The 50,783-nt window shown below is 59.0% G+C and carries 44 protein-coding genes; 21 read left to right on the top strand and 23 right to left on the bottom strand.

Going from position 1 to position 50,783, the window contains the following annotated elements; genetic code table 11:
* Positions 1-323: 323 nt before the first annotated feature.
* The 3 genes from QD461_RS31905 to QD461_RS31895 all read right to left on the bottom strand — a co-directional run bounded on the left by QD461_RS31905 (position 324) and on the right by QD461_RS31895 (position 2,936).
* A complete protein-coding gene (locus QD461_RS31905) occupies positions 324-1,427 on the bottom strand; it encodes an agmatine deiminase family protein (RefSeq protein ID WP_414091118.1) in 1,104 nt (367 codons plus the stop codon).
* 178 nt (positions 1,428-1,605) lie between these two features.
* On the bottom strand, positions 1,606-2,460 hold the full coding sequence (locus QD461_RS31900; RefSeq protein ID WP_414091117.1) for a D-alanyl-D-alanine carboxypeptidase family protein: 855 nt from the start codon (positions 2,458-2,460) through the stop codon (positions 1,606-1,608).
* A gap of 251 nt (positions 2,461-2,711) precedes the next feature.
* Positions 2,712-2,936, bottom strand: a complete 225-nt coding sequence (locus QD461_RS31895) for a DUF1127 domain-containing protein (RefSeq protein ID WP_414091116.1) — start codon at positions 2,934-2,936, stop codon at positions 2,712-2,714.
* A 103-nt stretch (positions 2,937-3,039) separates the two neighbouring features.
* On the opposite strand from QD461_RS31895, the gene QD461_RS31890 reads away from it, so the two are divergent.
* The 6 genes from QD461_RS31890 (at position 3,040) to QD461_RS31865 (ending at position 10,398) form a co-directional block, all read left to right on the top strand.
* Positions 3,040-3,933 (top strand): LysR family transcriptional regulator, encoded by an 894-nt coding sequence (locus QD461_RS31890; protein WP_414091115.1) that lies wholly within the window; start codon positions 3,040-3,042, stop codon positions 3,931-3,933.
* A 262-nt stretch (positions 3,934-4,195) separates the two neighbouring features.
* Positions 4,196-6,085 (top strand): ABC transporter ATP-binding protein, encoded by a 1,890-nt coding sequence (locus tag QD461_RS31885; protein WP_414091114.1) that lies wholly within the window; start codon positions 4,196-4,198, stop codon positions 6,083-6,085.
* A gap of 2 nt (positions 6,086-6,087) precedes the next feature.
* Positions 6,088-7,989 carry an ABC transporter ATP-binding protein gene (locus tag QD461_RS31880; protein ID WP_414091113.1) on the top strand — a complete coding sequence of 634 codons (1,902 nt, stop codon included), beginning with the start codon at positions 6,088-6,090 and terminating at the stop codon, positions 7,987-7,989.
* Between the two features lie 140 nt (positions 7,990-8,129).
* Entirely contained in the window at positions 8,130-8,636 is a 507-nt protein-coding gene (locus QD461_RS31875; RefSeq protein WP_414091112.1) for a winged helix-turn-helix transcriptional regulator, read from the top strand.
* A gap of 17 nt (positions 8,637-8,653) precedes the next feature.
* Positions 8,654-9,919 carry a beta-ketoacyl-ACP synthase II gene (fabF, locus tag QD461_RS31870; RefSeq protein WP_414091111.1) on the top strand — a complete coding sequence of 422 codons (1,266 nt, stop codon included), beginning with the start codon at positions 8,654-8,656 and terminating at the stop codon, positions 9,917-9,919.
* Between the two features lie 59 nt (positions 9,920-9,978).
* Entirely contained in the window at positions 9,979-10,398 is a 420-nt protein-coding gene (locus tag QD461_RS31865) for a DUF4864 domain-containing protein (RefSeq protein WP_414091110.1), read from the top strand.
* A gap of 67 nt (positions 10,399-10,465) precedes the next feature.
* Here the strand turns inward: QD461_RS31865 and QD461_RS31860 are convergent, their stop codons facing one another.
* From QD461_RS31860 to coaD, 7 genes are all read right to left on the bottom strand, one after another.
* Positions 10,466-11,377 carry a cell wall hydrolase gene (locus tag QD461_RS31860; RefSeq protein ID WP_414091109.1) on the bottom strand — a complete coding sequence of 304 codons (912 nt, stop codon included), beginning with the start codon at positions 11,375-11,377 and terminating at the stop codon, positions 10,466-10,468.
* Between the two features lie 254 nt (positions 11,378-11,631).
* On the bottom strand, positions 11,632-12,057 hold the full coding sequence (locus QD461_RS31855) for a VOC family protein (RefSeq protein ID WP_184708332.1): 426 nt from the start codon (positions 12,055-12,057) through the stop codon (positions 11,632-11,634).
* Positions 12,058-12,310: 253 nt separating this feature from the next.
* Entirely contained in the window at positions 12,311-13,441 is a 1,131-nt protein-coding gene (gene tgt / locus QD461_RS31850; protein WP_184708334.1) for a tRNA guanosine(34) transglycosylase Tgt, read from the bottom strand.
* Between the two features lie 6 nt (positions 13,442-13,447).
* A complete protein-coding gene (queA, locus tag QD461_RS31845; RefSeq protein ID WP_414091108.1) occupies positions 13,448-14,533 on the bottom strand; it encodes a tRNA preQ1(34) S-adenosylmethionine ribosyltransferase-isomerase QueA in 1,086 nt (361 codons plus the stop codon).
* A gap of 75 nt (positions 14,534-14,608) precedes the next feature.
* Positions 14,609-15,109, bottom strand: coding sequence for a peptidylprolyl isomerase (locus QD461_RS31840; protein WP_184708338.1), 501 nt, complete (start codon positions 15,107-15,109; stop codon positions 14,609-14,611).
* A gap of 76 nt (positions 15,110-15,185) precedes the next feature.
* Entirely contained in the window at positions 15,186-15,758 is a 573-nt protein-coding gene (locus QD461_RS31835; RefSeq protein WP_184708340.1) for a peptidylprolyl isomerase, read from the bottom strand.
* Between the two features lie 28 nt (positions 15,759-15,786).
* Positions 15,787-16,299: a pantetheine-phosphate adenylyltransferase gene (coaD, locus tag QD461_RS31830; protein ID WP_184708342.1), complete on the bottom strand. Its 513-nt coding sequence runs from the start codon at positions 16,297-16,299 to the stop codon at positions 15,787-15,789.
* A 201-nt stretch (positions 16,300-16,500) separates the two neighbouring features.
* On the opposite strand from coaD, the gene QD461_RS31825 reads away from it, so the two are divergent.
* The 4 genes from QD461_RS31825 (at position 16,501) to QD461_RS31810 (ending at position 18,250) form a co-directional block, all read left to right on the top strand.
* Positions 16,501-16,725, top strand: coding sequence for a hypothetical protein (locus QD461_RS31825; protein WP_414091107.1), 225 nt, complete (start codon positions 16,501-16,503; stop codon positions 16,723-16,725).
* Positions 16,726-16,815: 90 nt separating this feature from the next.
* Positions 16,816-16,974: a hypothetical protein gene (locus tag QD461_RS31820; protein WP_184708347.1), complete on the top strand. Its 159-nt coding sequence runs from the start codon at positions 16,816-16,818 to the stop codon at positions 16,972-16,974.
* A 39-nt stretch (positions 16,975-17,013) separates the two neighbouring features.
* Positions 17,014-17,148 carry a hypothetical protein gene (locus QD461_RS31815; RefSeq protein WP_414091106.1) on the top strand — a complete coding sequence of 45 codons (135 nt, stop codon included), beginning with the start codon at positions 17,014-17,016 and terminating at the stop codon, positions 17,146-17,148.
* A gap of 211 nt (positions 17,149-17,359) precedes the next feature.
* A complete protein-coding gene (locus tag QD461_RS31810) occupies positions 17,360-18,250 on the top strand; it encodes an NAD-dependent epimerase/dehydratase family protein (protein WP_414091105.1) in 891 nt (296 codons plus the stop codon).
* Positions 18,251-18,521: 271 nt separating this feature from the next.
* Here QD461_RS31810 and gyrA read toward each other — a convergent pair whose 3' ends face one another.
* Entirely contained in the window at positions 18,522-21,305 is a 2,784-nt protein-coding gene (gene gyrA / locus QD461_RS31805; protein ID WP_414091104.1) for a DNA gyrase subunit A, read from the bottom strand.
* Between the two features lie 225 nt (positions 21,306-21,530).
* Between gyrA and QD461_RS31800 the strand changes: the two genes are divergently transcribed.
* Positions 21,531-22,163 carry a MarC family protein gene (locus tag QD461_RS31800; protein ID WP_184708352.1) on the top strand — a complete coding sequence of 211 codons (633 nt, stop codon included), beginning with the start codon at positions 21,531-21,533 and terminating at the stop codon, positions 22,161-22,163.
* A gap of 54 nt (positions 22,164-22,217) precedes the next feature.
* Here the strand turns inward: QD461_RS31800 and QD461_RS31795 are convergent, their stop codons facing one another.
* Complete coding sequence (locus QD461_RS31795; protein WP_414091119.1) at positions 22,218-22,781, bottom strand: single-stranded DNA-binding protein; 564 nt, start codon at positions 22,779-22,781, stop codon at positions 22,218-22,220.
* Between the two features lie 272 nt (positions 22,782-23,053).
* On the opposite strand from QD461_RS31795, the gene uvrA reads away from it, so the two are divergent.
* Both uvrA and QD461_RS31785 read left to right on the top strand, forming a co-directional pair.
* Positions 23,054-25,975 (top strand): excinuclease ABC subunit UvrA, encoded by a 2,922-nt coding sequence (uvrA, locus tag QD461_RS31790; protein ID WP_414091103.1) that lies wholly within the window; start codon positions 23,054-23,056, stop codon positions 25,973-25,975.
* A 32-nt stretch (positions 25,976-26,007) separates the two neighbouring features.
* A complete protein-coding gene (locus QD461_RS31785) occupies positions 26,008-26,814 on the top strand; it encodes a DUF72 domain-containing protein (protein ID WP_414091102.1) in 807 nt (268 codons plus the stop codon).
* Between the two features lie 3 nt (positions 26,815-26,817).
* On the opposite strand, the gene QD461_RS31780 is transcribed toward QD461_RS31785, so the two are convergent.
* Positions 26,818-28,293: an NAD(P)H-hydrate dehydratase gene (locus QD461_RS31780; protein ID WP_414091101.1), complete on the bottom strand. Its 1,476-nt coding sequence runs from the start codon at positions 28,291-28,293 to the stop codon at positions 26,818-26,820.
* Positions 28,294-28,640: 347 nt separating this feature from the next.
* Between QD461_RS31780 and QD461_RS31775 the strand changes: the two genes are divergently transcribed.
* The 3 genes from QD461_RS31775 (at position 28,641) to hspQ (ending at position 30,994) form a co-directional block, all read left to right on the top strand.
* Positions 28,641-28,979 carry a P-II family nitrogen regulator gene (locus QD461_RS31775; protein WP_003539626.1) on the top strand — a complete coding sequence of 113 codons (339 nt, stop codon included), beginning with the start codon at positions 28,641-28,643 and terminating at the stop codon, positions 28,977-28,979.
* 60 nt (positions 28,980-29,039) lie between these two features.
* Positions 29,040-30,449: a type I glutamate--ammonia ligase gene (glnA, locus tag QD461_RS31770; RefSeq protein WP_184708359.1), complete on the top strand. Its 1,410-nt coding sequence runs from the start codon at positions 29,040-29,042 to the stop codon at positions 30,447-30,449.
* Between the two features lie 215 nt (positions 30,450-30,664).
* On the top strand, positions 30,665-30,994 hold the full coding sequence (gene hspQ, locus QD461_RS31765) for a heat shock protein HspQ (RefSeq protein ID WP_414091100.1): 330 nt from the start codon (positions 30,665-30,667) through the stop codon (positions 30,992-30,994).
* Between the two features lie 139 nt (positions 30,995-31,133).
* On the opposite strand, the gene QD461_RS31760 is transcribed toward hspQ, so the two are convergent.
* Positions 31,134-31,793, bottom strand: a complete 660-nt coding sequence (locus tag QD461_RS31760) for an invasion associated locus B family protein (RefSeq protein WP_184708363.1) — start codon at positions 31,791-31,793, stop codon at positions 31,134-31,136.
* A gap of 265 nt (positions 31,794-32,058) precedes the next feature.
* On the opposite strand from QD461_RS31760, the gene QD461_RS31755 reads away from it, so the two are divergent.
* The 3 genes from QD461_RS31755 (at position 32,059) to ubiA (ending at position 35,699) form a co-directional block, all read left to right on the top strand.
* A complete protein-coding gene (locus tag QD461_RS31755; RefSeq protein ID WP_414091099.1) occupies positions 32,059-33,873 on the top strand; it encodes an extracellular solute-binding protein in 1,815 nt (604 codons plus the stop codon).
* Between the two features lie 99 nt (positions 33,874-33,972).
* Complete coding sequence (locus QD461_RS31750; RefSeq protein WP_414091098.1) at positions 33,973-34,644, top strand: DsbA family oxidoreductase; 672 nt, start codon at positions 33,973-33,975, stop codon at positions 34,642-34,644.
* Positions 34,645-34,784: 140 nt separating this feature from the next.
* Positions 34,785-35,699 carry a 4-hydroxybenzoate octaprenyltransferase gene (ubiA, locus tag QD461_RS31745; protein WP_414091097.1) on the top strand — a complete coding sequence of 305 codons (915 nt, stop codon included), beginning with the start codon at positions 34,785-34,787 and terminating at the stop codon, positions 35,697-35,699.
* Positions 35,700-35,774: 75 nt separating this feature from the next.
* Here the strand turns inward: ubiA and QD461_RS31740 are convergent, their stop codons facing one another.
* Entirely contained in the window at positions 35,775-36,368 is a 594-nt protein-coding gene (locus tag QD461_RS31740) for a TetR/AcrR family transcriptional regulator (protein ID WP_414091096.1), read from the bottom strand.
* Between the two features lie 164 nt (positions 36,369-36,532).
* Between QD461_RS31740 and QD461_RS31735 the strand changes: the two genes are divergently transcribed.
* The gene (locus QD461_RS31735; RefSeq protein ID WP_414091095.1) at positions 36,533-36,949 is read left to right on the top strand and encodes a RidA family protein; all 417 of its coding nucleotides are present in this window, start codon (positions 36,533-36,535) and stop codon (positions 36,947-36,949) included.
* Between the two features lie 87 nt (positions 36,950-37,036).
* On the opposite strand, the gene mfd is transcribed toward QD461_RS31735, so the two are convergent.
* Both mfd and QD461_RS31725 read right to left on the bottom strand, forming a co-directional pair.
* The gene (gene mfd, locus QD461_RS31730) at positions 37,037-40,537 is read right to left on the bottom strand and encodes a transcription-repair coupling factor (RefSeq protein ID WP_414091094.1); all 3,501 of its coding nucleotides are present in this window, start codon (positions 40,535-40,537) and stop codon (positions 37,037-37,039) included.
* Positions 40,534-40,848 (bottom strand): succinate dehydrogenase assembly factor 2, encoded by a 315-nt coding sequence (locus tag QD461_RS31725; RefSeq protein WP_414091093.1) that lies wholly within the window; start codon positions 40,846-40,848, stop codon positions 40,534-40,536. The genes mfd and QD461_RS31725 overlap by 4 nt, the downstream gene beginning before the upstream one ends.
* 173 nt (positions 40,849-41,021) lie before the next feature.
* Here QD461_RS31725 and recG point away from each other — a divergent pair, with 173 nt between their 5' ends.
* The gene (gene recG / locus QD461_RS31720; protein WP_414091092.1) at positions 41,022-43,127 is read left to right on the top strand and encodes an ATP-dependent DNA helicase RecG; all 2,106 of its coding nucleotides are present in this window, start codon (positions 41,022-41,024) and stop codon (positions 43,125-43,127) included.
* Between the two features lie 42 nt (positions 43,128-43,169).
* On the opposite strand, the gene QD461_RS31715 is transcribed toward recG, so the two are convergent.
* The 6 genes from QD461_RS31715 to QD461_RS31690 all read right to left on the bottom strand — a co-directional run.
* The gene (locus QD461_RS31715) at positions 43,170-44,666 is read right to left on the bottom strand and encodes an esterase-like activity of phytase family protein (protein WP_414091091.1); all 1,497 of its coding nucleotides are present in this window, start codon (positions 44,664-44,666) and stop codon (positions 43,170-43,172) included.
* Positions 44,667-44,996: 330 nt separating this feature from the next.
* Positions 44,997-45,701, bottom strand: coding sequence for a DUF502 domain-containing protein (locus tag QD461_RS31710; protein ID WP_414091090.1), 705 nt, complete (start codon positions 45,699-45,701; stop codon positions 44,997-44,999).
* Between the two features lie 176 nt (positions 45,702-45,877).
* Positions 45,878-47,704 (bottom strand): glutamine--fructose-6-phosphate transaminase (isomerizing), encoded by a 1,827-nt coding sequence (gene glmS / locus QD461_RS31705; protein ID WP_414091089.1) that lies wholly within the window; start codon positions 47,702-47,704, stop codon positions 45,878-45,880.
* Between the two features lie 113 nt (positions 47,705-47,817).
* A complete protein-coding gene (glmU, locus tag QD461_RS31700) occupies positions 47,818-49,185 on the bottom strand; it encodes a bifunctional UDP-N-acetylglucosamine diphosphorylase/glucosamine-1-phosphate N-acetyltransferase GlmU (RefSeq protein WP_414091088.1) in 1,368 nt (455 codons plus the stop codon).
* Between the two features lie 102 nt (positions 49,186-49,287).
* A complete protein-coding gene (locus tag QD461_RS31695; RefSeq protein WP_414091087.1) occupies positions 49,288-50,034 on the bottom strand; it encodes a FadR/GntR family transcriptional regulator in 747 nt (248 codons plus the stop codon).
* A 565-nt stretch (positions 50,035-50,599) separates the two neighbouring features.
* Positions 50,600-50,783: transposase (locus tag QD461_RS31690; RefSeq protein ID WP_414091086.1), on the bottom strand; the 184-nt coding region annotated here is incomplete at its 5' end.

Raw genomic sequence — 50,783 nt, 5'->3', positions numbered from 1 at the left:
TCTACCAGGAGAAGACGAATTGATAGTGAGGAAGCTAAAGCCGAAGGGGTGCGTCTCACCCGCCCCCTCCCTTCCCTTGCAACCCGGCCCAGCCGGTCCGGTCGGGGGCTTGCCACAGTGCAAGTGGACATATCGAGTGTCGCATTTCTAAATGGCTGACGATGCGCCCAAAGGGACATTTCTACTTTGCAAATCGGCGGACATTCCAACTCCTCCGCCACACATGTAGCCGGGTACATTCTATTTCCAAGTGCGCCCGCCCTTGATCGCTCTGAAGCGGCCCTTGCTGATGCAGCATGAGCGGATCGGCGATCAAGCCCTTATCAGACTTTCGGCTGCTCATGCGTTGCGCAATGGATGCCGCCGCCGACCTGGCCGACATTGTCGATATCGAGCATGACAATCTTACGCCCGGGATAAAGCTCTGTGAGAGTCGTCTTGGCCTTTTCATCAGCTTTTCGGTCGCCGAACTGGGCGGCGATCACCGCGCCGTTACAAACATAGTAATTCACATAGGACGAGACGAAATCGTCTGCATCGACGCGAATGTTGGAAGGCTCAGGCAGTACGACCAAGTCGAGCTTACGACCTTCTGCATTGGTCGCTTTGGCCAGGATGTCATGTGTCTCGAAGGCTGAGGCAGACCATGGGTCACTCTTGTCAATCTTATCTCCCATCTGGATCAGAACGACGCCCGGTTTTACAAATCGCGCCAAGGCATCGATGTGATAATCCGTGATGTCCGCGCCCTTGATGCCGGGCGCCCAGACGACCTTCTTGGCTCCCATGGTTTCCAACAGCATCGCTTCGATTTCGGCCTTGGATCCATGATTGCGGTTCGGATTGATGAAAGTGCTTTCATGCGCGATCAACGTGCCATGGCCGTCGGTCTCCACGCCTCCTGCCTCTCCCACCAGCCCTGAATCGAAAACCGGGATACCCAGGCGCTCGGCCACGCGCGCGGCGATCCGCCCGTCATTGTCGTGCACCTGCTTGTTGCCCCAGCCGTTGAAATTGAACTGGGTAAGCGCAAGACCACCCTTCCCGTCAACGACAAAGGAAGGTCCGGAATCCCTGCACCACAGGTCGTCGGTCGGAATGTCCCAGAGTTCGACCTTGGCGGAGATGCGCTTTCTGATGGCCGTGTGATGCTCTGCTGCAGCCATCATGACGACCGGTTCGAAATCGACGATCGCGTTGGCAATCTTGGCGATCGTGCCCTGAAGATCGTACAGGAAATCGGGATCCTCATAGACCTTTGAATTGTTCGGCCATTGCATGAAAGTGCGTTCATGCGGATCGGTTTCCTCAGGATACCAGAAACCGCTGCTGTTGGCAGCCGACTTCGCACCTGCAATGCGGGAAAACACGGAGAGCCCTCCGGCCAAGGCGGCGGCTCGTAGCAACGTGCGGCGAGGCATAATCATGGCGCCATTCCCTGTTAGGTTGAGTGGGAGTATGCGACTTCGCGGCGATTTAGGCAACATGGGCCGGCTTTCCGCCGCGGGCATCACACCACCCTCGCCTCAGCACTCCCCGGCGATCTCATGTCACCGAGGTCGAACGCTAGAAGCGAGACCAGTGTTTTTGTATCAGGTGGGAAGCTCAGTTGGCTGAGGTTTGCTTCGGCGCGCCGGTTGTCACCGTCGCCGTCGTTGCTGCCGGCTTGAGATAGGTGTCCAGGAGATCGGCCATCTTGTCGTCGCGAATCTCAGCCGTCTTCTCGCCCATGACCACACCGACGACGCTGCGGCCGTTCTTTGTCGCCGATGTCACGAGGTTGTAGCCGGAGGCATCCGTATACCCGGTCTTGATGCCGTTTGCGCCGGCATAGCGATACATCAGATTGTTGTGGCCGCGCAGTTTCATGCCGCGAAATTTCATGCCACGCATCGAGAAGAGCTTGAACTCTTCCGGAAAGTCCCGCATCAGCGCAACGCCGAGCGTCGCCATGTCGTGGGCCGTCGTCACCTGCTCCGGATCCGGCAGGCCCGATGGATTCTTGAAGACGGTCTTGCTCATGCCGATGCGATGGGCCTTTTCCGTCATCATCTTGCCAAAGCTATCTTCGGAACCGGCAAGCTGCTCTCCGATCGCTACCGCCGCGTCATTCGCCGAGAGAACGATGATGCCTTCGACGGCCTCGCGCACCGTTACCTTGCGGCCGGCACCGACAGCAAACTTGAAGGGCTCCTTGCTCTCGGCATTCTCCGACATGGTCAATTTCTGATCCCACTTCAGCCGCCCTTGGTGCAGGGCTTCGAAGACGAGATAGAGCGTCATCATCTTGGTCAGTGAAGCCGGAAAATTCAGCTCATCCTGGTTCGTCGCCTCGAGCACCTGGCCGCTATGCACGTCCACGACATAGCTCGCCTGCCCTGCTGCTGCCGCCGAAACGATCCCGAGAAACGATAAGGTCGACATGGCCGTGGCGAGAAGCAATGAGGTTGTCTTGAGCATGAATTTCTAAAGTCTCTTTGATTGGCGTGTTGGGCAGCTTCGATCGCCGAACAGAACAATGTAGCCGCGCGCTTTCGAGGGTGATGGATTAGTCAAATCTATGGCGGAATGAAGAACGGCGCTATCAAAAAACGGGCAGATGGAAATAACCCCCTGCTCTTTTCAAGATGCGCTCGTCGCGATCTCGCCCCTCGCGCGAAAAGCGTCAGAATTGTTGCTCGAAGATACAATCATGCGGAGATATTTGACCCTCAGGTCCAGTACCATGACTTGCCGATTTCCGAACGCGCTTCGCTTCGCGTCATGCCGATATCCTCAAGCTGGTCGTCAGTCAGTTCGCCCAGATCGCGCCGGCTGCGCCGTTTTTCAAAGTGAGACCAAGCAGCGGTGACTGCGCGCCACAAGACCCCGGGTTTGCGCTTGCCCCCGGCAACGCCTGATATTGCCACCACCAATTTTTCCGCATCGATCGCCATCTACATGCTCCCATACCTGCTGCATCGGACAGGCCAAAGATGCACTGGCGCTTACCGCGAATGAAGCTTATGCTCCTAATGCAATCCATAAGGAATCCTTTTGATGCTGAACCTGGATCAACTTACCGCCTTCGTCAGCGTCGTCGATCTCGGCAGTTTCACCGCGGCAGCCGACAGGATTGGGCTCACGCAGCCGGCTATAAGCTTGCAGGTGAAACTTCTGGAAAAGCGCCTCGGTGTTCGACTGATCGAGCGCGTGGGTCGTCGGGCGCAGCCATCGCCGGCGGGAATCGAACTCCTCCCACATGCTCGCCGGATACTTGACGACTGCGCAATGGCGGAAGAGGCGATGACGCCCTATCGCGAGGGATCGGCCGGACGGGTGCGGATCGGTACGGGCGGCACCGCGTCCATCCACCTGCTGCCTCGAGCGATTGCCGCAGCCAAGAAGCGCATGCCGGAGCTTGAGATCATCGTGCGCGTCGGAAATACCAATAACATAGTACGCGACATCGAAGCGAACAGGTTGGATCTGGCCGTGATCACCCTGCCCGCTTCCGGCCGCTCGCTGGAAATCGAATCGTTTTACGACGATGAGATTCTCGCTGTCGCGCCAAAGGGCAGCACGATCCCACCGGACGGCCCGGATGCCGAGTTCATGAGGGACAAGACGCTGATGCTCTACGAAGGCGGCAACACGCGCCACATGACCAATGAGTGGTTCGTCGCCGCAGGAGTTAGGCCCGATCCATCAATGGAATTCGGGAGCGTGGAGGCCATCAAGGAGCTTGTTGCTGCCGGCCTGGGCTGGTCGTTGCTGCCGGCCATGGCGCTGAAGAACGGAAACCAGGATGATCTAGCGACATCCCCTATCCGGCCCCGGCTTGTGCGGCAACTCGGCATGGCGCTTCGCCGCGACAAGTACCTGACAAAGGGCCTTCGCGAAATCATGAAATGCCTTCGCGAATTCCACAGCAGTCGCACTTTGGAGTCCTAGGTGGGGTCGTCTCGCGAACCGCCGTCCCATACGCGAAATCCACGTTGCTAGCGGTAGCATACCCGAGGGAGAGCGCACCGGATTCGATGACCGCGTCTCATCGGCAACTCCCGAACACGCAATCTAACATTTGCGTGGGACTTGTGACCGATTGACTCTTGAACGTCGCCACGGAATCGGCAAAATTCATCGTATCAATGTTTCCCCTGAGATACGAACCCGTCCACGGGCCCGCCTCGTTTGAAATTACCTGGATATGAGCGTGAGCAGCGATTCATCAAGAAACGCGGCGAAGTCTTTGACTTCGCGCGCGCATGTCAATGCGGCCGGTTGGGGGAAAGGTCTCTCGACGATCGTGCGAATCACCCATATGACGCAGCGTCATCCGTGGCAGACCAGCTTCGCCATTGGGGCCACTTTTGTAGCTGCAACGTTGCAGCTGATGATACCGCGCCTGCTTGGCCGCGCGGTCGATCAGACGCAGACAGCCGTCGCCGGTGGTGCTGCCGGCCAGATCGCCGATGGTGCGTTGATGACAACAGCCCTGCTGCTGCTGGTCATCAGCATTCTGCGCGGCCTGTTCACGATGGTGCAGAACTACTATAGCGAGTCCGTCGGCCATCACATGGGCTACGAGCTCAGACTCGCCTGCTACGAAAAGATCCAGCAACTCTCTTTCAGCTTCCACGACAAGGTGCATTCCGGCGATCTCATCACCGTCGGCCTGCTCGATCTTGAAGGCGTGCGCATGTATTTCTCGACCGCGCTGGTGCGCATGCTGCTGCTCACCATGCTGATTGGCGTCGGCGCCTATATGCTTTTGTCGACGGATGTCGTGCTTGGCCTGCTCGCCTTGAGCTTCGTGCCCTTTGTCGCATGGCGGTCCTCCGTAACGCAGTTGCGGCTTCGGGCGACCTGGCTCGACCTGCAGGAACGCCTTTCAGTGCTAACGCGCGTGATGGAGGAAAATCTCGGCGGTATCCGTGTCGTTCGAGCCTTTGCTGCGCAGATGCATGAGATCATGAAATTCGACGGGGCATCACAGAACGCCTTGCATCTCGCTCACCAGCGAGTCGGCATCCGCGTCATCAACACCAGCGCGATGAATCTTTCGTTCTTCATCGCCATGGGGCTGGTGCTCTGGATCGGTGGACTTAAGGTGATTTCAAGTGAAATCAGCGTCGGCACCCTCGCCTCCTTTCTGACCTTCATGACCATTCTGCAGATGCCGGTGCGTCAACTCGGGCTGATGGTCAATGCTTTCGCGCGTGCCTCGACCTGCGGCTCGCGCCTGTTCGCATTGCTCGATCTCGATATCCCCATCAAGGATGCTCCGGATGCCAAACCGCTTGTCGTGACTGAAGGAAAGCTGCGTTTCGAGAATGTCGACTTCAGCTATCCCGGCCCGGAAAAGCGACCGGTACTGACCAATATCTCGTTCGAGGCCAGACGTGGCGAGACGATCGGCATCGTCGGACCGCCGGGGAGCGGTAAGTCGACCATCGCCCACCTGATCCCACGATTCTACGACGTCACGGGCGGCCGCGTCACGATCGATGGCCAGGATATCCGCAAGGCGACGCTGCAATCGCTGCGGCAGAACGTTGCCGTCGTGCAACAGGATTCCTTCCTGTTCACGACGAGCATCGAAAACAACATCGCCTATGGCGACCCTTGGGCGAAAGAAACCCGCATCGAGCGCGCAGCTGAATCGGCGCAGCTGCACAACTATATTCTCGGCCTGCCGGCCGGCTATACGACTGTTGTCGGTGAGCGCGGCGTGTCGCTCTCGGGTGGCCAGCGCCAGCGCCTGACGATCGCGCGGACACTAATGCTGAAACCGGCCGTCATGGTGTTCGACGATTCCACCGCCGCCATCGACGCTGCGACGGAACAACGCATCCGTAGCGCCATGAAACGCTTTGCCCGCGACCGGGTGACGCTCATCGTGGCGCATAGGCTAAGTTCGCTGATGCACGCCGACCAGATCCTGTTCATCGAGAATGGCGAGATCGTCGAGCGCGGCACTCATGAGCAGCTTCTAGCTGCCGGAGGGCGTTACAAGGCGCTTTACGATCTGCAGGTTCGCCCGGAGGATGACGTCGTCAAGACATCAGGCGGCACGCTCGAAAGAGCGAAAAGGGAGGTCTGACGATGTCAGAAATTACGGAAACCGAGCGCAACGACGTGCGCGAAGATGGACGTCGCCCTCCCCGCGCCGTGGTCGGTTCGCACCGCGTCGAAGAGGAAATCTTCGGCAAGGTCTTCGACAGCAAGATCATTGGGCGCATCTGGGCCTTCGTCAGCCCCTATCGTCGGCAGATCTATATTTCGGTGATCGCCGTCCTGCTGTTCACTGCGTCGCAAATCGTCATACCGCTCGTCATTCGCCACGCGATCGACAATGCCATGGCGCCAGGTGCCATCGACTACTCAGCGCTCTGGCTGTCGCTGGCGATCTTCGCTGCGGCAATCCTGGTCAATTACGGCGCGAGCTACGTGCAGGAAACCTATGTCGGCCAGGTGGCCGAAGAAGTATTGTTCGACATACGCCGGGCGATGTTTGCGCATCTGCAGCGGGTATCGCTCTCTTTCATGGACAAGACCGAAGTCGGACGGTTGATGTCGCGCCTACAGGGCGACGTTAACTCCATGCAGGAATTCCTTGAAACTTCTGTGCTTTCCGTCGGCGACATCGCACTGCTTTTCGGCATCGTCGTGGTCATGCTGTCGCTCGATTTCCGGTTGGGGTTGCTGACACTTTCCGTCATGCCGATCCTGTTCATCGTCCGGCTGTTCTGGCTGCCAAAGGCGCGTGTCGCCTTCATGAACGCCCACGAAACCAACTCCATCACCAACGGCGCACTGGCGGAAGCCATCCATGGCGTGCGCGCCGTGCAGGGCATGCATCGGCAAGGCGTCAACTTCGCTCTCTTCGACGACAAGGCTCACGCCAACCTGAAGTCGCACCTGACGGCTGCGCGCTATGCCCAGATCATGGTGCCGATCGTCGATACGCTGACCGGCATGGCAATGGCGATCGTCATCATCGTCGGCGGCTCGATGGTGCTGAACCACAAGCTCGATGTCGGCATCATGGTCGCCTTCCTGTTCTACATCCAGCGCTTCTTCGATCCGATCCGCTCGCTCACCATGCAGTATTCGGTCATGCAGCGCGCCATGGCTTCCGGCCAGCGGCTTACGGAGGTTCTAGACGTTCCGATCGACATCAAGGATGCGCCCGACGCCACGGAGCTTTCGCGCGACATGGACGGCTCCGTCGAGTTCCGCGATGTCGTCTTCGGCTACAATCCCCAGCATCCGGTGCTGAAGAATGTCAGCTTCAAGGTCAATCCCGGGGAAACCGTGGCGTTGATCGGCCCGACGGGTTCAGGTAAATCCAGCTCCATGGCGCTGATCCATCGCTTCTATGACGTGCAGCAGGGCCAAGTGCTGGTCGGCGGGCACGATGTCCGATCCCTCACCCAGGATTCGCTCGGCCGACAGATCGCCATGGTGCTGCAGGAACCCTTCCTCTTCACCGGTTCGGTGCTGGAAAACATTCGTTACAACAAGGATGAGGCGACCCGCGAAGAAATCATCGAGGCGGCAAAGGCAGTCGGGGCGCATGAGTTCATCATGAAGCTGCCCGATGGCTACGACACCATTCTCGGCGAGCGTGGCGGCGGACTTTCGCTCGGCCAGCGCCAGCTTGTCAGTTTCGCGCGCGCACTCGTTGCGGATGCCAAGATCCTAGTGCTTGACGAAGCGACGGCGAATATCGACAGCTATACCGAGATGTTGATCCAGAAGGCGCTGGTAAAGCTGCTGGAAGGCCGGACAGGTCTCGTCATCGCACACCGACTGGCTACCATTCGCGAAGCGGACCGCATCATCGTGCTGCAAAACGGCCAGTTGCTCGAAAGCGGCAACCACCATCAGCTCATGGCGAACGGCAAGCTCTATTCGAAACTCTATAACCTCAACTACGCATCCTTCGACGATATTCCGGAGGAAGAGGTGACTGTTTCTGTCCCGGCAGAGTCGCGGACCTAGGCCGATCGCAAGACAAACCGATATGTTTTCGCGCTCGCCTTTCTATCGAAAGGCGAGCTTTTTTGTCGTCGTAGTCGATCTACCTCGCCTGCGACACAGTAACTTGCATTACGATAGTTACTCATGCTATCTGCGTCTCCATGCAACGAACCAGCTTTAGCAATTTCAAATGCCCTGCCGCCCGTGCGCTCGAAAGCGTCGGAGATTGGTGGAGCATCCTGATCCTGCGCGATGCATTTCAGGGGCTGAGCAGGTTCGACGAATTTCAGAGAAATCTCGGTATCGCGCCGAACATCCTCACCCGGCGGCTGAAGCACCTAACCGAGGAAGGCCTGTTCGAGCGACGTCTCTACAATGAGCGGCCGCCACGCTACGAATATGTGCTGACCGGCAAAGGTCGCGACTTCTTCCCCGTTCTGATGGCGCTTTTCACATGGGGCAATCAGCATCTCCCAGCTGAGGAGGTCGCCATGCGGCTGGCCGACGCGAACACCGGAGAAGACCGGGATCCGCTTTTGATCGACAGGGTAACCGGCCGCGCTTTTCATCCCGAAGACACCATTCTGGTGCCGGGGCCGGCCGCAGACGATGCCGTTCACGAGCGCATCGCCGAGATGAAAGCTTGGTTTATGGGCTTCGACGCCTGACTTAATAGGAGCAAGACATGGATCGTATCGTCATCACCGGCATGGGACTGGTTTCACCTCTGGGCGTAGGAGTCAATGCCAGCTGGAAGCGGCTGATCGAAGGGCGCTCGGGCCTGACGCTGTTGCCGGAGGAAATGGTCGGTGATCTCGCCGCCAAGGTTGGTGGTATCGTCCCCGATATCGCCGAGGACGCCGAAGCCGGCTTTGATGTCGACCGCTATGTACCCGTCAAGGACCAGAAGAAGATGGATCGGTTCATCCTCTTCGCCATGGCGGCGGCCCAGGAGGCAATCCTTCAGGCCGAGTGGCAGCCGACTGGTGTTGATGAACTGGAGCGAACCGCAACGGTGATCGCATCGGGCGTCGGCGGCTTTCCCGCTATTGCCGAGGCAGTGCGTACGACTGAGACGCGCGGCGTCAAACGACTGTCCCCCTTCACCGTTCCGTCTTTCCTCGTCAATCTGGCCGCCGGTCAGGTGAGCATCCGCTACGGCTTCAAGGGGCCGCTAGGCGCGCCGGTTACGGCTTGCGCCGCAAGCGTGCAGGCAATCGGCGATGCAGCACGGCTGATCCGGGCCGGCGAGGCCGATATTGCCATCTGCGGCGGCGCTGAAGCCTGCATCGACAAGGTAAGCTTAGGAAGTTTTACGGCTGCACGCGCGCTGTCGACTGGCTTCAGCAACCGGCCGGAGGAAGCCTCACGCCCGTTCGACAGTGCGCGCGATGGCTTCGTCATGGGCGAAGGCGCGGGCATGATCGTCATCGAGACGTTGGAACATGCGCTTGCCCGTGGCGCGACGCCGCTGGCAGAGCTTGTAGGCTACGGCACGGCTGCCGACGCATACCACATGACCGCTGGTCCCGAAGATGGCGATGGTGCGCGGCGCGCGATGCTGTCGGCCCTTTCCCAGGCAAGAATATCTCCTGCCGAGGTCAAGCATCTGAATGCGCATGCCACATCGACACAGGTCGGCGACCGCGGGGAGATGGAGGCGATCAAGACCGTCTTTGGCCGTAACGGCGCGATCGCGGTCAGCGGCACAAAGGCCGCCACCGGCCACCTCCTGGGTGCCGCAGGCGGCTTGGAGGCCATCTTCACCATCATGGCGCTTCGCGATCAGATCGCCCCACCGACGCGCAATCTGCAGGATCCGGATGCAGCCGCCGAAGGTATCGATATTGTCGGCGCAGCCGCGCGGCCGATGGCGATGGACTATGCGATCTCCAACGGCTTCGGTTTCGGCGGCGTCAACGCCAGCGCCCTCTTCCGCCGCTGGCAGTAACCGCTATCTCAACGACGGGAAGCGCGCTATTCTGACCTCCTGTCAGATGGAGATCGCCCATGCGTGCATTTCCCGTCACCGCCTTGCTCTGCTTTGTCTTCGCCTCAACGGCCCGAGCCGAAGACCCCGTGCAGACGGCTCAAGCTCTGATCCAGGCGCAGATTGGCGCTTTCCTGCATAATGACGCGGCGGCGGCCTATTCCTTCGCCGCCCCCGGCATAAAAGCGCTCTTCCCGGACGAGGACAGCTTCCTTGCGATGGTGAAGAAGACATACCAGCCGGTCTATCATCCCGGCAATTACGCTTTCGGCAAGAGCCGCGCGATCGATAATGGCGCGGTCGTCTATCAGGAACTGATGATTACGGGCACGGATGGGAAAGATTGGACAGCGATCTACCAGATAACCCGTCAACCGGATGGCAGCTACAAGATCAATGGCGTCCAAATTCTTCGCAATACGACGAGCGAAGGGATCTAGGCATCTATCAAGTGAGGAAGCGGCGCGTCCGTCGCTGAGGACGATACGCGCTTGCTCCTTGGCCACGTCAACCGCGAATTCTAGGCGACGTCGTCGAAAAATTGGTGTCCTGGAGTTCGGGGCGCGGCTGCGGAACGACGACCGTTGAGGCCGGCACAGGTGCTGGCGTTACAGCCGCTGCCGGAGCAACGAAGGCATTCGCATCCATGATCGGACCGGAAATCGACATCGAGTTCGGAGCCGGCGTCGGAATGGGAACGGCGGACGGAATTGCTACCGGGACTGCCGATATGCTGACCGTCGGATCCGAGACCGGCGTAAATGCTGCAACGGTCTGTGCCTGCTGCTGCACTGGCTGGGTATCCGGCAAAACGAACGGAGACTGCGAGCCACCCTGGTTCGACACGTAGTTCATCGCCACCTCGTAGGAGGGCAGCGGAGCCGGCGTCTGCAATTCGCCGTCGCGACCGCGCTTCTCGTAGAAGGCATTTCCGCCGGCGATCGCAACATAATGCATGTTATCGTAGGGGAAGCGCAGACCCTGGGTGTGGAAGAACATTGCTTCCTTCACCTGCGGATGCCGCGCGCCACGCAGAAGTGCGGACGCGGCCACATCGAGATCCTGCTTTGCCTGATCCTTGACCTCTCTGGTCATCACGCCCGGCGCGAACTGTTTTTCCTGCGAGACGACACCGCAGATCGTCGGGGGATAGGCCCCGGACGTCAACCTGTTCATCACAACGGTCCCGACCGCCATGTAACCACCAGGGTCCGAGCGCTGCGATTCAAAATACATCGCACGTTCGAGGCAGTCCTTGTCCTTGGCGGTATAATTATATGTCACCTTCGCGCCACGAATGGCCTTCGTGGTATTGCGAGGGGTGGGTGTTGTCTTCTGGGTCGTCGTGCAGCTCGTAGCCGCCAAACCGACAACCAGTAGCCCCGAAAGACATGCCCCGAATTTGCGTTGCGCCCTCAACGGCAAGTGCCTCCTATTTACGGTAGTACAGCCCTTATCGATTAAGAGAATGCGTTTTAGCCGGATTTTTTTCAAATTCCAAGCGACCACGCAATCAAATCTGCCAATGACTTTTTTCAAAGGCGGATGGACCGTTTATTCCGATTCGCTATTTTTCCCAATGCTTCATTGTCACAAAGCTCATTTCGAGACATGCCTGGAGCCAAATCTTGCCTGGGGAGCAAGCCTGCTCCAAGCAGCTCGAACGATGTTCGTTAGGAATAACAATCAATCGATAATAAAAGATTTACCACATATGCAAGCTCCATCTTCCAGCCTACCTCGACGAGGATTCGCCCCGGCGCGAAGCAATAGAACGACCAACCGCCTCGTATCGCGGCAGGCGGATTCGGAACATCGCAGCCTGCCGATTTTACGCGTTCGAACAGAATGTCGACCGCTTCGCGAGACGGCTGCATGAAACCGATATGATAGGTGTTGCGGCCGACCGACACGCTATCGGCGCCGCCAAATTTTTCGACGGCTCGACTGATGACCAGTTCGAGCCCAGCATCATCGCGCAGAATCGCCAAGCCGTTTGCGCCGTGCGTCTTGACCTCGGTCAGGCCGAAGACCGAAACGAAAAAATCCCGTGTCGCAGCGACATCGGGAACGTGAAGATCCAGGTGATTCAATCGCATCACAGCTCCAAGAGGTTGCCCCGCGAAAGCGTGACGGTCAAAAAGGCCAACGCCAACGCGGGGCACTCGGCCACAATAGCCAAGTTCCGCGTCGCGGGCTCTCACGCCTACGGCGAGGAGCAGAGCTTCCGGATGGAAGGGGTCGGGCCTACCGAGACCGACCCTGCCTTTTTCGACGAAATTCGATTAGCGCGAAATCTTGATGAGAGCAAGACTATCCAGCGTCGCTCCCATCCTGGCTTCTAGAGCGAGATCAAACCGGCTCGAGGTCGCCCCTCGCCCAGTTTTCCTGCGTCTCGGCCATGAAATCGGCAAAACGGCCTTCGGCGATCGCCTTGCGGATACCCTGCATCAATTCCTGATAATAGGCGAGATTGTGCCAGGAGAGCAGCATGCCGCCGAGCGCCTCGTTGGCGCGGACAAGATGATGCAGATAAGCTCGGGAATAATCGCGCGAGGCCGGGCAATTGGACTGTTCGTCCAGCGGCCGCATGTCCTCGGCGTGGCGCGCATTGCGGATATTGACCTTGCCGCGGCGGGTAAATGCCAGTCCGTGGCGGCCCGAACGGGTCGGCATCACGCAGTCAAACATGTCGATGCCGCGGGCGACGGACTTCAGGATGTCGTCCGGGGTGCCGACGCCCATGAGATAGCGCGGCTTTTGCGTCGGCAATTCGGGAAGCGTGATATCGAGCATACGCAGCATGACTTCCTGCGGCTCACCAACAGCAAGGCCGCCGACCGCATAGCCCTTCAGATCCATGCCGCTCAGCGCCTGTGCGGAACGAACGCGAAGCTCCGGGACGTCGCCGCCCTGCACGATGCCGAACATCGCCTTACCGGGCTGATTGCCAAAGGCCACTTTGCAGCGCTCCGCCCAGCGCAGAGACATTTCCATGGCACGCTCGATTTCCTTCGGCGTCGCCGGCAGAGCAACACACTCGTCCAGCTGCATCTGGATGTCGGAATCGAGCAACCCCTGAATCTCGATGGACCGCTCCGGCGACATGTGATGCAGGCTGCCGTCGACATGCGACTTGAAGGTGACACCCTGCTCATCGAGCTTGCGCAGACCCGAGAGCGACATCACCTGGAAGCCGCCGGAATCGGTGAGTATCGGATGCGGCCAGCGGATCAGCTGGTGCAGGCCGCCGAGGCGCGCGACACGCTCGGCCGTCGGGCGCAGCATCAGGTGGTAGGTATTGCCGAGGATGATATCGGCACCCGTCTCGCGCACCTGGTCGAGATACATGGCCTTGACGGTGCCGACGGTACCAACAGGCATGAATGCCGGCGTGCGGATCGTCCCGCGCGGCATGGAAACTTCGCCGAGGCGCGCGCCGCCATCGGTCTTCTTCAATTGAAATTGAAAGCTCTCGGTCATTTCGTTCTAGTCTTTCCGGTGGAGCAGGCTGCCATCGCCATACGAATAGAAGCGATAGCCCGTCTCGATAGCATGGGTGTAGGCCGCACGCATCGTATCGAGGCCGGCAAAGGCCGATACGAGCATGAACAGGGTCGAGCGCGGCAGGTGGAAATTGGTCATCAGCATGTCGACGGCCTTGAAGCAGTAGCCGGGCGTAATGAAAATGCCCGTTGCACCCTGCCAAGGCTGGATGGTGCCGTCTTCAGCCGCAGCACTCTCGATCAATCTCAGCGACGTCGTGCCGACGCAGACGATGCGCCCGCCCCTCGCCTTGACGGCGTTCAGCTTGGCGGCAGTCGCAGCATCGACATAGCCGATTTCGAAATGCATCTTGTGGTCGTCGGTATCGTCAGCCTTGACCGGCAAAAATGTGCCGGCGCCGACATGCAGCGTCACAAAATGTCGCTCGACATGCATGGCATCGAGTGCGGCAAACAAAGACGGTGTGAAATGCAGGCCGGCGGTGGGTGCTGCGACCGCTCCTTCTTCACGCGCGTAGATCGTCTGATAATCGGCGCGGTCACGATCGTCTTCCGGACGCTTGGCGGCAATATAGGGCGGAAGAGGGATATGGCCGACTGCGGCAATCGCCTCATCCAGCGCCGGGCCGGAAAGATCGAAGCGCAGGGTGATTTCGCCGCCCTCGCCCTTCTCCTCAACAGTCGCGTCGAGCGTTCCTAGCGCACAGACATTCTCGCCGTGGCCGAACTGAATGCGATCGCCGATCTTGATGCGCTTGCCCGGCTTGGCGAAAGCTTTCCAACGATCGGGCGCAGCGCGCATATGCAAGGTGGCGGAAACCTGTTGACCGGGCGCGCCCTCGCGATGGCGAATGCCTTCCAATTGTGCCGGTATCACCTTGGTATCGTTGAAGACCACGGCATCGCCGGGTCGCAGGAAGGACGGCAGATCGCTTATCCGGTGGTCACTCAGCGTGTTCGCGTCGTTGTTCGGATCGACGACGAGCAGCCGCGCACTGTCGCGCGGCTCGGCGGGCCTCAGCGCTATCCGCTCGTCTGGCAGATCGAAATCGAAAAGGTCAACACGCATTTAGTTCATCCAGGCAAAGCGAAACCCGCCCCTCACGCCAAAGGCGCAAGAGGCGGGTTTCAGGAATAATCACGATCAGACGTCGGCAGCAACCCGTGCGGATACGATCGAATCCGGATCCTTCACCGGCTCGCCGCGCTTGATCTTGTCGACATTCTCCATACCGGAGATGACCTGGCCCCAAACGGAGTACTGCTTGTTCAGCCAAGGTGCGTCGGTGAAGCAGATGAAGAACTGCGAGTTGGCCGAGTTCGGGTTCTGCGAACGGGCCATCGAGCAGGTGCCGCGAACGTGCGGGGTTGCCGAGAATTCAGCCTTCAGGTCCGGCTTGGACGAACCGCCGGTGCCGGCGCGGGCGGTGTTGCCGCCTGCCTTGCCATGTTCGACGTCGCCGGTCTGAGCCATGAAGCCATCGATGACGCGATGGAAAACAACGTTGTCATAGGCCTTTTCGCGCGCAAGTTCCTTGATGCGGGCGACATGCTCAGGAGCGACCTGCGGCAGAAGCTGAATGACAACCTGGCCCTTGGTGGTTTCCAGGATGAGGGTGTTTTCTGGATCCTTGATCTCAGCCATGTTCGTTTCCTCTTCTCTCTTCTTGATTGCAAATGACCCTGAAGACCATCGTGCCTTCAGGATCAAGTCCTTGAAATTACTTCTTGCTGACAGTGACCTTGAGCATCTTGTCAGGATTGCTCACTTCGCCGTTCTGGCCCTGGCCGCGCTTGATCTTGTCGACGAGTTCCATGCCCGAGACAACCTTGCCGACGACCGTGTACTGGCCGTTCAGGAAATCGCCATTGGCAAACATGATGAAGAACTGCGAATTGGCAGAGTTCGGATCCTGGGCGCGCGCCATGCCGACGGTGCCGCGGGTAAACGGAGTTTTGGAAAACTCGGCCGGAAGATTCGGCAGATCGGAACCGCCGGTGCCTGCCTTGTTCGCGTCATAGCCCTTAGTGCTGTTGCCGTACTGAACATCGCCGGTCTGAGCCATGAAGCCGTCGATAACGCGATGGAACACGACGTTGTCGTAGGCACCCTTCTTCGCCAGGGCTTCGATCTGCGCGACGTGCTTCGGAGCGACTTCCGGCATCAGCTGAATGACGACCGGGCCGTCCTTGAGCTGAATCGTCAGAAGATCGGCGGCCGCAGCCGAGATTGCGCTACCTGCGAAGGCGGCAAGGCTCAAAGCGCCTGCCATTGCGATATGAAAGAGTTTCATGGGTGCTCCGTTCAGAAATGAATTGGGCTCAGCTTTTTGTGCTGGTCGTATCTTTGAGTTTGCTCGTCAACGCTTCCAGAACCGCCGGCGGGACGAAGGCGCTGACATTGCCGCCCATGGACGCGATCTGCCGCACCAATGTGGCGGTTATAGGCCGGGAAGCCGTGCCGGCGGGCAGAAACAACGTCTGGATGTCGGGCGCCATCTGCCTGTTCATGCCGGCCATCTGCATCTCATAGTCGAGATCCGTGCCGTCGCGCAGGCCGCGCACCAGCAAAGTGGCACCATGCGCCCGGGCAGCGTCGACGACCAGATTGTCGAAGGCAACGACGGAAATATCGCCAACCTTCTGCGGCAAGGCATCCGAAAGCGATCTGCGGATAAGCTCCGCCCGCTCTTCGAAGGAAAAAAGCGGCTTCTTGCCCGGATGAATGCCAATGGCGACGATGACCTTCGAGGCGACATTCAGCGCCTGCACGAGGACATCCAAATGTCCGTTGGTCATCGGGTCGAAGGATCCGGGATAAAAGGCTGTCGTCATACCAAGCCGGCTCGTTGTTTCGACGCCTTTTGTCACGGATGGGGCCGCATCGCAAGTCATTTGCAACCCGCAGCGCATCGCTGAACCCTAAATGAATGCAACGTTCAAGCCTGTTTCAGATCGACAATGCTTTATTGGCGCCAACATCGAGACGGACCTGCTTCAACGGTTCGTCGCTCCAGGTTCAAGGAATGTCACGTCATGTTGGTGTTCATTATTTCAGGCGCGATCGTCTGTTCATTTTTCGTCGAATACCTCGTTCAGCTTTTCGCCGAAAAATATGAGATCGAATGGGTCTCGCCTACAGAATCGGCGAAAAACGTCGATTCTGCTCAAAAAATCATCAACGCCATGCGCAAGGCGCATCGCGAATCTGAACGCCAGATGAACAAGGCATTCAAGGTCGCTTCAGGAGCGCATTGCTAGATACCCCTCAACATCGGCGGAACCATTTGCAAACCGCTGCGTTTAAAGTTCGAAATCAGATTGCACAGAGCGGCAAGAAGGAAGATGAGCATGTCCCACAAGATCACCATGATTAATGCCGTTTGGATGACCATGATTACGGGAATGCTCGCGGCCACCATCGCGCTCTACGATCACAAGCCAGACCAGTCGAAGGTCTATGGTCCCTTTGCTTCGGCTCGCAACTTCGTCGCCACGAGCCAATACTAAGGGATCTGAACGCTAATCCCACCAAAGGAGGGAGCGATCATGTTCACGATTTTGACGGTGCTTACGCTTTTCATCAGTATCATGTTTGTCGTCTCGGTTGCATCCACGATCTCGGCGCTCCATCGCGAGAGCGAAGAGAACAAGCGGCTGAATAAGCATCACAAGACGTTCTGATTTTTCAGACGTCGATCAGACTCCTCCCCAAGTGCTTGGCTAAACTGAAGCCGGACGCCACAAGCGTCCGGTTTTTCGTTTGGCGAATACCTGACTCCTCCCATGCGCGCCTTCAAAATATTGGGGTTGCCGCAAGAGCCTGATTTTGCGAGGTAAAGCGAAGCAGGCGCCGTGACAGCGGCGTAGGTGCCCACACTCGCCGAGGAGCAACATGCGCGTCGTTCTCACAGGCAGCTCTGGCCGGCTCGGCCGCTCCATCTTCAATGCTCTGGCAGCAAGCCACGCAGTTATCGGGATCGATCGCTCGCCCTTCTCAACGACGCATCTGCTCGGAGATCTCACCGACAGATCGATCTTGCGCGAGGCCCTGAAGGGCGCGGATGCGATCGTTCATTGCGCCGCACTGCATGCGCCCCATGTCGGCGTGATCTCCGACGAGGAATTTCAGCGAGTAAATGTCAAGGGAACGCGGCTTCTGGCTGAGGCCGCGGTTGTTGCCGGCATCAGGAGGTTCGTGTTCACCAGCACCACCGCGCTCTATGGCCATGCAGTGATACGAGGCGGATGCACATGGATCGACGAACAGACAGAACCGCAGCCGAAGAGCATCTACCATCGCACGAAGCTGGAAGCCGAGCGCCTCTTGGAGACCTTTGCCAGCGCCGAGTTGCAGATACGCGTTTTACGCATGTCTCGCAGCTTCCCCGAACCGGCTAATATGACGGCAACCTATCGCCTGCACCGTGGCATCGACTTTCGCGATGTTGCTGAAGCCCATAAGGCGGCGCTGACGAACAACGGCAATCACTTTCAGCGGCACATCGTTTCGGCCCGCACACCATTCAAACCGGAGGATTGCAAAATCCTTGCGACGGACGCGGCCTACGCCATCAGATTGCGTGCCCCTGCACTTGCCGCCGAATTCGGCCGACGAAACTGGCCACTGCCTACAGTGATCGACCGCATCTATGCCTCTGCTTCCGCAGGCGACGTGCTTGGGTGGCAATCGCGCTTTGGCTATGACGAGGTGCTGGCACAACTGGACAGAGGAAGTCTCGAAGTTCTGCCGGCCTTTTCGGCGAGCAGCAACCGACCGGAATAGAACAATTCGAGGAAAACTGCGCAACGGTTCTCCGTCCGGAATTGCGTGACAATAAAGGGATAGAGCGTTTTCGCGTTTCAAAGAAAAGCGGAAAGGTTTTAGAGCCGACGGCAATCCTTGAGCTCCGCCGATCGAGAGATTGGCGAGTGCTCGAAAAGAAATCGCAGAAGACCGCCTTTTAAAGCGAGCTTCTGCGATTGTAGCAGCTTCATTTCAAGCAAATGGCGGGTCTTCCTCCCGCCATCGCCTCATCTCATATGACCTTGCGATCCTATTCCTCGCTGGAGCCTTCAGCCTCGCCGGCTTCACCGCCGACGGCCTCTTCCTCGCCGCCGGTATCGTCTTCGCCTTCCGGCTCGCTGATACGCTCGACAGATACGACCTTCTCGTCCTTCGCGGTCGAGAAGATGGTGACGCCCTTGGTGGCGCGGCTGGCGATGCGGATATCGCCCACGGGAACGCGGATCAGCTGACCACCATCGGAAACGAGCATGATCTGATCGGCATCTTCGACCGGGAAGGCAGCGACGAGTTCGCCAATCTCGCCCGTCTTCGACGTATCGGTGGCGCGAATACCCTTGCCGCCACGGCCGGAGATGCGGAAATCGTAAGAGGACGAACGCTTGCCGAAGCCCTTTTCCGATACTGTCAGAATGAATTGCTCCAGCGCCTTCAATTCCTCATAACGCTCGTCGTTAAGCTGTCCCTCTTCGGTGACTTCCTCGCCGACCAGCGCAATTTCTTCATCTTCGCCGGTCGCGGAACGCCGTTCCGTGACGGAGCGCTTGAGGTAGGCAGCGCGCTCCCAGGGCTCTGCATCGACGTGACGAACGATCGTCATCGAAATGATGCGGTCGCCGGAGGCGAGGCTGATGCCGCGCACGCCGATGGAATTGCGCCCGGCAAAGACGCGGACGTCGGACACCGAGAAGCGGATGCACTGGCCGAGCGCCGTGGTCATCAGCACGTCGTCATGCTCGGTGCAGGTCTCGACGGAGAGGATCTCGTCACCCTCCTCCTCGAGCTTCATGGCAATCTTGCCGTTACGGTTCACCTGCACGAAATCCGACAGCTTGTTGCGGCGTACCGTGCCGCGCGTCGTCGTGAACATGACATCGAGATTGTCCCAGCTATCCTCATCCTCGGGCAACGGCATGATCGTCGTGATACGCTCGCCTGGTTCTAGCGGCAGCATGTTGATCAGTGCCTTGCCGCGCGAGGTCGGGGTGCCGATCGGCAGACGCCAGACCTTCTCCTTGTAGACGATACCATGCGACGAGAAGAACAAGACCGGCGTATGGGTGTTGAGAACAAATAGCCGGGTAACGAAATCTTCGTCGCGCGTCGTCATGCCTGAGCGACCCTTGCCGCCACGGCGCTGTGCGCGATAGGTCGTCAGCGGCACGCGCTTGATGTAGCCAAGGTGCGAAACGGTAACGACCATGTCCTCGCGAGCGATCAGGTCTTCATCGTCCATCTCGAGGCCGCCATCGACGATCTCGGTGCGGCGCGGCGTTCCGAACTCATCACGAACAGCAGAAAGCTCTTCTTTTACAATGGCTTGAATGCGCAGGCGCGAAGACAGAATATCGAGGTAGTCCTTGATCTCTGCGCCGATCTGATTGAGCTCTTCGTCGATTTCGTCGCGACCGAGAGCGGTCAGGCGGGCCAGACGCAGTTCGAGGATGGCGCGCGCCTGCTCTTCCGAGAGGTTGTAGGTGCCGTCTTCGTTGATGCGGTGACGCGGGTCATCGATTAGCCGGATAAGCGATTCGACATCAGCGGCATTCCAGCGGCGCGTCATCAGCTCTTCGCGAGCCGATTGCGGATCCGGCGCCTGGCGAATGACGCGGATGACCTCGTCGATATTGGCGACAGCGATCGCCAGACCGACCAAGACGTGGGCGCGATCGCGTGCCTTACGCAGTAGGTATTTAGTGCGACGGCTGATGACTTCCTCACGGAAGGCAACGAAAGCGCGCAGCATATCGAGCAGGTTCATCAGCTCCGGCTTGCCGCCGTTCAGCGCGACCATGTTGCAGCCGAAGGAGGTCTGCAGCGGCGTGTAGCGGTAGAGCTGGTTCAGGATAACATCGGCATTGGCATCGCGCTTCAACTCGACAACGACGCGGTAGCCCTGACGGTCGGATTCGTCGCGCAGATCGGAGATGCCCTCGATGCGCTTCTCGCGCACCAGTTCGGCCATCTTCTCGATCATCGATGCCTTGTTCACCTGGAACGGAATTTCGGTGATGATGATCTGCTCGCGATCACCGCGCATCGGCTCGATGGTCGCAACGCCGCGCATGACGACGGAGCCGCGCCCGGTCTCATAGGCGGAACGGATGCCGGCGCGACCGAGGATTTTGGCGCCCGTCGGAAAATCCGGACCGGGAATGATCTGCATCATCTCAGGCAGCTCGATTGCCGGATTGTCGATCAGCGCGATGCAGCCGTCCACCACTTCCATCAGGTTGTGCGGCGGAATATTCGTCGCCATGCCGACGGCGATGCCGCCCGAGCCGTTGACGAGCAGGTTGGGGAACCGGGCCGGCAGAACCTTCGGCTCTTCCGAGGTCGCGTCGTAGTTTTCCTGGAAATCGACAGTTTCCTTGTCGATGTCCTCGATAAGCTCGTGAGCAACCTTCGTCAGGCGCGATTCCGTGTAACGCATCGCCGCCGGCGGGTCGCCGTCGATCGAGCCGAAATTGCCCTGTCCGTCGATGAGCGGCACGCGCATCGACCAGTCCTGCGCCATGCGGACCAAGGCGTCATAGATCGAAGCATCGCCGTGCGGATGGTATTTACCCATAACGTCGGCGACCGGACGAGCCGACTTCACATATTTGCGGTTCCAGTGATAGCCGCTCTCATGCGAGGCGTAGAGGATGCGTCGATGAACGGGCTTGAGACCATCGCGGACATCGGGAAGCGCGCGGCTGACGATCACGCTCATGGCGTAATCGAGGTACGACCGCTGCATTTCCTCCATGATGGAAATCGGCTCGATGCCTGGCGGGAGCTTCCCGCCGCCGGGTGGTGTTTGCTCAGTCAAAACAGATCACGATCTCTTTTAGAATCACTGCGAAATTTATAGCCGAAAGGCCCGGCGAGCGCCAATTTGGGGCGAGGTTTTTGAACAGGCTTTTGCCTCTTTAAGCCATGAAATCGAACATTTCCGTGGCGCAACCCGCCGATAGCGATGCATTACGCTTTGCGAAAGCATATTCCTCGCATAACAATGGCCGACAACAACCAAAGAACAGTCCTCGGGGAACATATGGCAAGTTCGGATACGCTGATCAATGCTTTTACGACTCTGCTTGTAACCGTCGATCCGCCAGGGCTAGCGCCGCTATTCATCGGCCTGACGGCTGGCATGAATCGCTCCGAGCGCAAGCAGGTCGCGCTGCGCGGCTCGCTGATCGCCTTTTTCATTCTGGCGGCCTTCGCCCTGTTCGGCGCGAGCATCCTCGGCGTCCTCGGAATATCGATCGGTGCCTTTCGCATTGCCGGCGGTCTGCTGCTGTTCTGGATCGCCTTCGAGATGGTGTTCGAGCGACGGCAGGACCGGAAGGAAAAGACGACGGAAGTCGCGATCACAAAGGATCATATCCGCAATATCGCGGTCTTTCCGCTTGCCCTGCCCTTGATCGCCGGTCCCGGTGCGATCTCGGCAACGATCCTGCTGGCGGGTTCGCTACAGACCACACTCGACCGGGCACAATTGATCGCCGTCATCGCCGTCAATCTCGCCCTCGTTTTTGCAGCGCTTGCCATTTCCGACAGGCTCGACCGCATGCTCGGCGCCACGGGCCGCGCTATCCTGACCCGCCTGCTTGGCGTAATCCTCGCCGCGCTTGCCGCACAATTCGTCGTTGACGGCGCCAAGGCCGCGCTGGCTCTTTCATGAAAAAAGCCTGCCGTTGAGGCAGGCTTTCAAAGGCAAACTGCACGCTGCGACATCTCAGAACGGGATGTCGTCGTCCAGATCGCACGAGAAATTGCCGCCGCCGGATTGGCCGCCACCACCGCGGTTGCCACCGCCGCCACGGGAAGAGCCCTGCGAGGATGATTGGCCGTAATCGTCACCACCGTAGTCGCCGCCACCATAGCCGCCGCCAAAATCACCGCCGCCGCGGCCACCGCGGCCACCGCCGTCCGAGCCGCCCCCTTCTCCACGGCCATCCAGCATGGTGAGGGTCGAATTGAAGCCCTGCAGCACGATTTCGGTCGAATACTTGTCCTGGCCGTTCTGATCCTGCCATTTGCGGGTTTGGAGCGCGCCTTCGATATAGACCTTGGCGCCCTTCTTCAAATATTGCTCTGCGACCTTGCAGAGGCCTTCATTGAAGATGACGACGCGGTGCCATTCCGTCTTTTCCTTGCGCTCGCCGGAATTGCGGTCGCGCCAGGTTTCGGACGTGGCGATGTTCAGATTGGCGATCGGGCGGCCGTCCTGCGTGCGGCGGATTTCTGGGTCCGCCCCGAGATTTCCAATCAGAATTACCTTGTTCACACTACCGGCCATGACATCACCCTGTTTGCCGCCCATCGACGGCCCCTAAATTTTATCGGCACACCTTAGACCATTGCCGTCATCAGGTGTTATTCCAGCACTGCCAGAGACATCTTCATCCACAAAGAAATGTCTAAAGGCAATTTTGTTCTTTCTTTGTTCTAATTTGTCTTTATGATCGTGTCAACGGAATCGAAAACCCGGCTCCAACCTTTCATTTCAGCCTCGACTTGCAGGCTGACATCACTAAATAAAGGCAGACTCCAAGGGACCTGCATACGAAGATGAGCGAACTGAAGACTATTTCCATACGTGGTGCGCGCGAGCACAATCTCAAGGGCATCGATCTCGACCTGCCGCGCAACAAGCTGATTGTCATGACCGGCCTTTCCGGTTCCGGCAAGTCTTCGCTTGCCTTCGATACCATTTATGCCGAAGGGCAGCGTCGATATGTCGAAAGCCTTTCGGCCTATGCGCGCCAGTTCCTGGAAATGATGCAGAAGCCGGATGTCGACCAGATCGACGGCCTCTCGCCCGCCATTTCGATCGAGCAGAAGACGACATCGCGCAATCCGCGCTCGACGGTCGGCACGGTCACAGAAATCTACGACTATATGCGCCTGCTGTTCGCACGCGTCGGTGTTCCCTACTCGCCGGTTACCGGCCTGCCGATCGAAAGCCAGACGGTCAGCCAAATGGTTGACCGCGTTCTCGCCTATGAGGAAGGAACCAGACTTTATATTCTGGCGCCGCTCGTGCGCGGTCGTAAGGGCGAATACAAGAAGGAACTGGCGGAGCTCATGAAAAAGGGCTTCCAGCGCGTCAAGGTCGACGGGCAGTTCTACGAGATCGCCGATGTGCCGGCGCTCGACAAGAAATACAAGCATGACATCGATGTCGTGGTCGACCGTATCGTCGTGCGGCCGGATATGGCCGCCCGCCTGGCCGATAGCTTCGAAACGTCGCTCCGTCTTGCCGACGGCCTTGCTGTTGCCGAATTCGCCGACAAGCCTTTGCCGCCCGAGGAAACCGCTGCCGGTGGCTCGGCAAACAAGTCGTTGAACGAGACGCACGAGCGCGTCTTGTTCTCGGAGAAGTTCGCCTGCCCGGTTTCCGGCTTCACCATCCCGGAAATCGAGCCTCGCCTGTTCTCGTTCAATAATCCCTTCGGCGCTTGCCCTTCCTGCGACGGCCTCGGCTCGCTGCAGAAGATCGATAGGGACCTGATCGTGCCGGAACCGGAGCGGACGCTGCGTGACGGCGCAATTGCTCCCTGGGCCAAATCCAGCTCCCCCTACTACAACCAAACGCTCGAAGCCCTCGGCAAGCATTACGGCTTCAAGCTCGGCAGCCGCTGGAACGAGCTGTCGGAAAAGGCTCAGGACGTCATCCTGAACGGTACGGAAGAGAAGATCGAGTTCCACTATGCCGATGGTGCGCGCTCCTACACGACGCACAAGAATTTTGAAGGCATCGTGCCGAACCTCGAACGCCGCTGGAAGGAAACGGATTCCGCCTGGGCACGCGAGGAAATCGAGCGCTTCATGTCGGCAGCACCGTGCCCGGCCTGCAACGGCTACCGCCTGAAACCAGAGGCCTTGGCGGTCAAGATCGACAAGCTGCACATCAGCCAGGTGGCGGAAATGTCCATCCGCATCGCCCGCGACTGGTTCGAGGCGCTGCCAGGCACCTTCACCGACAAGCAGAACGAAATCGCGGTGCGCATTCTCAAGGAGATCCGCGATCGCCTGCGCTTCCTCAACGATGTCGGCCTCGAATATCTGAGCCTATCGCGCAATTCCGGCACGCTTTCGGGCGGCGAGAGCCAACGCATCCGGCTGGCGTCGCAGATCGGTTCGGGCCTGACGGGGGTTCTCTACGTTCTCGACGAGCCGTCGATCGGCCTGCATCAGCGCGACAATGCCCGCCTGCTGGAGACACTGAAGCATCTGCGAGACATCGGCAACACGGTCATCGTCGTCGAACACGACGAGGATGCGATCCTGACGGCAGACGACGTTGTCGATATCGGCCCGGCGGCGGGCGTGCATGGCGGCCAGGTGGTGGCGCATGGCACGCCGAATGACATCATGGCCAACCCGAAGTCACTGACCGGTAAATACCTCTCCGGCGAGCTTGGCGTGCCCGTTCCCGAAGAACGGCGCAAGCCGAAGAAGGGGAAGGAAATCAAAGTCGTCGGGGCAAGAGGCAACAACCTCAAGAATGTCACAGCCTCTATTCCGCTTGGCGTCTTCACTGCAGTGACCGGCGTGTCCGGTGGCGGCAAGTCGACCTTCCTGATCGAGACGCTTTACAAGTCGGCCGCGCGCCGCGTCATGGGCGCGCGCGAAATCCCTGCCGATCACGACCGCATCGACGGCTTCGAGCATATCGACAAAGTGATCGATATCGATCAGTCGCCGATCGGCCGCACGCCGCGCTCGAACCCGGCGACCTATACCGGCGCCTTCACGCCGATCCGCGACTGGTTTGCAGGGCTGCCGGAAGCCAAGGCGCGCGGCTATCAGCCAGGCCGCTTCTCCTTCAACGTCAAGGGTGGTCGCTGCGAAGCGTGCCAGGGCGACGGCGTCATCAAGATCGAGATGCACTTCCTGCCAGACGTCTACGTCACCTGCGACGTCTGCCACGGCAAGCGCTACAATCGCGAAACGCTCGACGTCACCTTCAAGACCAAGTCGATCGCCGACGTACTCGACATGACCGTCGAGGAAGGCGTCGATTTCTTTGCGGCAGTTCCCGCCGTGCGCGACAAGCTGCAGAGCCTGAAGGATGTCGGCCTCGGCTATATCAAGGTGGGACAGCAGGCAAACACGCTTTCGGGTGGCGAGGCTCAGCGCGTCAAGCTAGCCAAGGAACTGTCGAAGCGATCAACGGGCCGCACACTCTACATTCTCGACGAACCCACAACCGGTCTGCATTTCCACGATGTCGCCAAGCTTCTGGAAATGCTGCACGAACTGGTCAATCAGGGCAATTCGGTCGTGGTCATCGAGCATAATCTCGAAGTCATCAAGACGGCCGACTGGATCCTCGATTTCGGTCCCGAAGGCGGCGATGGCGGCGGCGAGATCGTTGCCGTCGGAACCCCGGAGACCATCGTCAAGGAGAAGCGCTCCTATACGGGCCAGTTCCTGAAAGAATTGCTGGAGCGCCGGCCGATGAAGAAGGTTGCAGCAGCGGAGTGATTTTCACCCGATAAACGTCCATGGAGGAGAGAATGACCAAAGCGGGCGAAATCCGCACAGGCATTGGCGGCTGGACTTTTGAGCCTTGGCGCGGGACCTTCTATCCCGATACGCTGAAGCAGAAGGACGAGCTTAATTACGCCAGCCGTCAACTGAAGGTAATCGAGGTCAATGGCACCTATTACAGCACACAGAAGCCGGAAGTCTTCGCAAAATGGGCTGCCGACGTGCCTGAAGGTTTCATCTTCTCCCTGAAGGCGACGCGCTTCGTCACAAATCGCCGTGTCCTTTCTGAGGCCGGTGAATCGATGCAGAAGTTTCTGGAATCCGGCATCAGTGAGCTTGGAGATCATCTCGGTCCGCTGCTCTGGCAGTTCGCGCCGACGAAGAAATTCGACCCGGATGATTTCGAGGCTTTCCTGAAGCTGTTGCCGGCCAAACAGGATGGCCTCGCGCTGAAGCATGTCGTCGAGGTCCGCCACGATTCCTTCAAGGTGCCGGAGTTCATCGCGCTACTTGAGAAATACAATGTCGCGCCGGTCTGCGCCGAGCATTTCGAGTATCCGATGATCGCGGATGTCACCGCCGATTTCGTCTATGCCCGCCTTCAGAAGGGCTCGGACGACATCAAGACATGCTATCCGGAGAAGGACCTGAAGGCCTGGGCCGATCGCCTGAGAACATGGGCCGGCGGTAAGGTGCCGGACGATCTGCCGTTGATCGATGCCTCGCGTAAGGTCAAGGCAGAGCCTCGCGATGTCTTTGCCTTCATGATCCATGAGGGCAAAGTAAACGCACCTCCAGGTGCGATTGCATTGCAGCAAGAGGTCGCAAAGTAAGGACTAAAGCGGCTTGACGCTGGCGACGAGATCTTCGGCCGTCAGCCCCTTGCCGGCATGCTGGCCGGCGAGCCCATGCAGCCAGACACCAGCGGCGGCTGCTTCAAATGCCGGCGCTCCTTGCGCCATGAGCCCGCCGACAATGCCGGCCAGAACGTCGCCGGAGCCGGCTGTGGCAAGCCAAGGCGGTGCGTTGGCATTGATCAGCGCCCGTCCGTCCGGAGCTGCAATGACGCTATCGGCACCCTTATAGATGATGGCGGCATGAGCTCTGGCAGCAGCGGCCCTTGCCTTGTCGACTTTGCTCAAGGCCGCATCTGCAACGATATCGGGAAAGAGCCGCGCGAATTCGCCTTCGTGCGGCGTCAGCACCAATCGCGTCGGCCCCTTGGCAAAGGCATCGAAAAGCCGCTGCGGTTCATCGCGAAACGAGGTGATGCCATCGGCATCGAGCACCAGATGACGGTCGGCAAGCGCAAGGCAGAATTGGCGAACCTTCTCACCGGCACCAAAGCCAGGCCCGAGAATGAAGGTCGAAAGGCGTTGATCGGCGAGCCAAGCCCGCAGCGACGCCTCATCGTCAACGGCATGCAGCATGATCGCTGTGAGCGAGCCGGCATTGACGGCCATAGCCTCCGGCGGCGAGGCGATGGTGACAAGCCCTGCTCCGGCCTTCAGCCCGGCCATAGCGGACATGCGCGCCGCACCCGTTGCGTTCGGCCCGCCGGAAAAGACGACCAGGTGACCGCGCTTGTATTTGTGCGTGTCGGCGCCCGCCGACGGTATCTTTGCCTGCCATTGCACCGGCGTGTTTTCACCGATCAGGCCATCCGCATGGGCGCGGACGATGCGGGCTGGAATGCCAATGTCAAAGACTTCCAGTTCGCCGCAAAGGTCGCGGCCGGGCAACAGGAGATGGCCCGGCTTGCGCGCCATGAAAGTCACGGTACGCTTTGCACGAAAGGCGGCTCCCAGGATCTGGCCGCTTGCCCCATCAAGACCGGAGGGCAAATCGACGGCGATGACCGGAATATCCGCCTCGCCGACACGCACGATCACTGCTTCGACTTCGGCCGGAACCGGACGAGACAGACCCGCGCCGAAGATGGCATCGATGACGACGTCGCCCGCACGCGGCACGTATTGGGCAATCGCCTCCCCTTTGACCGGGCAATCGGCAAAGGCGCGCGCCGCGTCGCCCTTCAGCCGCCTCGACTCACCCAGATGGAAGAGTTTTACGCTGGCTCCCGATTGCTGCAATGCACGTGCCGTGACATAGCCGTCGCCACCATTGTTGCCCGGCCCACAGAGAACAACAAACCGTAATGCTCCGGGGAAATGTCGAAGCGCGCTTGCGGCGACAGCCTGCCCGGCCCTTTCCATGAGCCCATAGGAGTCGATGGAGGAAGCGGCGGCGTCCCTATCGACTGCAGTCATGTCGTCTGGAGAAAGGAGCAGATCGGCGAGCGGTACAATCATGGGAAACATTATAGATGCGAAATCTGCCTGAAAAACAACCGCTAATCCGGCAGTGTATTTGATCAATAAATATGCATTTGCATAGCGATTGAACAAAGTCGCCCAAAGCCTTGTGCAAGCACGAATATGACGCAGACTGCACTTTTTTGCGAAATTTTACTTATCCAGCCCATTTCGACGCGAAATCGCTTCCATTTTTCCGAAAAATCCTCATCAATTCATCGTCTCGGTGCGAATTCGCCGGGATTTTTTACGGAGGTCGCTCCCCAATTGGCACGATACGTGCATACGTTGGTCGAGCGGGGAGTAGTCCTGCTGTAACAGGAGAAGCGGAGAGACATTTTCTCATGAAAAAGATCGAAGCGATCATCAAGCCCTTCAAGCTCGACGAAGTGAAGGAAGCCCTTCAGGAAGTCGGCCTGCAGGGTATCACCGTCACGGAAGCGAAGGGCTTCGGTCGTCAAAAGGGCCACACGGAGCTTTACCGTGGTGCCGAATATGTCGTCGACTTCCTGCCGAAGGTGAAGGTCGAAGTCGTGCTGGCAGATGAAAATGCGGAGGCGGTGATCGACGCTATTCGCAAGGCCGCGCAAACAGGCCGTATCGGCGACGGAAAGATTTTCGTCTCCAATGTGGAGGAAGTCATCCGAATCCGTACCGGTGAAACGGGCATCGACGCCATCTAACCCGCCCGGCCCTCGCGGCCGAGGTTCGTAATCGTCATCTAAGTCAAGGGAAGCAGTTTAATGACGACCGCAAGCGATATTCTGAAGCAAATCAAGGACAACGACGTCAAGTTCGTTGACCTGCGTTTCACCGACCCGAAGGGCAAGCTTCAGCACCTCACCATGGACGTGATCTGCGTCGACGAAGACATGTTCGCAGACGGCGTCATGTTCGATGGCTCCTCGATTGGCGGCTGGAAGGCCATCAACGAGTCCGACATGGTGCTGATGCCCGATCCGGACACTGTCCACATGGATCCGTTCTTCGCGCAGTCCACCATGGTCATCCTCTGCGACATTCTCGATCCCGTCTCCGGCGAAGCCTATAACCGCGATCCGCGCGGCACTGCCAAGAAGGCCGAAGCCTATCTGAAGGCCTCCGGCATCGGCGACACCGCCTTCTTCGGCCCGGAAGCCGAATTCTTCGTCTTCGACGACGTCAAGTACAAGGCCGATCCGTACAACACTGGCTTCAAGCTCGATTCGAGCGAACTGCCGTCCAACGACGACACCGACTACGAGACCGGCAACCTCGGCCATCGTCCGCGCGTCAAGGGTGGCTACTTCCCGGTTCCGCCGATCGACAGCTGCCAGGACATGCGTTCGGAAATGCTGACGGTTCTGACCGAAATGGGCGTCACCGTAGAAAAGCATCACCACGAAGTTGCGGCCGCCCAGCACGAACTCGGCATCAAGTTCGACACGCTGGTTCGCAGCGCCGACGGCATGCAGATCTACAAGTACGTCGTGCATCAGGTCGCCAATGCCTACGGCAAGACGGCAACCTTCATGCCGAAGCCGATCTTCGGCGACAACGGCTCGGGCATGCACGTGCACCAGTCGATCTGGAAGGCCGGCAAGCCGACCTTCGCCGGCGACGAATATGCAGGCCTGTCCGAAAGCTGCCTCTACTACATCGGCGGCATCATCAAGCATGCCAAGGCAATCAACGCTTTCACCAACCCGTCGACGAACTCCTACAAGCGTCTCGTCCCGGGCTACGAAGCTCCGGTTCTGCTCGCCTACTCCGCTCGCAACCGTTCCGCTTCCTGCCGTATTCCGTTCGGCTCGAACCCGAAGGCCAAGCGCGTCGAAGTCCGCTTCCCTGACCCGACCGCCAACCCCTATCTCGGCTTCGCCGCCATGCTGATGGCCGGCCTCGACGGCATCAAGAACAAGATCCATCCTGGCAAGGCCATGGACAAGGACCTGTACGACCTGCCGCCGAAGGAACTGAAGAAGATCCCGACCGTTTGCGGCTCGCTGCGCGAAGCTCTCGAAAGCCTCGACAAGGACCGCAAGTTCCTGACCGCCGGCGGCGTCTTCGACGACGACCAGATCGATTCCTTCATCGAACTGAAGATGCAGGAAGTCATGCGTTATGAAATGACCCCGCATCCGGTCGAATATGACATGTACTACTCGGTCTGATACGAGACACGAAAGCCCCGGCTCGCCCGGGGCTTTCTTTATAGTGGAGATGCAGTCGGCGGGAATGCTGCAATTGGCAGTTTTGCCGATGGATTATCGTTCGACGTTTGGAGTAAAACCAAACAGATTGTGACAGTTCAATGAAGGAATACGGGTAAAATCCTTGATTTCAGTGGGGAAAGGCACCACATCATCAAGTGAAAGGAAGTCGTGCCATGAAACAACGAAACGCAAAATTCAATATTGGCGACGTGGTTCGACACCGGAGTTTCCCCTTCCGCGGTGTCATCTTCGATGTCGATCCGGAATTCGCAAATACAGATGAATGGTGGAACTCCATCCCGGTCGAAGTGCGGCCCAGCAAGGACCAGCCATTCTACCACCTTCTCGCCGAAAACGACGAGACGGAGTATGTCGCCTACGTATCGGAACAGAACCTGGTCAGCGATGAGAGCGGCGTTCCGCTCCGCAATCCTCAGGTCGCCCAGATTTTCGACCAGGCGCCTACCGGCCAGCTCAAGCCCAAGATGAGCCTCGCCCACTAAGCGCAAACGAATCAAGCCATTTGGGAGGGAAGGCGCACAACGCCTTCCCTTTTCATTTGCGGCCCTCACAGAACGGCCAGAAAGAAAAAGCCCGGATATCGCTCCGGGCTTTTTCTTTGATAGGACTGATGCGAGCGGCTTACTGCTGCTTGGCGGCCTTCTGAGCGTCTTCGAGCTTCTTGCGAGCTTCTTCGGCCTTCTTCTGCATGCTGTCCTGCAGGCTCTTCTGGCTTTCAGCAAGCTTGCTGTCGGAGATTGCCGGACCGTCGAAAGCTGCGGCAAAGCCGGTCAGCGAGATCTTGATCGGGTTCGGCGCACGGCGGAAGTTGATCGAGGTAAAGGTTACATCCGTACCCTTCTTCAACGAAGCAACCATTGCGTCGGTTACAGGAATTTCCGCAGTGCACTTGTCCGGAAGGCAGACGGCGTAATCGAGCTTCTGACCCTTGCCGCCATCGACCTGCATGGTGATGCCGGGCGGGATCAGGCGAGCCGTCGGGACGGAAATCTGAAGGATCTTGCGGTTGACCTTGCCATCGACGGAGATGAGGCCGACAGCCGTTACCAGCTGGCCATTGTTGGCCATGATCAGGTTCTGCACGATGCAGATATCGGCATCGTCCTGCTTGGCGCAGGTCTTGTACCAGCCGAGACGCGGCTGGTTGGGATCGCCACCACCATCGGCAGGAGCTGCGTTGGACGCATCCTGAGCGAAAGCAGCTGCCGGCATAGCCGCGCCGATCATGAGAGCCAGAGCAGAGAGACCTGCCCGCATTTTGTTGTCAGTCTTGAACATCATAGCGAAACCGCCTCCTGAAATCCGCTGCGGGACGACAGCGCGCCGTCCCATGCAATTCGGGTCAAACCGTCGTCCACCTGTCGAATGAATAAGGCAAATACATGACCCGAGAAACCCGGCACCCCTGTTACATCGCACCGGCACGGATATCCAGCTTTTCTTTGGTCTTTTCTGTTGAGTCTCAAGAATTCCGCAGTCGCGTGTTGAATCCGGCACGCTCATGATAAGGTTCGGGCGAATCGTACCCCTTACCGGAAAGGATGCCATGCAAGCGCTCCGGATCGCTGTTTTCCTGTTCTTCGCAACATTGTGCAATGCCGCCGCGGCACAGCCGCTTTATGGCATCGCCATGCACGGAGATCCGGCGCTGCCGGCCGACTTCAAGCATTTTCCCTACGTCAATCCGGATGTCAAAAAGGGCGGCCGCATCAATTATGGTGTCGTCGGCACGTTCGACAATCTCAATCCCTTCATCCTGAAGAGCATGCGCACGACAGCGCGCGGCATGTGGGATCCGGAATACGGTAATCTCTCCTACGAGCCGCTTATGGTACGCTCGCGCGACGAGCCGTTCACGCTCTACGGATTGTTGGCGCAGACCGTTGAGTGGGACGAAAGCCGGAGCTACATCCAGTTCAACCTCAATCCCGATGCCAAATGGTCGGACGGGAAGCCGGTGACGCCAGACGACGTGATTTTCACCTTCCAGCTGCTGCGCGAAAAGGGGCGCATCCCCTTTTCTTCCTGGCTGGAAACGATCGCCAGCATGGAGAAGGTCGGCGAACATAGTGTGCTGATCCGCTTCAATGAGAAGGCCAATCGCGAAACGCCGCTGATTATAGCATCGTCCCTGCCCATCCTGCCGAAGCACGCAATCGACGCTGACGGTTTCGACCGGACCACGCTCAGCATCCCGATCGGCTCAGGCCCTTATCGGGTAAAGAGCATAGATCCCGGCCTGCGCATCGTCTTCGAGCGCGATCCCAACTATTGGGGCAGACAGCTGCCGACGAAAATCGGGTTCGACAATTACGATGAGGTTGCAGTCAACTATTTCCTGCAGGACACCGCACTTTTCGAATCCTTCAAGAAGGGCGATGTCGATATTTACCCGGACGGCAGCCCCGGTCATTGGCGGCAGGCTTACAACTTCCCGGCCGTCGATTCGGGAGCGGTCGTCAAAGAGACGTTCTCGCCGAAAACACCAAGCGGCATGCTCGGTTTCGTCTTCAACACGAGACGTCCGATCTTCGCGGACAAGAAGGTTCGGGAGGGGCTGACGCTCGCGTTCGATTTCGAGTGGCTCAATCGCAGCCTGTTTTCCAGCGCCTATACGCGCACGCAAAGCTATTGGCAGAATTCCGACCTGTCATCCTTCGGCGTCCCCGCGGATGCGCGTGAACTCGCCACGCTCGGCCCTATCAAGGATCGTATCGACCCAGACGTGCTTGATGGCAGCTATAAGCTGCCTGTCAGCAACGGTTCGGGCCGCGATCGCTCTATCCTGCGCAAGACCGTGAAGCTGCTGAAGGAAGGCGGCTACACGATCCAGGGAGAAAAGATGGTCGATAAGGCCGGCCGGCAGCTCAGTTTCGAAATATTGACGCAGAACCCCGAACAGGAACGTCTGGCGCTTCCCTATCGCCGATCCCTGGCACTGCTAGGCGTCGCAGTCACCATCCGCACGGTCGATGATTCGCAATATCAGCTGAGGACGATCAACTACGATTACGACATGGTGATCAAATCCTACCCGTCGTCGCTGTCGCCAGGTATCGAGCAGGTCGGGCGCTGGGGCTCGGTCGCCGCGAAGACGCCGGGCAGCAACAATTTCGCCGGCGTTGCCGATCCGGATGTCGATACATTGATCGACCACTTCCTCACCGCCCATTCATCCGAGGATTTCCGCGATGCCGTGCGATCTTTCGATCGTTTCCTGATCTCGGGTTATTATGTCGTACCGCTCTATCACATCGCCCAGCAATGGGTGGCGCGCCGAAGCCACATCGGCCATCCCTACACATTGCCGCTCTATGGATACTACCTGCCGACCTGGTGGGACGCGTCCGCACAAAAATAGGCGTTGCGTCCATAACGGTTCCCTTTCGGTAACTGGTTGAAGCCATCGGCGCAAAGGCCTAGATGGTGGGGACAAACTGGAAACCGAAAGGAAAGAACCATGGAACGCATTACGATCGACATCGTCTCGGACGTCGTCTGCCCATGGTGCTATCTTGGCAAGGCCCGGCTGGAGCTGGCGATTGCCGAGGTGCAGGATGAAGTGGGCGTCGATCTCAACTGGCGCCCCTACCGCCTGAACCCGGACTATCCGCCCGAAGGCGTCGACCAGAAGAAGGCGCTGGAGCAAAAGCTCGGCGGCGCGGAGCGTGTTGCGCAAGGACACAAGATGCTGACGGACCTTGGCCGGGAAGTAGGAATCAAGTTCGATTTCGACGCCATCGAGATCGGCCCCAACACACTCGACGCGCATCGCCTCATTCATTGGGCCGTGACCGAGAGCCGCGAGAAGCAGGACAAGGTCGTCGACGCGCTGTTCAAGGCCAATTTCGAAGAAGGCCGCAACGTCGGCGATCACGCAGTTCTGCTCGATATCGCCGAAAAGGTAGGCCTCGACCGCTCCGTCATCGCAACGCTGCTTGCCTCGGATGCCGACCGCGACCTTATCATCGGTGAGATCGAAGCCGCCCAGAAAATTGGCGTCTCCGGCGTCCCCTTCTTCATCTTCGACCAACAATATGCCGTAAGCGGTGCTCAGACGCCGGATGTGCTGGCCGGCGCGTTGCGCGATATTGCCAAGATGAAGGCCGAAGCTCGGGCCGGGATGAATTGACCGGCGGTCGGTGACAGCTTGATTGCACAAAGGAGACCGCCGACGTTACCTGCCGAATAAGTGCAGCACTGCTCGCGGTCGTTGCGGCATAGACAAAAATCTCTATTTTGCATCATCGACTCAGCCACTGGATTTCGACGATGCATACTTTCAGCCGCTCGGACCTAAGTGACATCAAACTCGGAGACTGGGTGGATCGTCATTTGCCAACGGCATGGCGATCCTATGCCCGGCTCGCACGTCTGGATCGGCCCGTGGGCACCTGGCTTACTCTTTTTCCCTGCTGGGCAGCGCTTATCCAGGCGTCTCACGCTTTTCCCGACCTCCCGCATCTGTTGCTCTTCTCTCTTGGCGCCTTGCTGATGAGAAGCGCGGGTTCGACCGTCAATGATATCGCCGATCGGAAATTCGACGGCCATGTCGAACGCACCCGCTTTCGGCCGTTGGCGAGCGGCCAGATCGGCTTGCCGCAGGCCATATCGTTTCTGGTGACGGAACTCGCCCTCGCCGCTTCGCTTCTTTTCTTCCTGACACCCTTCACGCGCCTTGTCGCCATCTGCGTACTGCCGCTCGTCTTCATCTATCCTCTTTGCAAACGCTTCACGCATTGGCCTCAGGCAGTGCTTGGCGCAGCGTTCAATTGGGGGATGCTGATGGCCTGGTCGGAAATCACCGGTGATATTCCGACGGGCGCGCTTCTGATGTGGCTTGGCGCTATTACCTGGCAGATCGGCTACGACACCGTTTATGCCTATGTTGACGTTCGAGATGATACGCGTCTCGGCTTGAAGTCGACAGCGATCCTCTTCGGCAAGCGCGGCAAAACCTATATTGGTCTGTTCTACGCTCTTACGCTTGCGGCATGGTCAGTTGGCGGGTGGTTGGTCGGCATGTCTCCGGCCTATGGCATCGGAATGCTCGTTATCGCCGCGCACCTTGGCTGGCAGATCTGGCGTCTCGATATCGCTCGTCCCGAAATCAACTACCGGCTATTCCTCGCAAATATCCTGACGAGCGTCTTTCTGGCAGCATCGGCTTTCGTCGGCACTTTTTAAGTACGCAGCCAGAAAGCAATTGCGCGCCTGCAACTCCCTATCGTCGCTCGACGGCTTTGCGGGGCGAATAATACGTCAGCCTTGATCCGCGGCCAGCAATCCCGACGCTATCGCCCGGAACGCCTCTATCGCCTTGGGAAGCACTTCCTTGGGGCTGTCGCTGGCGGCAATCCAGAGGGCGGCATTCAATGCTGCGCCGGAGAGGAGCCGGGCTGCAGCTTCCTCATCGAGCGGCTTGATAATCTTGCTTTCCAGAAGTGCTGAAACCGTCTGCCGGGTCGCTGCGAGACAGCTGTTCTGACTGGGCCATTTCGATGGATCACCCAACACCGCAGGGCCATCGAGCAAGACAATGCGTTGAACCTCCGGATCGAGAGCCATTTCGATATAGGCTTCGCCTTCCGCCAACAGTCTCTGCCAATCACCGTCTGCCCGTCTGGCGATCTCCTTGGCCCGCAGGGCCATTTCGCTGTCGATCTGATGGACGACGGCGGCAAGCAGCCCCTTTTTGTCGCCGAAATTGTGATACAGAGCGCCCCTTGTCAGTCCGACATCTGCCGTCAACTCGTCCATCGACGCAGCTGCAAATCCCTTATCTGCGAAAGCTTTTCGCGCGGCGGCAACGAGCTTGTTGCGGTTCTCTTCCATCGTTTCCAGGCGTTTGGCCATTCTGCCCTCAAATTTCACATACGCTTCGTATTTGAATTGACACGCAGCGCACGCGACACTATTTCACATACATACCGTATATCAAATGAAGCGGTGCTTTTAAATGCCGCGCAAGATTGCGGCCGTTCAATTTCTTCTATCAACGCAAGCGAAAGCAGGCTGTAATGACGAAACGCAATGCGATCTTTCCCGCGGACAGGCATGCTCTCTACGAAAAACATGGCTATTCCGCCGCGATCCGTTCCGGCGATCTTCTATTCGTTTCTGGTCAAGTCGGCAGCCGCGCAGATGGGAGCCCGGAGCCGGATTTCGAGCGTCAAGTCCAGCTCGCCTTCGACAACCTGCGGGCAACCTTGGAGGCAGGCGGCTGCACTTTTGACGATATTGTTGACGTCACCACATTCCACACCGACCCGGAAAACCAGTTCGGAACGATCATGGCTGTCAAGAACAGGATCTTCAATGAAGCGCCCTACCCGAACTGGACGGCGATAGGCGTCAATTGGCTGGCGGGTTTCGACTTTGAAATCAAGGTTATAGCGCGCGTTCCGGATGCAGCTCATCGCTCTCAGGCGGCCTGAAACGCACGACGGATTTCGGCCCGGCGCAGCAGATAGCCGCCGGGCCGAAATGCTCTTTGGCAAAGGCCGAAAACGAAGCGGCCTCTCCTACTTCGCCAGTTCCGCCAGTTGCGTCATGACAACTGCCGCGCCCTGCAGCCGCTTTTCCGGCGTCGGCAGGTCGCGCGTCAAGAATACGCTATGGTCGGGACGGATCTTCGCCATCGTCCCCTGCTTGGCGATATAGCCGACGAGATTGGCCGGGTTCGGGAATTCCTTGTTGCGGAACTGCACGACAACGCCCTTCGGGCCGGCATCCAGCTTCTCGACATTGGCGATGCGGCAGAGCGACTTGATGTAGACGATCTTGAGGAGATGCTGCACCTCGATCGGCAAGGGACCAAACCGGTCGATCATCTCAGCGCCGAAACCGTCGATCTCCTTGATTTCGGTAATCTCGCCGAGGCGGCGATAGAGCGCCATGCGCAGATGCAGATCCGGCACATAGGCGTCGGGAATCATGACAGGCGTGCCTACGGAGATCTGCGGCGACCAGCCGGTGTCTTGAATCTCGTCGACTCCCTTAACCTCGGCAACTGCCTCTTCCAGCATCTGCTGGTAAAGTTCGAAGCCGACTTCCTTGATATGGCCCGATTGTTCCTCGCCGAGCAGATTGCCGGCGCCGCGGATATCGAGATCGTGGCTGGCAAGCTGGAAACCGGCGCCGAGCGTATCGAGCGACTGCAACACCTTCAGCCGGCGCTCCGCCGTCGTCGTCAGAACCTTGTTGACCGGCAGGGTGAAGAGCGCAAAGGCACGCACCTTGGAACGGCCAACACGGCCGCGGAGCTGATAGAGCTGGGCAAGGCCGAACATATCGGCGCGATGGACGATCAGCGTGTTCGCGGTCGGCACGTCAAGGCCGGATTCGACGATGGTCGTCGATAGCAGCACATCGTAACGGCCCTCATAGAAGGCGTTCATGATGTCTTCCAGCTCGCCGGCCGGCATCTGGCCATGCGCGACCGCCACCTTCAGCTCCGGCACATCCGACTGCAGGAAGGCGTGGATATCGGCAAGATCGGCAAGCCGCGGGCAGACGTAGAAGCTCTGGCCGCCGCGATAATGCTCGCGCATCAGCGTTTCGCGGATCACAAGGGAATCGAAGGGCGAGATGAAGGTGCGCACCGCCATGCGGTCGACCGGCGGCGTGGTGATGAGCGACAGCTCGCGCACACCCGTCATGGCAAGCTGCAGCGTGCGCGGGATCGGCGTCGCCGACAGCGTCAGCACATGCACGTCGCTCTTCAGTTCCTTCAGGCGTTCCTTGTGCTTGACGCCGAAATGCTGCTCCTCATCGATGATGAGCAGGCCGAGATTGGCGAAACTGATGCCGGAGCCGAGCAGCGAATGCGTGCCGACGACAATGTCGGTCTTGCCTTCTGCTACTTCCTTCTTCGTCAGCGCCAGATCCTTGGCGCCGACCAGACGGGATGCCTGCTGCAAGCGGATGGGCAGGCCGCGGAAACGTTCGGAGAAGGTCTTGAAATGCTGGCGGGCGAGCAAGGTTGTGGGAACGACGACGGCGACCTGCGCACCGTTCATCGCCGCGACGAAGGCCGCACGCAACGCCACTTCCGTCTTGCCGAAGCCGACGTCGCCACAGACGAGACGGTCCATCGGCCGGCCAGCGCCGAGATCGTCGCGCACAGCCTCAATGGCGTTCATCTGGTCGTCGGTCTCGTCATAGGGGAAGCGCGCGGCAAATTCGTCGTAGAGACCGTCCGGCGTACTGAGCACCGGCGCATGACGCGTCAGGCGTTCGGCCGCGACCCGGATCAAGGCGCCGGCCATATCGAGCAGGCGCTTCTTGAGCTTGGCCTTGCGCATCTGCCACGCGCCGCCGCCGAGCTTGTCGAGCTGGGCCTCGGTGCCTTCGCCGCCATAGCGCGAGAGAAGATCGATGTTTTCGACCGGCAGGAACAGTTTGGCGTCGTCGGCGTAGCGCAGCTCAAGGCAGGCATGCGGCGCGCCAGCAGCTTCGATCGTTCTCAGCCCGACGAAACGACCGATGCCATGCTCGGCGTGAACGACGATCGAGCCTTCGTCAAGACCGGCCACTTCCGAAATGAAATCGGCGGCGCGCTTGCGCCGCTTGGAACGGCGCACCATGCGGTCGCCGAGAATATCCTGCTCGCCGATAACGATGAGATCGCCGGCCTCGAAGCCCGCTTCCAGGCTAAGCACGGCCGCAGCCGCCTCGCCCTTTGCCAGGCCGCCGAGATCCTTGAAGGCCTCGATCGTTTTGACGCGCGCCAGCCCGTGCTCAGACAGCACCTGCAGGAGGCGGTCGAGAGAACCCTCAGTCCAGGCCGAAATCAGCACCTTGCCGCCCGAGGCTCGCTTGTCGGCGATATGCTTTACGACGGCATCGAAGACGTTGACGCGTTCGCTGTCAGCGCTCTCAGCGGCAGAGCGTGCCCAGCGCGGCCCTTGACGAGCGTCGAGGCTGATGACGCGGCGCGCCTCGCCCTCATGCTCATTGAAGGGAGAGATGCGGATAGCGTAGAAGGCATCGAGCGCGTTGCCGAAGGCCTTGCCATCGAGATAGAGCTGGCCGGGGGTGACGGGCTTATAGGGCGTGCCCTGCGCCATCTGGCCCTTGCCCTGCTGGCCGGAATTCAAGCGGGCGTCGTAGTAATCGAAGACGAGCTTGGAGCGTTCCTCGGCCGCCTCGCGGACGGTATGGTCCGTGACCAGCCGGAAACCCTTGAGGTAATCGAAGACAGTCTCAAGCTTCTCGTAGAAAAGCGGCAACCAGTGTTCCATGCCGGCGTAGCGGCGCCCCTCGGACACGGCGACATAGAGCGCGTCGTCGCGTGTGGCGGCGCCGAAGGCGGAGAGATAGTTCTTGCGGAAGCGGCTGATTGTATCCGGCGTCAGCGTCACTTCGCTCATCGGATTGAGATCAAGCGAGCGGACCTGCCCGGTCGTACGTTGGCTCGCCGGATCGAAGCTGCGGATGCTTTCCAGCGTATCGCCGAAGAAGTCCAGGCGAACCGGCTCTTCCGTGCCTGGAACGAAGACATCGAGAATACCGCCGCGGACGGCAAATTCACCGACCTCGCGCACGGTCGCGACGCGATCGAAACCATTGCGCTCGAGACGGCTGGCAATATCATCCATCCGCACCTGATTGCCGGGGCGGGCGGAAAACGCGAGGCTTTCGATCACGTCCTGCGGCGCGACCTTCTGCAGCATGGCATTGACCGTGACAAGCACGATTGCCGCATGTGGCTTGCGATGATGCGCAATGAGGCCAGAGAGTGCAGCCAGGCGGCGGGCCGAAGTATCGGAACTCGGCGAAACGCGGTCGTAGGGCAGGCAATCCCAGGCGGGTAGAGTGAGAACCGGTATTTCGGGCGCGATGAAGCCGAGCATCTGTTCGACATCAGCCATATGCTGACCGTCGGACATGACATAGGCGACCGGCTGACCGGCTCGTGCCAGATCAGCAAGCAGGAACGGCTCCATGCCGGTCGGCACATGACCGACCGTCAGCGGCTCGCTTGCGGCGAGCACCTTCTTCGCGTCGAAACCGGGGATCATCTCGTCAATCCAAACCTTTCGGCGATCTCTTCGAAATCTGGCTTGTAGGACACCAGGCGCTCGAAGAGAGGCGTCTGCAGATGCTGCGGGGTCGGCTCGCTCCCAAGAATCCACTTGAGGAGATCATTGTCTTCCTCGGCCATGATGCGCTCGAGTTCATCGAGATCCGCCTCGGGGAGGTTTGGCAACTCATTGTCGGCAAACTGGCCGAAGACCAGATCCATCTCGCGGATGCCGCGATGCCAGCAGCGAAAAAGGATTCGCCGGCGGCGAGGATCAAGATCGGCACTGCTGAGGGTCAGCCCAGTCATCAAAAACACCTTTATGTTGATGCGTCTCTATAAAACCAGCGTTGTAAGGTGGGAACCGGTTTTTCAGAAAAAAGCATCTGCGATGCAATTTTCCGGGGAGTGTTCGGCGCAATATCGCTGAGTTCTCCGCCAGCCCTTGCCAAATGCGCCCCGTCCGTCGCATTTTGCCGGCCATGCGTCCCGCCATCCTCGACCCGTTGTTTGCCTCCATCTCGTCGCTTCCAGGCGTCGGGCCGAAGGTATCCGAACTGCTGGTGAAGCTGCTCGATCGCGAGACGATCGACGACTGCCGTGTCGTCGACCTCATCTTCCACGCGCCGCATTCGATCATAGACCGGCGCGAGCAACCGGGTATTGCCAGAGCGCCGCAGGGAGCCATCGTCACCATTACCGGCCGTGTCGACCGGCATCAGCCGCCGCCCAATGCACGCAGCAACGTGCCCTATCGCGTCTATCTGCATGACGAGACTGGCGAGCTTGCGCTGGTCTTCTTTCGCGGCAAGGCGCAATGGCTGGAAAAGCAACTGCCTGTCGACGAGACCGTCACGGTCAGCGGCAAGGTCGACTGGTTCAATGGCCGCCCGTCGATGGTGCATCCCGACTATATCATGCGCGAGAGCGAGGCGGAAAACCTGCCGCTGGTCGAACCGGTCTACCCGCTGACCGCAGGCCTCACGCCGAAATTCCTTCGCAAGACCATCGAGGGAGCACTCCCACGCATTCCGCAACTGCCTGAATGGGATGACATCGCGCTTACGCAGAAGCAGGGCTTTCCCACGATCTCCGACAGCTTCCACATGCTACATGCGCCGCGAGATGCCACCGATATCGATCCGCAGGCGCCGGCCCGCCGCCGGCTTGCCTATGATGAGTTCCTCGCGGGGCAACTGTCGCTCTCTCTCGTACGCCAAAGGCTGCGCAAGGTGGCGGGGCAACCCGTGCATGCCACTGGAGAAGTCAGCAACAAGATATCGGAATCCCTACCTTTCTCGATGACGAACAGCCAGCTGGATGCGGTTGCCGATATTCTCAAGGACATGGCCGGCACGGAGCGCATGCTCCGGCTGCTGCAAGGCGATGTGGGTGCTGGAAAGACGCTAGTTGCCTTGATGGCGATAGCCGCCGTCATCGAAAGCGGCGGCCAGGCTGTGCTGATGGCGCCGACCGAAATTTTGGCACGTCAACACTATGCGACGATCTCGAAATTCGCAGCAAGTGCAAATCTTTCCATCGACATTCTCACAGGTCGCACGAAGGGCCGGGAGCGAGATGCTATCTTGGAACGCATCGCCTCCGGCGAAGCGCAGATTGTCATCGGCACGCACGCATTGTTCCAAGACAGTGTCGCCTACGCCAATCTCATGCTTGCCGTCGTCGACGAGCAGCATCGCTTCGGCGTCCACCAGCGCCTGCGCCTGACCGCGAAGGGCATCTCGCCGCATATGCTCGTCATGACCGCAACGCCGATCCCGCGAACGCTGGTGTTGGCCGCCTTCGGCGACATGGACGTTTCCAAACTCACCGAGAAGCCGGCAGGCCGCAAGCCAATCCAGACGATCACCATCCCGAACGAGCGAACCGGCGATATCGTCACACGACTAAAGAGCGCGCTCTCCGAAGGCAAAAAAGCCTATTGGATATGTCCACTTGTGGAGGAATCCGAAGAATCCGATTTAATGTCCGTCGAGGAGCGTCATGAGACTCTCACCAAGGCGCTCGGCCAAGGGATCGGACTCATTCACGGCCGGATGAACGGGCAGGAAAAGGACGCCGTCATGATGGCCTTCAAGAATGGTGAGATCCGCCTACTGGTCGCCACGACCGTCGTCGAAGTGGGTGTCGACGTGCCGGATGCGACGATCATGGTGATCGAGCATGCCGAGCGTTTCGGCCTGGCGCAACTGCATCAGCTGCGTGGGCGTGTCGGACGCGGCGACGAAGCTTCCACCTGCATCCTGCTCTACAAAGGGCCGCTCGGGGAAACCGGACACGCGCGACTGTCGATCATGCGCGAGACCGAGGACGGTTTCCGGATCGCCGAGGAGGATTTGAAGCTGCGCGGCGAAGGCGAGCTTCTCGGCACGCGCCAGTCCGGCACGCCCGGCTTCCGCATTGCCAGCCTTGAGGCGCACGCCGACCTCCTGGAAATCGCCCGCAAGGATGCCGCCTATCTGATCGAACGGGATCCGGAGCTGACAAGCGAGCGCGGCGTGGCGGTGCGTACCCTGCTCTACCTCTTCCGCCGCGACGAAGCGATCCGCTTCCTGCGGGCCGGATAATTGAATGGACGCGGTGACCGCGCCCATCCGTGTCTCATGAGATTACTTGCCGGCTAGGCCTGGAATAGTGACCTGAAACACCTGGAACATGGTGTCGACATCGGCGCCACTATCATCCTTGTAGGCAGCTCCGACCTGGAAGCCGTCCTGGGTGATGAAGTCGTTGTCGTTGGCGACGAATAGGAAGTAGTCATCCGGCAGCTTCGGGTCCTGGACGCTAGCGAGCGACATGGCTTCCCATTTTTCCGAGAGATTGTTGCGATCGTTCGGAGCGCCGTTGTGTAGGCCGAAGCGGGCGAGATCGGCAGCATCGTTGATGTCGATGAACTGGCTGAGGACAGCCGGCTTGACTGAAGGGTCGAGAACGCCCTTCGGAGCGACAGCCGTATCGCCGTCGAACTTGCCGCCGGCAATGTCGGTGGCGGCGGACACATCGACGGCGACGATGCTACGATAGATCGACTTTTCGCCCTTCTGGCCGTAGCCGTTGTTGCTGTCGCGAGCGAGCATCAGGAAGCTTGTCGGTGAAAGTGCTACGATTTCGCTCTGGGCGGCGACGGCCGTCTTGCCCTTGTCATTGGTGAAGACCGGCAAGGGCACGACATATTCATGCACCAGTTTCAGATGGCCGAGATCGGTAGTCTCGTAAACCAAGGCGCGTGTGTTCTGGCGCGTCGAGCTGGAATCGCCGCCATCCTGGCGCGTCGCGGACTGGAGCACCGCAATCAGGAACTTGCCGTCCGGGGTCAGTGACATGCCCTCGAAGCCCTGGTTATTCTGGCGTCCGCTCGTCGGGTCCTTCGGATCGGGAGCGGATTCGCCGGGGCCTGGATTGTTCGAGGAGAAGTTCACGGTGCCCTTGCGTATCGGCAGAAACGCGGCCGGCGGGGCCGTGGCCGAAATCATCCGCCCGTCCGCCGAGAAGCGGTAGATGTAGGGTCCGTATTCATCGCTGATGAACATCGAGCCATCGGGCAGCCGGGCAACGGCTTCGTTGTCGAGCGAGATCTTGCCGTTCGGCGCTTGCGGCAAAAATGGCATGGCACCTTCCGGATTACGAACGCCGTTTGCCGGATCGAGGCCGGTGGTGTCGTTGCCCTTGTTGTCCTTCAGCAGCAGCGTGTCAGCGAGCTTAGCTTCGACACCCAACTGCTCCTTGCCGGCTGGTGGTGTCGCGCCGGGAGCAACCGGTGTCAGCTTGATATCGATGGTGTTGAGACGCGCGCGATAATCGTTGGTGCCGGCAACATTGTAGCCGCGATCCGGCAATAGCCACAGCGAGCCCTTGTAGGTGCCATCGGCGTTGCGGGTCCAGCTCTTGGTATCGATCGACATGCCCGAACCGGAACCAAAGGTTTCGCCGAACTTGTCGCGCTGATCGGCAGGGATGCGGCCAATGGCGACGCGCCCCTTGTTGATGATCGCCACGCCGCCGACGGTTACGGACGTATCGGCGAGGGCTGCCACCGGAGCCATGAAAACGACTGTGGCAAGCGTTGCCGATAACAACGACAAGCTTGTCGAACGCGTATATCTCAAAACAATATCCTCCGGATGAAAATCTTCTGGAGACAATGGCGTCTATCTTCGGCCCAGTCTAAGACCCGGATCGAAGTGCATTTGCTCGGCACAGAGGCTTCAAGCCATCAGTGATGAAATGCATTCTATCGCTCGTCCCCAACGAGGATCTAAGGCGTCAACATGATATGCGCATGACAGCTCGCGCAATGCGCGAAGCTTGCCAACCGCCCGCCGCTAGAAAGCAGCCTAGCAGTAGTCCGGCAAGACTGTGGGGCGGTTTCGCGTCCGAAACTGCTTGAAAACAATGAGATCGAGCATTCTCGCGGCTATGCCCAAAACGGAAATGCGTTAGGTCAGCGACTTCACTGGAATGGGTGTCGGCAACAGGCCTTTGGCCGCCACAAGTGCGTCCTTATACTCCGGTGCAACCAGGCCGCCTGATATCAGAAGCTTGGCGCCATCCTCCGGGCTCATGTCGAGCACGGTGATCTTTTCGCGGGGAACGAAAACCAGAAAGCCAGCCGTCGGCACCGGCGTCGGCGGCAGGAAGACCGCCACCATATCCTTGCCCATGGCATCGAACTTCGAGGCGATCTCGCCTCTGGCATCCGTCGAAATAAACACCATCGACCACAAGCCGGGGCTTGGATATTCTATAAGCCCGACCTTCTTGAAGGAGGTGCCCTGCTCTTTCAGCACCGTTTCGAAGATCTGCTTGACGCTCTTGTAGATCGTCCGCACGAGGGGCACGCGATTGACGATCGACTCGCCGAAACGGACGATGCTTTGACCGATCAGGTTCTTGGCAAGGAACCCCACCAGCGTGATGAAGATCATCGCAATCACCAGCCCGGTGCCGGGAACTGCGAAGTTCAGATAGCTTTCCGGATCATAGCGCGCGGGGATGTATGGTCGCACCCAGCTATCCGCCCAATGAACGACTGACCATGTCAGCCAAAGCGTTATGGCTATGGGTGCGCAAATAATCAGGCCGGCCAGAAAATTGTTTCTGATCCGCGTCGGTACGGACGCTTTGATGAGTTTTTCAGTCATTCGCCGTTCGAAAACTCCGTTCCGTCACCTACCGCTATCGGCCAAGTCCTCCCCACCTCTCCTCTAAGGAAAGTGCCAGAAATCCATGCGGCATACAACCCGGCAGTCATGCCGCCGGGCTTGACGGAGATGCGGCTCACGACGACGTGATGCCGGGTGACAACAGGAGCGGAACTCTACTCCACCGTCACCGACTTGGCGAGATTTCGCGGCTGGTCGACATCGGTGCCCATAAAGACAGCGGTGTGATAGGCAAGCAGCTGAATCGGCAGCGAGAAGATGATCGGGGAGATGATCTCGTCCACCAAGGGCAGAACGATCGTCGCCATCGTCGGCAGCGTGGACGCTGCAGCACCCTTTTCGTCGGTAATGAAGATGATTCGTCCGCCGCGTGCTGCCACTTCCTGCATGTTGGAAACCGTCTTGTCGAAGAAGCGGTCATGGGGAGCGATGACGATGACGGGCATGTTCTCGTCGATCAGGGCGATCGGTCCATGCTTGAGTTCGCCGGCTGCGTAACCCTCTGCATGGATATAGGAGATTTCCTTCAGCTTCAGCGCGCCTTCCAGAGCGAGCGGGAAGCTGGTGCCGCGACCGAGATAGAGCACGTCCTTGAACTTCGAAATCTCACGCGAAAGGCTTTCCATCTGCGGCTGAATGAGATTGAGGACATTGGCCATGATGCGTGGCATCTCAATAAGATGATGCACTAGCTCCTTCTCATCCTCGGCACTGATAGTGCCGCGAGCGACACCGGCGCCGATCGCCAGCGATGCAAGAACGGCCAGCTGGCAAGTGAAGGCCTTCGTCGAGGCAACGCCGATTTCCGGGCCGGCCATGATCGGGAAAACCGCGTCGGATTCACGCGCGATGGTCGATTCCTTGACGTTGACAACAGCGCCGATTTTCAGGCCATGATCACGGCAATAGCGCAGCGATGCCAGCGTATCGGCCGTCTCGCCGGACTGTGAAATGAACAGCGCAGCCTGCGAAGACTGCAGCGGCATTTCGCGATAGCGGAATTCGGAGGCGACATCGATTTCGACCGGCAGGCGCGCATAGCGCTCGAACAAATATTTGCCGATCAGGCCAGCAAGATAAGCGGTGCCGCAGGCGGAGATCGCCAGACCCGACACTTTCCCGAAGTCGATAGCCGACACGCCGGGATGCACGCGATGGCTGGCGAAATCGACGTAATGGCTGAGAGCGTGGGAGATGACCTCCGGCTGCTCGTAGATTTCCTTTTCCATGAAGTGGCGGTGATTGCCCTTGTCTACTACGTATGCAGTCGCCTGGGAAATCTGCCGCGGCCGCTTCACTTCCTTGCCGTTGAAATCGAGAATGGTTGCGCCGCTATGCGTGACGATGGCGCAATCGCCGTCAACGAGATAGGTGATCTCATTGGTAAACGGCGCAAGCGCAATAGCATCCGAACCGAGGAACATTTCGCCCCTGCCGTGACCGACGGCAAGCGGCGGGCCTGAGCGTGCCGCCATCAGCGTGCCCGGATCGTTCTGGAACATGACGGCCAGCGCATAGGCGCCGGTGACGCGGTTCAGCATCTTCAGCATGGCAGCGCGCGGGTCGAGGCCATCGCGGATGTAATTCGCCAGGAGATGCGCCACGACTTCGGTATCCGTTTGCGACGAGAATACCCTGCCCTCAGCCTTCAATTCTTCGCGCAATTCCGAAAAGTTCTCGATGATGCCGTTGTGGACGACGGCGACGCCTTCGACGAAATGCGGATGCGCATTGGTTTCGTTCGGAACACCATGGGTTGCCCAGCGTGTATGGGCGATGCCGGTCGTGCCCGGCAGCGGATCCGTTTCCAGGCGCTTTTCCAGATTGAAAAGCTTTCCTTCCGCACGGCGGCGATCCATCACGCCGTCATGGATGGTCGCAACGCCAGCGGAATCATAACCGCGATATTCGAGGCGGCGCAGCGCGTCCACCAAGCGATCCGCCACCGGCTTCGTTCCGACAATCCCTACAATACCGCACATACAACTCTCCGTCTGACCTCAGATTTGAGGGCAAGTCCTACCTGTTCCTAGAATTTTCTCAATTGGCATAACGGTCACTTTCGATTTCGTACCATTACGCGAAAAACGTAGAGCTAGAGGCTACCGCCACCCTTCTTTGCTGCCTTGATGGCCAGAGCTCGCTCGCGGATGAGCTTGGCTCGCTCCGGCTTTACTTCCTGACGAGCCCGTCCGAAGGCCAGGGCATCGGCAGGAACGTCATCGGTGATGACACTGCCGGAGGCGATATAAGCACCATCGCCGATGCGAATAGGCGCCACAAGCGATGAGTTGGATCCGACGAACGCATTCGCACCGATGTGAGTCTCGTGCTTGTTGACCCCATCATAATTGCAGGTGATCGTGCCCGCGCCGATGTTGCTGTGAGCACCGATCGTCGCATCGCCGATATAGGCCAGATGGTTGACCTTGGCGCCTTCGGCGATCTTGGCGTTCTTGACTTCGCAGAAATTGCCGACCTTGGCGCCGGCGGCGAGATCGGCCCCAGGGCGCAAGCGCGCAAACGGCCCGACCGTGGCCCCAGCACTGACATGCGCACCCTCAATATGCGAGAAGGCATGAATGATCGCTCCGCCATCGATGATGGCGCCAGGACCGAATACGACATTCGGCTCGATTAGTGCATCCTGGCCGATGACGGTGTCGTAGGCCAGGAACACGGTCTCCGGCGCAATCATGGTGACGCCCGACAGCATGAGTTCGTGGCGCCGACGCTCCTGCCAGAGGCGCTCGATGAAGGCGAGCTCGGCGCGATTGTTGCAGCCGGTCATCTCGACTTCCGGCGCATCGACGGCCACGGCGCGGCCGCCGAGCGAACGCGCGATTTCGACAAGATCGGTCAGGTAATATTCGCCCTTGGCATTGGTGTTGCCGATGCGGTCGAGCAGGTCCAGCGCCTTGCGACCGTTGATGGCCATCAGGCCGCTGTTGCACCAGGTTATCGCGAGCTCGGCATCGGTCGCATCTTTCGCCTCGCGAATCGCGATCAATTCGCCGTCTTTGACCAGGAGCCGGCCATAGGCATTCGGATTGTCGGTGTGAAAGCCGATGACGACGACATCGTTACCATCGGCCAATCCCCGTCGGGCGGCGCGAAGCGGAGCGTCGGTCAGCAGCGGCACATCGCCATAGGCAACGAGAATATCGTCATATCCGCGAGCAATCGCTTCGCGCGCCGCCAGAACGGCATGGCCTGTGCCTAAGCGTTCCTTCTGCAGATACGATTCGACTGCGATGCCGCCAATCGATGCCGCGGCGCCGACCTCGTCAGCATTCCGCCCTACGACCAGCGCCGCGGTCGAAATATCGGTCTTGGCGATTGCGTCCATGACGTGGGCAATCATCGGCCGGCTCGCGATCGGATGCAGCACCTTCGACGTCGACGACTTCATGCGGGTGCTGTCGCCGGCGGCTAGGATGATAGCGAGGCAGGTGCGTTCCATTTCAAGCTCCGAGATACACGATCAGACGCGGCCCATTGCTGGTCGCAAGCTTCTCATAGCAACTGTTCAAGCAAGGCACTACGGAGAAATTGGAAACAGTTCTCAAGTTTCGGCCAGCGCGGCAAAGGCTTCGAGGACGTGCTGCTTCCCATCAATGATCACGAATTCCATGGCCCTACGGGCCCCCGCGCTATCCCGCGCGGCAATGGCATCGACGATAGCGGTATGAGTTTCCGCGATATTGCCGAAACCACTGCTGGCAGGCGGCGCGCTCATGCGGAACATACCGACCAGCGCCGCCTCGATAAGCCCGCCCAGCGATCGCATGAACGGATTCTGCGAGGCCTCCGTAATGGCGAGGTGAAAATGCAGGTCGGCAACAGCCAGGCTATCAGACGTATGTTCCGGGTTCGCCAACGCCGCTGCAAGTCGGCGCAGCAGATCGATATCCTCCTTGCTTGCCCGTTCAGCAACAAGACCTGCGGCGAATGGTTCGAACGCGATGCGTATGTCATAGAGATGGAGGAGAAACTCCTGATCGACGCCGTTTTCGAAGTGCCAGCTCAGCACTTCGTTGTCGAACATGTTCCAGTGGATCTTTTCGGTGACGCGCGTGCCGACGCGTGCCCGCGGCACGACCATACCTTTGGCCGCCAGGGTCTTCATGCTCTCGCGCAGAATGGTGCGGGACACTTTGAAGCGCTGCAGAAGCTCGCTGTCGCCCGGAAGAATGCTTCCGATCGGAAATGCGCCCGCGACGATCGCCTTACCGAGCTCGTCGACCACTTGCGCGTGGCTCGTCCGTGACCTTCCTCCGGATTGTCGGTTGTCAAGCAATCGTCCGTTCAAGCACGCTGTCCTTTCCCCAGGCGTAGTATCGAATGAAACGGGAGAGCAAGAGGAAAACAGTCTGCATTGGAATAGCGCCCGATAGCGCCAAGCGGGTCAGCATTCTCATCCGAAAGCCTGACAGAATCGCTGTGACGACGGTACAGCTCGCATACGAGCCTTGTTTGAAAATTCCAAAGAGTGTTCCTCCGCCGAACCCCGCTCCTCCTGCACGCAGCGTTCCTCTCATGACCACAGCATCGCATTCGGCGCCACTGCGGTAGTCCAGTATCCTGCTGATGTATAAATGGAAAAAACGATTCCGAATAGACCCGCAACGAAAGCTCCGGCTTCTGGCCTTGGCCTGAAACAGACCGATATGCCACCGCGGCTACCCTCGCAAACCAGGCAACATCGCTCCCGCATGCCTCAAGCTACCACCAGAGCAGGAGGCAAAAAATCATACAGTAATATCTTTGTAGACGATCATTCATTCATGCAGTGAAACAAAAAGGGGCACCAAGACAGCCCGTGTGGAAACGTTTGGAGGCTCCGGTTTGACCGGGGCCTCTTTTGGTTTCTGGGTCTATGCGGGCTTTAATGTCATGTTTATGGTGGGCATGATGTTGTAGGCGAGCACGGAGAGGGCCATTTCGGTTCTGGTGCCCTTGAGGTTTCTGGTCAAGAAGCGTCCGCCTGCCATCATCCGTTTGATGGTGCCGAACGGATGTTCTGCCGTGCATCGACGCAATCGCATCATGTCGGGCGTT

The organism is Rhizobium sp. BR 314 (assembly GCF_047445805.1).
In the GTDB taxonomy this organism is placed as follows: domain Bacteria; phylum Pseudomonadota; class Alphaproteobacteria; order Rhizobiales; family Rhizobiaceae; genus Rhizobium; species Rhizobium lusitanum_B.
Note: the sequence above shows the minus strand (reverse complement) of the source record. Positions and strands in the feature narration are given on the sequence as shown.

What these genes read in the sequence shown, in the direction of transcription:
- QD461_RS31825 (WP_414091107.1), top strand. Translation starts at nt 16,501, where the DNA reads ATGTTGGTGTTCATTATTTCAGGCGCGATCGTCTGTTCATTTTTCGTC.
- coaD (WP_184708342.1), bottom strand. Translation starts at nt 16,299, where the DNA reads ATGACGACAGCCTTTTATCCCGGATCCTTCGACCCGATGACCAACGGA.
- QD461_RS31855 (WP_184708332.1), bottom strand. Translation starts at nt 12,057, where the DNA reads ATGCGATTGAATCACCTGGATCTTCACGTTCCCGATGTCGCTGCGACA.
- fabF (WP_414091111.1), top strand. Translation starts at nt 8,654, where the DNA reads ATGGATCGTATCGTCATCACCGGCATGGGACTGGTTTCACCTCTGGGC.
- QD461_RS31815 (WP_414091106.1), top strand. Translation starts at nt 17,014, where the DNA reads ATGTTCACGATTTTGACGGTGCTTACGCTTTTCATCAGTATCATGTTT.
- QD461_RS31755 (WP_414091099.1), top strand. Translation starts at nt 32,059, where the DNA reads ATGCAAGCGCTCCGGATCGCTGTTTTCCTGTTCTTCGCAACATTGTGC.
- QD461_RS31750 (WP_414091098.1), top strand. Translation starts at nt 33,973, where the DNA reads ATGGAACGCATTACGATCGACATCGTCTCGGACGTCGTCTGCCCATGG.
- QD461_RS31800 (WP_184708352.1), top strand. Translation starts at nt 21,531, where the DNA reads ATGGCAAGTTCGGATACGCTGATCAATGCTTTTACGACTCTGCTTGTA.
- QD461_RS31775 (WP_003539626.1), top strand. Translation starts at nt 28,641, where the DNA reads ATGAAAAAGATCGAAGCGATCATCAAGCCCTTCAAGCTCGACGAAGTG.
- glmS (WP_414091089.1), bottom strand. Translation starts at nt 47,704, where the DNA reads ATGTGCGGTATTGTAGGGATTGTCGGAACGAAGCCGGTGGCGGATCGC.
- QD461_RS31760 (WP_184708363.1), bottom strand. Translation starts at nt 31,793, where the DNA reads ATGATGTTCAAGACTGACAACAAAATGCGGGCAGGTCTCTCTGCTCTG.
- QD461_RS31795 (WP_414091119.1), bottom strand. Translation starts at nt 22,781, where the DNA reads ATGGCCGGTAGTGTGAACAAGGTAATTCTGATTGGAAATCTCGGGGCG.
- QD461_RS31880 (WP_414091113.1), top strand. Translation starts at nt 6,088, where the DNA reads ATGTCAGAAATTACGGAAACCGAGCGCAACGACGTGCGCGAAGATGGA.
- QD461_RS31725 (WP_414091093.1), bottom strand. Translation starts at nt 40,848, where the DNA reads ATGACTGGGCTGACCCTCAGCAGTGCCGATCTTGATCCTCGCCGCCGG.
- QD461_RS31895 (WP_414091116.1), bottom strand. Translation starts at nt 2,936, where the DNA reads ATGGCGATCGATGCGGAAAAATTGGTGGTGGCAATATCAGGCGTTGCC.
- QD461_RS31905 (WP_414091118.1), bottom strand. Translation starts at nt 1,427, where the DNA reads ATGATTATGCCTCGCCGCACGTTGCTACGAGCCGCCGCCTTGGCCGGA.
- hspQ (WP_414091100.1), top strand. Translation starts at nt 30,665, where the DNA reads ATGAAACAACGAAACGCAAAATTCAATATTGGCGACGTGGTTCGACAC.
- QD461_RS31865 (WP_414091110.1), top strand. Translation starts at nt 9,979, where the DNA reads ATGCGTGCATTTCCCGTCACCGCCTTGCTCTGCTTTGTCTTCGCCTCA.
- QD461_RS31890 (WP_414091115.1), top strand. Translation starts at nt 3,040, where the DNA reads ATGCTGAACCTGGATCAACTTACCGCCTTCGTCAGCGTCGTCGATCTC.
- QD461_RS31740 (WP_414091096.1), bottom strand. Translation starts at nt 36,368, where the DNA reads ATGGCCAAACGCCTGGAAACGATGGAAGAGAACCGCAACAAGCTCGTT.
- QD461_RS31810 (WP_414091105.1), top strand. Translation starts at nt 17,360, where the DNA reads ATGCGCGTCGTTCTCACAGGCAGCTCTGGCCGGCTCGGCCGCTCCATC.
- ubiA (WP_414091097.1), top strand. Translation starts at nt 34,785, where the DNA reads ATGCATACTTTCAGCCGCTCGGACCTAAGTGACATCAAACTCGGAGAC.
- uvrA (WP_414091103.1), top strand. Translation starts at nt 23,054, where the DNA reads ATGAGCGAACTGAAGACTATTTCCATACGTGGTGCGCGCGAGCACAAT.
- queA (WP_414091108.1), bottom strand. Translation starts at nt 14,533, where the DNA reads ATGCGTGTTGACCTTTTCGATTTCGATCTGCCAGACGAGCGGATAGCG.
- QD461_RS31735 (WP_414091095.1), top strand. Translation starts at nt 36,533, where the DNA reads ATGACGAAACGCAATGCGATCTTTCCCGCGGACAGGCATGCTCTCTAC.
- glmU (WP_414091088.1), bottom strand. Translation starts at nt 49,185, where the DNA reads ATGGAACGCACCTGCCTCGCTATCATCCTAGCCGCCGGCGACAGCACC.
- recG (WP_414091092.1), top strand. Translation starts at nt 41,022, where the DNA reads ATGCGTCCCGCCATCCTCGACCCGTTGTTTGCCTCCATCTCGTCGCTT.
- QD461_RS31900 (WP_414091117.1), bottom strand. Translation starts at nt 2,460, where the DNA reads ATGCTCAAGACAACCTCATTGCTTCTCGCCACGGCCATGTCGACCTTA.
- QD461_RS31875 (WP_414091112.1), top strand. Translation starts at nt 8,130, where the DNA reads ATGCAACGAACCAGCTTTAGCAATTTCAAATGCCCTGCCGCCCGTGCG.
- QD461_RS31820 (WP_184708347.1), top strand. Translation starts at nt 16,816, where the DNA reads ATGTCCCACAAGATCACCATGATTAATGCCGTTTGGATGACCATGATT.
- mfd (WP_414091094.1), bottom strand. Translation starts at nt 40,537, where the DNA reads ATGATCCCCGGTTTCGACGCGAAGAAGGTGCTCGCCGCAAGCGAGCCG.
- QD461_RS31780 (WP_414091101.1), bottom strand. Translation starts at nt 28,293, where the DNA reads ATGATTGTACCGCTCGCCGATCTGCTCCTTTCTCCAGACGACATGACT.
- glnA (WP_184708359.1), top strand. Translation starts at nt 29,040, where the DNA reads ATGACGACCGCAAGCGATATTCTGAAGCAAATCAAGGACAACGACGTC.
- QD461_RS31835 (WP_184708340.1), bottom strand. Translation starts at nt 15,758, where the DNA reads ATGAAACTCTTTCATATCGCAATGGCAGGCGCTTTGAGCCTTGCCGCC.
- tgt (WP_184708334.1), bottom strand. Translation starts at nt 13,441, where the DNA reads ATGACCGAGAGCTTTCAATTTCAATTGAAGAAGACCGATGGCGGCGCG.
- QD461_RS31785 (WP_414091102.1), top strand. Translation starts at nt 26,008, where the DNA reads ATGACCAAAGCGGGCGAAATCCGCACAGGCATTGGCGGCTGGACTTTT.
- QD461_RS31710 (WP_414091090.1), bottom strand. Translation starts at nt 45,701, where the DNA reads ATGACTGAAAAACTCATCAAAGCGTCCGTACCGACGCGGATCAGAAAC.
- QD461_RS31840 (WP_184708338.1), bottom strand. Translation starts at nt 15,109, where the DNA reads ATGGCTGAGATCAAGGATCCAGAAAACACCCTCATCCTGGAAACCACC.